This is a genomic window from Halobacteriovorax sp. RZ-2 (assembly GCF_043196685.1).
GTDB lineage: Bacteria > Bdellovibrionota > Bacteriovoracia > Bacteriovoracales > Bacteriovoracaceae > Halobacteriovorax_A.
On the sequence record NZ_JBEBMR010000004.1, the window covers coordinates 230,225 to 287,895 of the forward strand.

Genomic DNA, 57,671 nt, shown 5'->3' on the forward strand with positions numbered 1-57,671 from the left:
TTTACCGGTTGGATTAACAATATCTCAAACAATGAAGAATTTAATGGCTTTCAGAATATATATTTCAACCCTTTGCATATAAGCACTCTGGTTGAAGTAATTCAAAAAATAACAACTAACTTCAAGCCCGGTATCTACAACCTGGGAAGCCATGATGGACTTAGTAAATATGAATTCATAGTTAATTATCTTGAAAGAATTGGAAAAAATACTGATATATGTAAGCCTTCAATGTATACTGATACAGGTTATCCGAGACCAAATGAAATGATAATGGATGTAACAAAATTTGAAAAAGTATTTGACATGACATTACCTAAGCTTAAAGACGAGATTTCTAAAGAAGCAGAATATTTTCTAAGGAACAAAAATGAGTTTTAAAAATAAAATTTTACTAATCACTGGTGGAACAGGATCTTTTGGAAACGCCGTTCTCAGAAGATTCATCAATGAAGATTTAAAAGAGATAAGAATTTTTTCAAGAGACGAAAAAAAACAAGACGATTTAAGAAAGAAGTATATATCTCAAAAGAATATTAAATACTTTATTGGTGACGTTAGAGATAGGCAAAGTGTTGACTCAGCAATGCGTGACGTTGACTATGTTTTCCATGCTGCAGCTCTAAAACAAGTTCCATCTTGTGAGTTTCACCCTATTGAAGCTGTCAAAACTAACATAATGGGAACTGATAACGTTCTAAATTCAGCTATAGATAATAATGTATCAAAAGTTATATGCTTAAGTACTGATAAGGCTGTTCAGCCAATCAATGCCATGGGGATGAGTAAAGCACTAATGGAAAAAACTTTTGTTGCAAAATCTAGAACTATATCGAACTCTAAAACAATTATTTGCGGTACTAGATATGGAAATGTTATGGCTTCACGAGGTTCAGTTATACCTTTATTTATAAGCCAAATAAATGAGAAGTTACCTTTAACAATCACAGATCCTAACATGACACGCTTCATGATGTCCCTAGATCAAGCAGTTGATTTAGTTCTATTTGCATTCTTAAATGGAAATAATGGTGATATATTTGTTCAAAAATCACCCGCAGCAACAATTCAAATACTAGTTGAGGCATTAAAAGATCTATTAAATGCTCCTCAACATGAGGTTAAAATAATTGGTACACGACATGGTGAAAAAGTTTATGAAACTCTTCTTACGAGAGAAGAGCGAGCTAGGTCAGAAGACCTTGGAGACTATTTTAGAGTAGCTGCAGACTCACGGGATTTAAACTACAATGCTTACCTTGAAAAGGGTGAACAAAAGATAACAGAAACTGACGAATACAATTCTCACAATACTCATCAGCTATCTAAAGAAGAACTAAAAGAATTGTTATTAAATTTACGTGAAATTTCAGGTGTTTTTAACTAACAATTCATGTTTTTGAGTTAAAATATACAGCCCCAAATTTTTTAACCTATTATAATTAGTGATTGATGTATTATCTACAACTACAGGAAAGCCCAAGGCAAATGCTTGGGTTAATACTGTAGAGCTTTCTGCACAGATAATTTTACTCTCTAATAAAGATTCTAATAAACTAACTACTGAGGATTCAACGTTAATATTTAATTTTTTCACATATTCCACTTCCTGTTTTTTTATATGTGAAGGGTGAAACCTTATCACTAAGTCTAAATTATTTTCATTAGCATAATTCATCAAATTACTAACTCTCTCTTTAAACTCACCAAAAGAAGAACTTATTTGTGAATAGTATTTTAATATATTACTAAATTCATTTTTGTCACAATTAAAATACCTTTCCATAATGTTATAAACAAAAAAGTTATCAGCATGGCCATTTAAAGACTTAAATAAATTTATATAATATTCATCCCAGACATAAAAACTATTAAAATATGAATAACTATCCTTAATAAAGTAGTACTTTTCTCCATGCATAATATTAATATGCTCAATTCCCAAATCATTACAAAAATATGTTAAAAATGAAGATTCAAAATTCATCTCGCCTGAGATAATTATTACTTTAGGCTGATGTTCAAGTACAATCTGTTTATAAATTGACAATTTCCATATAATCCTTAGGATGAAATATGGGCTTAATGTAACCTTTAAACAATTATTCAATGCTTTTAAGAATAGACATATATCTATTGCTCCAAAAGGCTTATTTATAACCAAAGGCTCATATTTTTTTTCCAAAATAATTGGAAGGTTTTTAAATAAGGATATATTTGATTGAGATTCACCTTTTACTAAAAAAAAATATCTAGTCAATAATACTAAAAAAATAGGTATAAAAAGCAAAAAAGAGACTATATTCAAAAGAGCGAATTTAGTTTTTCTAGATATGTTCTTTTCAGCTAAATACTGCTTATATGAGCGTTCTAGTTTTTTTTCATCAACATTTACTTTATCAACTTCAAATAAAAGTAACTTCTGCTCCTCCCTAGAAAGAGGTAAGGAATATTCATACTCAGTTATTTTAAATAAAATTTTAGATAACAATTTAATCATAAATAAAACCTAATATATCTATTAGTACAGCCTAATTGTATTTGTTTTAAATATTATTTTTAGGTATAAATAAAGTAAGATGATTTATACAACATTATTATACATTTTTACTTCATTTATTATAACGTTTCTTACAATTCCTATACTAATAAAGTTCGCAAATACTACCAACCTATATGCTGAACAAAACTATAGATCTTCTCATAAAACACCAATACCATCATTAGGAGGAATTGGTATCTTCATGGGAATATGTTTTTCAAGTCTACTTCTAACGAAAAACTCAGAATTCAATTCTATACAATACCTATTAGCAACACAATTTATTATATTCTTTCTAGGGCTCAAGGACGATATATTTGTACTCTCAGCAAAGAAAAAGCTTTTGGTTCAATTTTTTTGTGCTCAGATTATCTTTATATATTCAGGAGTAAGAATAGACAATTTCTATAACGTCCTAGGCTTAGGAGAACTAACACTTATACAATCTAATATTATTACAGTAGTAACATTCATTGGCCTAATTAATGCCTACAACCTAATTGATGGTATCAATTGGCTCGCTGGACTAATAGCAATCTCATCATGTCTATTCCTAACTTATTGGTTTAGCATAAATAAATTTGAATTAGAGCTGGGCCTTACCCTATCCCTCCTAGGGTCACTTATAGCTTTTCTAAAGTATAATAAAACACCTGCCAAAATTTTCATGGGCGACACGGGCTCTCTCCTTATAGGTTTAACTATCTCTTATCTTCTTATTAGATTCATAAATCTAAATCACAAAAGTACCGACCTAGTACTCACTTATAGGTCAGCACCATCTATTGCAGTTGCCGTAGTCTTTATTCCCATCTTAGATACTTTGAGAGTAATGTTTATCAGAATTTTTAATGGAGATAGTCCATTCAAGCCTGATCAAAATCATCTTCATCATATTTTATTAAAAAGAGGATGTTCACATATTCAAGCTTCACTTATACTATTTGCAATAAATTGCATCTGTATTGTAATTGCTACAACACTCCATAAAACAACTGGAAAAATAGTTATACCTTCAATGTTTATTATCTTATTTACATTTTTTAACATTATTGCATTCAACAGAATAAATAAAAAGTATTTCAACGTTACGATTTAATAGTATATTTAAAATTTCTGTTTTCTATGGGACTAATCCACCAAGGCTCCAAACAAACAAAAGGCGCTCCAGGTGGTGACCACAAGCCAAATAACTCACTATCGAAAATAATCGAAAGGTCACTGCCTAAACTCACCTGATTATTCTTAAATGAATTATTGAAAACAAGGGCATCATTATTAAATGTGTTTTCATCGATAACTAAAATATTAGAATCGATATTATAAGTATTTGCCTTATCAATAACACCATCAAGTAAATGATAGTATTCACACTTAGTAGAAAATCGTAAAGTGACTGGGAGGGAATCTATATTGAAAGCAGGATGTCCTCCAATCATATATGGAAAGTCAGCTAATACTTCATACTCAACTTCTAAAGAAGATTCTATTAAGCGGTATGTAACAATTAGCTCGTCTTTCATTTTAAAAGAAAGTGATGTCGTAGATATATCAATAAGCAAGAATTCTATATCACGTGCATAACCATGCTTAACAATACCATGCTTCTCTATATAATCATTCGTCTCATAACCAATACGAGGAAATAAATGAGGCGCAGATCTTCCCCACCACTGAGGATCAGCCTGCCAAAGATGCTCTTTTTGCATTCTTTTACAAAATAAGCTTTTAAGCTCTGCCCCCATAGAGGCGACTTGAATTCGAAGTTGATTGTTTTCTAAGATATACATATTAACAAAATTTCTCGCTAGTTACTTAATCCATAAATTAACGCACTTACATAAGAACGATATTTTGTTTTCAGTTGATCTTGATTTAAACTAGTAGGCTCGACCATATCTTGAACGAAGCGTTCAAAGCTCTTATTAGCGAGACACTCATGAATAAGTTCGACGTGTTTTTCTTTTGCAACGACTTTGATTCTTGAGCCCATGATTGCCACAAGTGTCTCATGATGCGTATCGAGTTTTTCTAAAAAATCTTCATAATAATGATAAACTTCAGAAAGACCATCATCTAATAACTCGTAATTTTCTAATATATAGGCGATATCTCTTGCGTCTCTGGTTCGTTCTTTATTTTCACCCCAGGCCACAAGTTTTAGCGCTACCAACATTTCAGGAGTAACAACTTTTACTATCTCATTACCTATCTGATACTCTTTAGCACTATTTAAGGCCTCTTCATAACCTGTCACAGTCATTATCGTATCATAGGCAGGCTTCCACGAAACCTGATCCTTTTCATTTGCTACACCACCAAATGGCACTAGATCAAAAGGAGTGCCTTGATAGTAAAACCTAATATTATTTTCCTTCGTATCACTTTTAACGATAGCGTCATCATCTATAAAACTTTGTGTAAGCTTTTCTAGTGTTTCCCAGCTATCAACGAAGACACCAAAATCGACATCTGTTGTCTTTCTTGTGCTTTGCCTTATTTCACTATTTGAAAAGTTGGCCATAATATCGCGGGCCTTAGCTCCCACAATGAGAAACTCAATACCGAACTTATCAAAGTGTTCTCTCAAACCTCTAACTATAGGTACTAACTCTTCAAATGCCATATTTCTCGATCCTATCTCTTATCTCATGCTCTAGCATCTTAGCAGTCTCAATATTTCTATCAATACCTGATTCTAATAAGTCACAATATGTTATTATGTCGAACACCGTTGCGTCAGAATTATTAAACTCTTCCGGCCAAAAGGCCTTAAAAACCTCAACTTTTCCATTTTCATCTTTTTTGAGTTTTAATTCTTTCATTAAGGGAACGACTTTATCGTTATAACTATAAATTTCAAAAAATTCAGGAGTGAGATAACCCGTTCGAATACTTGCTGCTGGTTCTCCTGCCCAATAACAATCTATCTTTTTCAAATCTCTATTATTCCAATTACTCCAAAGCTCATCATCAAAAGAAGAAAAACGTCCAAGACTTAAACCTTTTCTCTTGGCCGAATACAGCGCCATTCTTAGATATTCAATAATTCTCTCAAAACGACCAAAACAATACTCGCTCCCACGACGAATGAGCAGCTTTCTTTCACGAAGTTTTCTAATTGATAAATTAATTGCACCAGGTGAAAGACTTAAGCGATCAGCTAATTCTCTTTGAGTAAGGGAATTCATGCTCATAGGATTCATTAGAAAATACAAAATAGTCTTTAAAGTTGAATCGGCCTTAAAGCCTTGCTTTTTTACGGCCCTATTTCCGCCTTTATTTCTACTTTTTAATAATGAAGTACCAAGCCTTAAGGGAACAAATGATTCCCCTCCCTCTTCGATATACCCAATTTCATTTTTTCTGAGCTCTGACTTAATTCTCTCATCAATAACACTAGAAACAACTATTCCAATCCCATCAAATTGTTTTAAAAACTCTTTAAAGCCTCTTAATTTTGTAAGATGATTTGTCTGTCCAACAATTTCGACCACCACTGGAATTTCAGAACTGGCTACCTTTATTGAAAAGAACATATCTGGTGAATAACTCTGACTGAGCATAATCTTTCCAGAAACTTTATTAACGATTTTGAAATTCAGAATATTATTAAAATAATTTTGAACATATTCTGATAAATCTTTTTCTAATGTTGAATCATACATGTTTAGACTATATCACATATCTATAATTTATTAAACAAGATGAGAACTATACATTTTCATAGTTATTTCAAACTCTTATATTATAAAGTTTACAAAACACGACAATTCTATATTTATTGAACAAAATTTACACATTTTTGTGTAATACATATTGTGTTACACAGTTTTGTGTAGTAATTATTGTGTTACACAAATACGTGGAATTTTCTTTCACAGTAAATACAATCGTTTAAACTAAGTTATAATACTAAATATCGTTACACAAAAATGTGTAACACAATAATGTGTAATTCTGGCAGGAAACTATGGCAAAAATAAAAAGAAATCCATTTAGCTTTGGATCAGTTGTTAAAGAAGATGACTACTGCCCACGACACCATGAAGAGGACAAAATTGAGGAACTAATCGTAAGTGGTGAAAAGGTGGCCATCGTTGGTGAGAGACGTATGGGTAAAACATCACTCGCACTACATATAATCGAAGATAAATTAAGAAATCCATATGTTCATGTCGACTTCATGGGCGTAAGAGACGAACGCGAAGCCGCAACTCGTATTCTAAATTCAATATCAAGAGCACAGGGCAAATATTTTAAATTTGAAACACTCGCAAAATCATTAGGCCACCTTAGGCCAGCTGTTGGAATAGATGACGACGGTTTACCAACACTTACTTTCAGTGTAAAGGCCGGAGAAGTTGATGAGTCAATCGATGCTGCATTTAAGTTACTAAAAGATATGTGTGAAAAGGGAGTCATTGTATTCTTTGATGAATTTCAAGATTTATTGAAAATAGAAGATAGTAATCGATTATTTGGAATACTTAGAGGAAAAATTCAAAACTTTATACGAACACCGTTTATCTTTGCCGGTAGTCATCGTAACCAAATGGATAAAATATTTAAAGACCCCAACAATCCTTTCTACAACGGTGCGACTGTGATTGAAATTGGAACAATTAACAAAACAGACTTTCACACATTCACAATTAATCGAATGAAAGAAAAGAATATTCGTGTGGATATCGAAGTATTTGGACACATCTACGATATGGTTTACGGGATCTCTGGAGATATTCAACGATTCTTCAGAACCGCCTACTTGCTCATGCCAAGAAATTCAGAGCTTAACTCTGAAGCCTGCAAAGTTATTCTGGAAGAGTTATTTAGCTACGAACAGACGACATTTGAAGAGATCATGATAGGTAACTTGCTCACAACACATCAAAGAGATCTTTTACGTGAGCTTGCGACAGACAACACAAATCCCTACGCAAAAGATTTCATGTCTAGGCTAAACACAACATCTGCAAGTGGTGTAACAAGAGGACTTAACTCTTTAGAAAACAAAAGCCTCATTTATCGATATGGAAAAGAATATCGATTCTACAACCCTTTCTTTAAAGAATGGATTAAAAAACATTTCAGAAAATAAAAAAGGCAGTCTTTCGACTGCCTTCCTTTAAAAATCAATTTTAGATTTTCGAATTAACCAGCAAGGAATACTGAGATAAGTACGAAAATTACAAGTGATTCCATAAGTGCTAGACCAAGGATCATTGGAGTTTGAATCTTGTCAGCAGCAGATGGGTTTCTTGCGATACCTTCTAGAGCAACAGATGCAGCTCTTGATTGTGCAGCAGTACCACCGTATGCAGCGATAGCCATTGCTAAGAAATACGCGATGTACTTAATTGCTTGAGTGTTTTCCATAATAGTCTCCTAAAACGTTAGTTACTTTGATCAAGTAACAGTTAAATTATTAAGTTTAAGTTTTAATTAGTGTGCGTGGTGCTCATCATGATCGTGGTGAGCAGTTGCAAGACTAATATAAACCATTGATAACATTGTAAATACGTAAGCTTGGATAAAACAAACTAGAAGTCCAAGTAAGTAGAATGGAATTGCAGCACCAAACATACCAACGTTCACACCAAGAATTTCAAGGTTAAGGAAAGTTGTTAATACGTGGTGGTCACCCATCATGTTACCTCTAAGACGTAGTGCTAGAGATAGTGGACGAATAAAGTTTGAAAGAATCTCAATTGGGAAAATTAAGATTGCCATGTACCAAAGTGGACCTGCAAAGTGTGCAAGGTAGTTCATTGTACCAAGTTCTTTACAACCTTTGATGTTGTAATAAACAAATGAAAGTACACCAAGAGCAAGAGTTGTGTTGATGTATTCTGTTGGAGGTAAGAAACCAGGAACAAGACCGATAACGTTCGCTAAGAAAATTGTAATAAATAGGAACGAAATGAACTTGAAGTATTTTGGTGCATCATCTTCACCAAGAACTGCACGACATTGAGTGTAGATAAATGATCCATACATCTCAACGATGTTTCTTAAAGAAATTCCTCTATCTGGAACTACTGTCTCATCTAGAGTCATTTTAGAAACACGCATTCTATAAAGAAGTGCTACAAGTAAAATGATGATTGCAACGAAAGACTTAGTGAATATGTGATCTACATAACCTAAGTGAAGAGCATGTGAAAGTTCACCTAACCAAAGGAAACCACCTGCTGCATGTGCATTTGTTGCTAATAAAGTAGTTAAAAGAAGGGCTATTTTTTTCATTATTAGTCCTTTTTGATGCTGACACCCAGCACAAATATATTTAAGAAATAATTTATTACCGGTATAATTATCTTACTTTGAAGTATTTGTACACCAAATAATAGGGCCCCGATTAAAATAACAAGCTTCCCTATAAATAAAAACGCTAGATACTTTCCATTGGCCTTATATCCATCAACGCGATGTGGCCTTATCAGCTCATCCACGGCCATCCAAAACATCACTAAATATATTACAGTAGCCGCATAGCAAACAGCGAACGCTATCCATTCCTTTCCTGGAGTCAATAAATATAGACATACAAGTGCCATAGGAAGTGACAACAGAAAATAGCGAATGAAATCGATTTTATTAAGAAGTTCTTTAAACATGGCTGCATTGTTACTATAATTTGCGTTGATTTCAAATACTTTTGACAGGAATATCTATGACAGAATCAAGAAAGCTCAATTTGTTTGCTTGGGCCATTTTCTTTTACCTAGTAATGACAATTTTTCACAAGGCTTTTGTCGCAGTTGGAATGCTTTTAATTCTAGTATTAGCATTTTACACTTCGAAAGAATCATTCATTGCAGTTTTTAAAGATAAGAAACATATCTTTCTTATAAGTTTAGTCCTTACTTTTGTTCTGTCTCTAGTAGTTACTGGTGAAGGTGAATTTAATAAAATTAAATACTACATCCCACCTATATTATTCACAGCTGCATTTTATCAATATGGCCCAAAGATTTCTGATCAATGGATTAGAAGAATTGTTTTCTGGGTATTAACTCTTAGTGCAATCAGTTCCGTTGTCGGATTTATAGCAGTTAACTTTGATTATCATATTTTAAAATTTAAATTTGTTAGTACCCCGAGAAATAGAGGTGCATTTCTTGGGATCATGTATTACTCATATACGAATGCAATCATATGCGTAATGTCAGCGGCTCTTCTTGTTCATTACAAAAAATTTAAAAAATATGTAAATCTTAAATTAGTAATTATCTCTTTAATCTTAAATCTTATCGGTCTTTACTTTACATATACTCGTGGTGCTATCCTTGCTTTTATTGCAGGACTTCCATTCATTTTCTATTACACAAATAGAAAAACTTTCGTTTCACTTTTTCTTGCAGGATTATTACTAGCTTCTGCAGTTCTATACTTAATCTTTGGTAATTCTGGTCTTTCTTTCTACCGCTTTAAACCGAACTCAATAAGCGACAATGCTCGAATCGTTATGTTCAAAACTGCAGCTATTATGTATACAAAAAAACCAATCCTGGGCTATGGTTTCCAAAATTACCAAGAGCCATGTAAAGTCATTCAAGACAAATATGACTTAAAGCCAAGATGGTGTCATTTCCACTCACATAACCAATACCTAGATGCATTTGCTCTAGCAGGTACATTCGGTGGAGTTGCGTTCTTATTATTTTTTGGAAGTTGGCTTCTTACTTACCTAATAGGTTATCGAGATATTTATTTATTCTCTCTACCTGGGCTAGTAACGTTCCTAGCAATCTGTATGACAGACACGCCATTTTATATGAGTACAGTCATCTCAATCTTATTTGTACTTTACGGAATGCTTTACGTAAAAAGAGAAACCAACTAAAACTTAAATATAAAAGGTACGTCGATACTTTTATAGGTATCGATGTACTAACCTCTTATTTTTTTCAGATAATTTAAACTCGCCTCTCCTAAGACCACTCCTAATAATTTTTTCCATTTCAGCACAGTAGCGTTTTTCTCCAAAAGCTTTCTCTCTTTCAAAATGAAAATGTGGTTCAAAATTAAATTGCTTAGCTTCATAGGAACTAAAGTGTAAAGAGCTATACGGGTAACTATGAATATCTTCAGTAAGTCCTGCTCGCATAGGGTTTTGATAAATATAACGATAAACTGTTTCTAAATATCTTTGATCATTTACAATCGTCGCTTTGTACTCGTTAGCAAAACAATGGTTTTCACGTTTGGCCCGTCTATTTATTTCTCGAGATAATCTGCGATTAAAATACATCATGAAATGATGAAGATTACATTTTGGAGTAGAAATTAATAAATGGTAGTGATTAGACATTAGAACAAATGCATGTACTTTCGTAGGCGCATTATCTTGTGCATATTTCATAGAATCTTTAACTATGTCCCATACTTCATTAATGGGTATATTAAACCAGTCACGATTGTTTGTTCGCCTTGTTACATGATACGGAAAGTTATTTTGAAAGATTCTTTTTTGTCTAGGCATGCGAGCTTTATGCATCAATACTATTCAGCTTAAAATATCTAGCTTCATATTTTTAAAAATATTTCATTTTCAATGACTGGTACGTCGATACTTTTGACAATTTCAATTAGTTATAAAAATTTATGTCGGAATTAAGAGCAGAATTCACATTAAAAGCGTGAATTACGCATTAAATACTAAGATCTTCATGGAAAAAATGAGAATTTGAATCAAATGAGGGGGATTATTTTTTATTTTGAAAGCTAAGTTGTTGGTATTTCCAAAAGTATCGACGTACCCAACCGAATCACGCGAGCTTGCGCTCTTTGATTCTTGAGTCACATGCATCTATGCTTCAAAAGTATCGACGTACCTATCTAGGCGTATCTACTTTTTACGAAGTGCATACACAACCATCGAAATTAAAATATTCCCAATTACCGCCAGAAAAATTCCTACGGCCCAGCCTTGAGTGATGACATCTTTTTTAACGAGTTCCCAAAGTCCCCAGGCAACGACGAGGGCCGTTGAAGGCAGAGACATGGCAAGTGCCATTGGCTTAATCCATTTCGGGTCATAAAGGGCCATCTAACGTTTCCTCGCAACACGACGCTCGTAAACGGAGTTAAGGCGATCTTGAATAACTTTGTTATTTGGGTATTCCCCTAGGATTGAATAGTAGAGGTCGTATGCAGTTTGAAGGCGTTCAAGTGTTTCATAGCAATTGGCCATGAGAAAGATTGCGCGAACTTTTAGATCGCGGCGATCTTCACGCTTGATGTACTCGCGAAAGTACTGAACGGCGCGGTTCCAATCTTGGGATTCAAAATACATGATGCCAGATTGGAAGAAGCTATCAACAAAGTATTTGTGATTTCCATTATTGTGCATGGAAACTAAATGTTCGGTGGCCTTATCGTATTGCTTTAATTTGATATATGAACGGGCCAGACGAAATTCATAGAGGTCGTGATTAGAAAGCTTAGGCCTAAATGCAGATAGCTTATTATAAACCTCAGCGGCTTTGGCGTAGTCGTTGATATAAAGAAAAGCAATCTCACCAATACGCTCTTGTGTTTTTACCAGCCAGACTGGGTCTGTTGTAAGTTTTGGAATTTTCTCATAGAAGTGAATTCCACGCTTATACTGGCCAAGAGAGACGGCATAAAGTTCTGCGATCTGATAATTGATCTTAATTTTGATTTCATCATTTGGCGCCATCTCTAAGATCTTGTGGTACTGCTTCACTGCTTGGGCGTACTCTTGATTTGAGATGTGATTTTGCGCAATAAGGATATCTTTGTGAATTCTTGGTGTGAAATCACAAGACGTAAGTAAAACGAGGGCCAGTAAAAAACTGGCCCTTATGAATTTATTCTTCAGTTGTTGATCCATCTTCATCATCTGATTCAATTATCTTTGCAATTGAAACAACCTTCTCACCTTCTTTAGGCTTAATTAGACGTACACCTTGAGTCGCGCGTCCCATTAGAGAAACACCACTTACCTTTGTACGAACAACTTGCCCGCGGTCAGTAATAATCATGAGATCATCTTTATCAGTAACTGGTTTAATTTGAACAATCTCACCGTTCTTATCAGTTAATCTCATTGCGAGGATACCTTTCCCACCACGAGTCTGCTTACGGTATTGAGAAGATTCAGTACGTTTACCGTACCCATGCTCAGTTACAGATAGGATTTCCATATTATCGTCAATTAATTCCATACCGATGATTTTCTCTTCATCAGTATTGATATTGATCCCTTTAACACCTTGTGAAACACGTCCCATTGGTCTTGCATCATTTGTGTCGAAACGGATGATTTTACCAGCTGATGAACAAAGTAGGATATCTTTAGATCCATCATTGATTCTAACATTTACAATATGGTCACCATCTTGAAGTTTAATTGCAATTAGACCCGACTGCTTAACATTCGAGTACTCTTCAAGAGCTGTCTTCTTAACTAGACCTTTGTTAGTTGCGAAGATTAGGTACTTCTCATTCATATCCATATCGTGTGGTACACAGATAATTTCAGTTACGCGATCACCACTTGGGATTTGGATAAGGTTTGCAATATTACGTCCCTTAGAAGTTCTCGTTCCCTCAGGAATTTCGTAAACCTTCTTCGAGAATACTTGCCCACGGCTTGTAAAGAATAGAAGCTTATCGTGAGTATTTGCCGTAAAGATATTTGTGAAGAAATCGTCTTCGTTTGCAGCACCCTTAACACCTTTACCACCACGCTTTTGCGCTTTGTAAGTATCAAGTGGCATACGCTTTACGTAACCTTTGTGAGTGATTGTTACAATCATCTCTTCACTTGCAACAAGATCTTCAATTTGAATTTCGTCAGCTTTTGCAACGATTTCAGTTCTTCTCTCGTCACCGTATTTTTCGATTACTTCAGTGAATTCTTCTTTGATGATTGCTTTAATCTTATCTTCAGAACCAAGGATTCCTTCTAAACGTGCAATCTCTTTCATAATTGCTTCATAGTCAGCAATGATCTTATCTCTTTCTAGACCAGTTAGACGTTGAAGTCTCATATCTAGAATTGCTTGAGCTTGAATCTCACTTAATGAGAATGTACTCATTAATTTCTCACGAGCATCTTGAGGCCCGTCAGATTTTTTGATCATTTCAACGACTTCATCGATATTCTCAACAGCAACTTTTAAACCTTCTAAGATATGCGCGCGCTCACGTGCTTTCTTAAGTTCGTATACTGTACGACGAATAATGATCTCTCTTCTGTGATCAATGAAACACTCTAGTTGTTCTTTGATATTAAGAACTTTTGGAGATGAGTTAACAATTGATAAGAAGATAATACCAAAAGAAGATTGTAGTGCAGTTTGCTTATAAAGCTTATTCATAACTACAGTTGCGATCTCACCTTTTTTAAGATCGATAACAACACGAATCCCCTCACGAGAAGATTCATCACGTAGATCTGAAATACCAACTAGTGACTTAGAGTTTACAAGGTCTGCAATCTTTTCAATTAGCTTAGCTTTGTTAACTTGGTATGGAAGTTCAGTAATAACAATTCTTTCACGATCTTGTTTCTTACCGTGGATTTCCACATCCATTTTTGCACGCATCTGAACAACACCCTTACCTGTTTTGTAAGCAGAGCGAATACCTTCAGTACCGTGAATTGTTCCAGCAGTTGGAAAGTCTGGACCTGGGATAATCTTCATAATATCTTCAATCGACATTTCACGATTATCAACAAGTTCAGTTAGTGCCGTCATAACTTCTGTTAAGTTATGTGGAGGAATATTTGTTGCCATACCTACGGCAATACCAGCAGATCCGTTAACTAATAAGTTAGGGATTTTTGTTGGAAGAACTGTTGGCTCTTTAAGAGAGTCATCGTAGTTAGGTTGCCAATCAACTGTTTCTTTATCTAAGTCTTTTAGCATCTCTTCAGAAAGCTTCTGCATTCTGATCTCTGTATACCTCATGGCCGCAGCGTTATCACCGTCAATTGAACCGAAGTTCCCCTGACCTTGAACCATTGGATATCTCATTGAGAAATCTTGGGCCATACGTACGATTGTATTATAAACCGCAGAGTCACCGTGTGGGTGATACTTACCAATAACGTCACCAACAACACGGGCAGACTTTAGGAATGGTTTATTGTGGTAGTTACCTAGTGAGTGCATCGCATACAGACAACGACGGTGAACTGGCTTCATTCCGTCACGTACATCTGGAAGTGCACGTCCAACGATTACAGACATTGCGTAATCGAGGTAACAATTTTTCATCTCATCGCGAATACCGATTTGTTGAATATTTCCGTGATTGTGATTTCCACCATCACCATTATCATTTTCATTTGTGATATTTGTTTCATCAGTCATAATCTAGTCCTATACGCCTTTATACATCAAGATTTCTTACATTAAGTGCATTCTCTTCAACGAATTGTCTTCTTGGTTCTACCTGGTCACCCATTAGAACAGAGAATACTGAATCAGCTTCAATCGTATCTTCAATCTTTACTTGTAGAAGTGTACGGTTTTCAGGATTCATTGTTGTTTCCCAAAGTTGTTCAGGGTTCATTTCTCCAAGACCCTTATAACGTTGGATGTAAGCACCTTGTTTTGCATCATCGATAATATAAGAAGCAAATGCTCTTAGTGATTCAAATTCCTTTGCATCACCTTTTTCACCCTTAACGATAAATTTCCCAACTTTAAATTTTTGGATTCCATCGTATAGGTTCATCAAATCTGCATACTCAGACGACTCTAGGAAGTATGAGCTTAATTTAAATTTCTTAGTTCTAGCAGTTGTCTTAACATTGATACGAATAAGATTTGATTCATGCTCTTTGTCTTCTTCAATTGAGAAAGTGTAATTTCTTAATGTTTCAGACTCTTGAGTTTTGAAGTGTTCATCAAGTTTATTAACGATACCATCAAGCTTTGAACGATCCTTAAGATCTGCAGCTGTGATCCCAATTTCTTCGATTAAGTGTCTTAGTAAGAAAGTATCGAAGTGAATATCGTATGACTTAAGAGTCTTATCATATTGAGTAAACTTGTTGATTAATCCCTTAGCAACTTCTTCATCAATCATTTCACCATCGAAATTAATAGAAGTACCTTCGATTGCGTTTGCAACTAAGAATGTCTCAAGAGCTTTTTCATCTTTTAGATAGATCTCTTTCTTACCTTTCTTGTACTTATATAATGGCGGTTGTGCGATATAAACATAACCTTGTTCAATCAGTTCAGGGAACTGACGGTATAGAAGAGTTAAAATAAGAGTTCTAATGTGAGAACCATCGACGTCGGCATCTGTCATGATAACAAGCTTGTGGTAACGAAGTTTTGAGATATCAAAGTTACCTTTTCCAATCCCTGTACCCATTGCTTGAACGATCATTTTAATTTCGGCGTTACCAAGCATTTTGTCATAACGTGCTTTTTCAACGTTAAGAATTTTCCCTTTTAGTGGAAGTACTGCTTGATACTTTCTATCTCTACCCTGCTTAGCAGAACCACCGGCAGAGTCACCCTCTACGATGTAAATTTCTGAAAGAGCTGGATCTTTTTCCTGACAGTCTGCCATCTTACCTGGAAGGCCACCCATATCTAGAACTGACTTTCTTCTAGTTAATTCACGAGCACGACGAGCAGCTTCTCTTGCAGCTGCAGCATCAACTGATTTTCTAATAATCGTTTTTGCTGTCGAAGGATTTTCTTCTAAGTATCTCTTAAGTGCATCACCAACTAGAGAGTTAACGATACCTTCAACTTCAGAGTTACCTAGTTTATCTTTTGTTTGACCTTCGAATTGAAGCTCTGGAAGCTTAACAGAAATAATTGCTGTTAACCCCTCTCTCATATCATCACCTGTTAAATTCGTTTTAATTCCTTTAAGCAGGTTATTATCTTTTGCATATGCATTTAGAACACGAGTAAGTGCCGTTTTAAATCCAGAGATGTGAGTTCCACCACCTGGAGTTGTAATAGCATTGGCATAACCAGAAAGAACTTCTGAGTATGAATCAGTCCATTGCATTGAAATTTCAACTTCGTAATCTTCTCTTGATTCTGCAATATAGATTGGCTCTTTGTGAACAACAGTCTTTGCTCTGTTTAAGTACTCAACGAATTGAATAAGGCCACCTTCATAATGGAAAGTTTCATTCTTATCTGTTCTCTCATCCTTAACAACGATCTTAAGACCTCTGTTAAGAAATGCCATCTCTCTAAAACGATTTGTTAATGTATCGTAATTGAATTCGTGTACTTCAAAAATTTCATTATCTGGTTTGAATGTTACAGACGTTCCAGTTTGAGTTTTATCTTCTAATTCACCAACAACTTTAAGTGGCTCTTTAGTTACACCATGGTTGAATTCTACTTGGTGAATTTTACCATGCTTTTTAATTTCAACTTTAACCCACTTAGATAGTGCGTTTACAACTGAAGCACCTACACCGTGTAGACCACCTGAAACTTTATAAGCTCCACCGTCTTCGTTAAACTTTCCACCAGCGTGAAGCTTTGTATATACAAGTTCTGCCGCAGATACACCTTCTTTCGGGTGAATATCAACTGGGATCCCTCGCCCATCATCGATAACAGTTACAGAGTTATCAACGTGAATAATAACTTTAATTTCGCTACAATAACCCGCAAGAGCTTCATCGACTGCGTTATCAACAATTTCATATACACAGTGATGTAGACCACGATTGGCCGTATCACCAATATACATCCCTGGTCTTTTTCTTACGGCCTCTAGTCCTTCAAGAACACTAATCTGGCTTGCACCATATTCTTGTCCGACCTTACCAATACTTCCTGCTTGATTTTCTTGATTTTCCAAAAGGAACCTCTCTTCCAATTTCTTGTGTCAGTGTGTTGTTTTAAAAAATATAAATTTTTGGAAGACTAGTTAACGGAACCGTTCGAAATATAGATCTTATTTGCGCCATTAATTTTTTCTAATTCTTCCTTAAATTTTTCATTAGCTGTCGTGATTAAAACTTGGAACTCTCGTTGTTCCAAAAATTTAACCAGCCTACCCCATCTCGCCTTGTCTAGTTCCCCTGAGACGTCGTCGATAAGTACAATTGGATAGGTGTTAAAGTTATACCTAAATAGCTCTATATAGGCAAATAAGAGGCTCAAATAAGACATTTTTTGTTGGCCTAAAGAACAAAATTCGTATGCATTCATCCCATCAAAAAGAAGCACATAGTCATCTTTATGAACTTGATAGGTCGTATGCCCTACTACTAAGTCTTTTTCTAGCCTTTGTTGCATATAATCAAAGATCATCTCTGGTGAATAACCATGAAAACGAGAATCAACTTCAATTTTTAGGGAATGATCTTCTGAAAAGATATCGCGATATGTATTTTCACAAAATGGAATAAGTTCAGTGACGAATTGGTTTCTCATGGCCACTAGCTCATACGCATAGTCTGCCATTTGACGATCAATAATATTTAACTGATCACGAAATTGTGAAGGCTTTTTAGATAAGAGTACATTTCTAAACCTAAGAGCAGAATTGTACTGATTTAATACCTTCTTGTAATCGCGACTAAGCATCGACAGATGATCATCAAACCACTTTCTTCTAAAGCTTGGAATATTAGAAAAAGAGTATGAATCAAATGGATTGATAAAGACTAACTTTGCATCGAGCTTCTTTTTCGTATTCTTGCCGTTTAAGGCCCAAGTCGAACCTTGTGGATTCATCTTTCCACTGAAAGTAATATTGTCTCCATCGTTAGCAAATAGCGATGAAAATAATATCTCAGGGTTATCCCCATCAATACTTAATAGCTGTGGAAAAGTTGTGTTTTTACGAAACGATTTTCTCGTTACTAAGACATGTAAAGCTTCTAATATATTTGTCTTTCCATTTCCGTTTTCACCTAAGATACAATTGATATTTCCATTAAAAGAAATAATATCTGGTTCTAGGTTTCGAAAATTTGTTACCTGAAGTTTTACAAGTTTCAAAGTACTAGATTCTAAGTGGCATAATGATTCCAAGATAATTTTGGATATCATTTGATCTTACGATTACCGCTGAAAATTCGTTATTAAATTCAAAAGTTACATTTTCTGTATTTAGAATTGCAATTGAATCTAATAGAAAACGAGCATTAAAACCAATTTCAATTTCTTTACCTTCGTAATCAACTGGAATTGTCTCTTTAGCATCACCAAGTGAAGGATGGTTTGCAGAGATCGTCATGTGGTTTTCAGTAAGCTTAAGCTTTACAGCATTAGACTTCTCGTTAGACATAATCTTGATACGTCTAATAGCGTTTTGAATGATTTCTTTATCAGCTGTTAGTGAGTAAGTTGTCTTAGCAGGAATTACTGCTTGATACTTTGGATACTCTCTAGCAATTAAACGAATACCAAGTTGATATTGTTCATTAGCTGTTACATATAAATATGAGTCATCAACAGAAATAAACAGATTAGCACCTGGATAAGTTTCTGCGATTTTTCTTAGTTCTGCTACACCCTTCTTAGGAATAATAATTCCATTGATAAGAGCTTCGTTATTTTGTTCAGAGATATCATTTTCAATTAGAGACAGACGATGTCCATCAGTTGATACAGCTCTTAACTTCCCTTCTACTTCTTGAAAATAAATTCCGTTAAAGTGAAGTCTCGTTTCATCGTTTGAGATAGCGTATGAAGTTTTAGTGATTAAGTTTAATAGATCATCTGAATTTAGAGTGAAAGTATTTTCGCTTCCAAAGTGTAACTTAGGAAATTCATCTGCTTCGTAAATTAAAAGTGAATAATGAATTTCTTCACAATTTATTTTTAGAAGATTTTCACCATCTTCTAACTCAATGTTGATATCTGTGTTAGGAAGTTCTTTTAATATATCAAATAGATTCTTAGCGTTTATACAGAATGAAGCTGTTCCTTCAGTTGATGCATTAATTGAATACTTTGCTGATACTTCAAGATCTGTTGCTGAAAGATATATTTTATCATTGCTAACAGTTAGTAACGTATATGTTAATATCGGTCTTGAATTCTTCTTATCAATAACAGTTAAAATTTTGTTTAATGCATCTCTTAAGTTATCTGTATCAACCCTAAGCTTCATTTTTAATCCTATCAGAAAATTATTTGTAATGTTGTATAATGGAAAACACTAGTTAGCAAGCGTGTCTAGAGCATTTAACTCTTCTTCTTTTTATATATATTTATATATATATTATATATAATCCTGTGGATAAGTTCATAACTGGCGACTCCCCTTTTATTAGCTTGTCTTCTCAATTTGGCCATTGTTGGCAAACGTTGACTACTTTTTTTTGTGCTTTGCATTCATTCGTATATTATCAAAATTGTAACAAAACTATCATGTTATTAGATTTTTGCTCACGGCCTATTGTGAATAATTTTTTGGCCAAGAAAATTTCTTTAAAATTACCTATTTTGGCCAGTCATTTACTCACAAATTACAAACATGTTGATAACTTTTTTATCCACGGCCTTAATTTATGTCGATAATATTATTAACGGCCGTGAATAAGTTTAGATTTATTGTATAACTATATGAAATAATAGGATTTATTAATTCACAATTAATTTTCTTGGCCGTGGATTGGCCGTCTAGGGCCGTGAATAACTCACATTTCGTAGGACCAAAACTGACTAGTCAAATACTGGTGTGAATTTGTCGGCCTAATGACTAGTCACAATATCAACATTCCACAAATTTTTCGTGGATAGAGTCGGGGATTGGCCACTCAATAATCCACGGCCGACTGGCCAAATGGCCGGCCAATTCATAAGGTACTGCGTCAGCTTCGGCTCCTGCCTCTCGCTGACATACTATTCATCCTGAATATAAAAAAGGCCGTGAATAACACGGCCTATGTCTTGGTTAGTCAGTTGACTAGTCAGTAATTTAGTAGGGGATTATAACGAATTTTCAATCGTCATAATTGTCTTAGAAAGCATCGGATCTTGAGACAGTTGTTTTGAAATCTTTTGTTCAGCGTGAACAACAGAGCTGTGATCACGTCCACCAAAGAATTGACCAATCTCTTCATGTGTTGCACTTGCAAGCTTACGACATAAGTACATGGCCACAAAACGTGCATTAGCAATGTCTTTTACACGTGACTTAGACTTAAGATCAGCAACTGGAATTTTAAAATACTGAGAAGTCTGCTTAGCAATTCCTTCAATTGTTATTTTCTTTTCGTCTTCGTAATCTCTAAGTCCTAGAACCTCTTTAACCATCTCTAATTCGATATCGACCTTCATGATGTCAGAGTAGGCTGAAAGCTTAATTAGAGCACCCTCAAGCTCTCTAATCGAGTTTTTAACATTACATGCAATTAGGTTCACAATATCTTCAGATAAGAATAGGTCAAGATCATCGGCCTTAGCATTAATGATTGCAACACGTGTTTCGATATCTGGTTTTTGAATATCAACAACTAGGCCCCATTGTAGGCGAGTCTTAATTCTTTCTTCTAGTCCGTTAATCTCTTGTGGAGTTTTATCAGACGTGAAGATTAGTTGTTTTCCTTTTTGATATAGCTCATTAAAGATGTGGAAGAACTCACGTTGTGTTCCTTCTTTACCTTTAAGTTCATGGACATCATCAATCATAAGAACATCAACTTTATCAGAATACTTTGAACGGAATTCTGGTAGTTGTTTATTGCGAATCGATTCAATCATTTCCTTCATGAAATCACGTGCTGTAATTAAGCAAATAACATAGTGAGGATATTGATTGTGAATACCGTTGGCCATGGCATGTAAGAGGTGAGTCTTACCAAGTCCTGAATTTGAATGAATATAAAGCGATGGATATTTACCAGCTTTACCAGGACTTTTAGCAATAGCTACAGAAGCAGCATAGGCCATATTATTTGATGGACCGATAACAAAGTTTTTAAATGTTTTGCTTCGATCAATAACGATATTATTGTAGTCGTCACTTACGTGATCGATATACTTAGATTCTACTTGAGAAAGTAGGTCTTCTTGTACTGGCTCAAGATCTAATGAAAATGAGATTTCATTGGCCGATTTAGGCTTATTTTGAGTTGGTTCTATAGGACCATTATTTAAGTGTTGTGATAGGCTAGGTTGAGCTAAGTTATTGTTATTATTAGCAATAATCTCAATCTGATATGATTTTCCTAACGTATTTACAATACTTTGGCTGATTTGGTCCAAATTCTTCTCAATAAATGACTTAATAAAGTTAGTCGTTGTTGAAAAGATTGCTCTTTCACCATCAATATTCATTAATCTGAAGAAGTCACCTTGAAAGAAAGATGCGTATTTTTGCGCATTTACTAGTGATCTCAATGAGTTATGAATCTCAGTATTCATCATATCTAGTTCTTCAGCACTGAAGAAATCGTCCGATAGGCTAGAGCTATTATATGATGATTGATTTAAATTTTGCTTAATATTGAAGGGATCCTCAATAATATTCTTATTGGCAAGATCTTCTATGTTGTTGATTTTATTACTTGATGGGTTAGAATTCTTTAAAAATTCATTAAAAGGAAAATTTCCCTGCATGTTGGATTCCCTTGAGCATCTACTCGTCAATTTTTCTTTAATTACGTGTTGTGGGGAGAATTTGTATCATGGCCCAAAATCCTAGGCCAATAAAAAAATGGGTTTTTTACGCATGGCCAAATAAATCAATTATTTTGGCCTGCACTATGTACAGGGCCATTGACCAGTGATGCGAAATGGTATAATACTAGCCCTTACAATATTAATTTTTAGTTAAACAGTTATAGTTAGGTAGGTTGAAGATGTCTAAAAGAACTTGGCAGCCAAAAAGAAAGAAAAGAATGAGAGTACACGGATTCCTTAAGAGAATGGAATCAGCAGGTGGGCGTAACGTTATCAAAGCTCGTAGAGCTAAGGGACGTAAGCAACTTACAGTTTCTCACGGTAAGAAATAATGACATCAGTTGATAGCACTTTTGATAAAAGTTCAAGACTGCTATCAACTGAAGATTTTTCTTATTTAAGAAAAAATTCTCATGTAGTCACTGATCGTTGGCTTCGTATTTACTACAAGCCATCACGTCTTAACTCTGAAACTTCCAGAGTCGGTTTTTCTGTTACCAAAAAAGTCGGTAAAGCTAATAAGCGTAATCTTTGTAAGAGAATAATTAGAGAATTCTTTCGTACGAGTTCCTACCGTAACAACGGTAAGGACTTTATGATTGTTGTCTCTAATCGTCTTTTTAAAAATTCACAAAATCCCAAAGAAGATCTTCGAAATTCCCTTGTGAACGCCTTTGCAAAAATTCAATAAAAGATTAACAACTCCTTTATAGCGTGTTAAAAATCTCCATACTTAAGCACTTAAGAAAATACACTCTAGGAGTATTAAAGAATGAATAATGATCAAAAACGCACTGTCTTAGCGTTTGTTCTTACTGGTGTAATTGTTTTCACATGGCAAGCACTTTTCAGTTCAAACCAACCAGTTCAACAACCAGTTAAGCAAGAACAAGTACAAACTCAAAACACACAAGGCACAGCAACGACTTCTTCATCTGAAACGAAGCCAATTGCTACGCAAACAAATAAAGCTACTAATCTAACTTCAGTAACTCTTAAAGCAGGTTCTTTTTTCTATACAGTAAATAGCGATCTTTCTTTTAGTGAAGCTGTTGGAAATAAAACTTCAATGACTTTAAAAGAGCTTTCTGACAAAGATAACTTTTTTAACTTTAAGTTAATTGATACGAATAACAATCTACAAAATTTCAACTTTGTATTTGATGAACAAACACAAGAAAATGAAGTTGTAGGTAATGACCTTAATAAGCAAATTTCAATTCGTTTAAAATTAGAAAATGATGGCCGTCTTTCTTACCAACTAAATGGTAACCAAGACTTTAGACTTTCATACAATATGTCAGCGACTGAAAAACAATCTGATAATAGAACTTATCGTCAGTATGTTGTTCAGGGAATAGATACTGATCGTTATAACTTAGAATCAGATGAGAAAGGTGAGGGGAGCTTAAAGTGGGTTGCTCTAGATTTTAATCACCATGTTTTCTTTAACGTATTTAATGAAAAGCAAACTATCAATTACATGGCCACTGAAAGTGGTGAGATCTTCTTCCAAACTGTAAATGGTAAGAAGAACTACAACGGTTATGTTCTTTATGCTTTAAAAAATTATGACTACCTTTTAGGATTTGATAATCAATTAGATCTATCAATCGATTTTGGTATCTTTGGAATCTTTGCTGTTCCAATTCTTAAAGCAATGCAAATGCTTTACACTTATGTAGGAAACTACGGTGTTGCAATTATCCTTTTAACAATTGTTATTCGTCTTGCTACTTATCCTCTTCAAGCTAAGTCTTTTAGATCAATGAAGAAGATGCAAGTTCTTCAACCAGAGATTGCAAAGCTTAAAGAAAAATATGCTGACGATCCAATGAAGCAGCAAAAAGAAACAATGGAATTATTTAAGAGATCTGGTGCTTCACCACTTGGTGGATGTCTTCCAATGGTTCTTCAAATTCCAATTTTCATTGCTTTTTATCAAGCAATTTCAAACTCTGTTGAACTAGTTGGTTCACCATTCTACTTTTGGTTAACTGACCTTAGTGCAAAAGATCCGTACTATATTCTTCCTGCAATTATGGGGATTACAATGCTTGTGCAAACTAAGCTTAATCCTTCAACTTCTGCAGATCCAAATCAACAGAAGATTATGTACATTATGCCGATCGTTTTCATTTTCATTATGAAAGATCTTCCAGCTGGTTTAAATCTGTATTTCACAGTTTCAAACATTCTGGGAATTGCACAACAACTATACGTTTACAAAACTGCAGAAGCATAATTAACCATGATATATGAAACGGATGACCTACCTATTGTCGCTTGCTCGACTGGCCTAAATGAAAATACGGCCATAGGGGTTATCCGTTTATCTGGTTTTTCCGACATTGGTTCTATAGGACCATTCTTTAAAAAAGATTTATCAAAACTAGAAATTCGCAAGGCCACTTTTACTAAGTTATACGACCAGGAAGGAAACTTCCTAGACGAAGTCGTTATTACGTATTTTAAAGGCCCTAATAGTTACAATGGTGAAAATATACTAGAGATAGCTGCACACGGTAATACACTCAATTTAAAGCGTATTATGAATGCATTCATTAACTCTGGTAACTTTCGTTTAGCAAAGAATGGTGAATTCACTTATCGAGCACTAAAGAATAAGAAGCTCTCACTTGCTCAAGTCGAAGGACTTGATGCTCTCTTAAATGCTTCTTCTTCTCTAATGCTTGATGAAGGTCTTAAACTTCTTAATGGAAGCCTTTATCAAAAATATACAGATCTCTACGATAAGTTTTTAAAACTGAAAGCGGCTGTCGAAATTAATATCGACTTTGCTGAAGACGTAGGGGAGGAACAGTCTCAGAAATTACTAGATGATGCTGTTGCCGATATTAGTGGTCATATTACTTCACTTCATCGAAGTGCTAGTGTGAATGCTAAGAGTTTAATGTCACCGGACATTGTTCTTTGTGGTGAACCAAATGCAGGTAAGAGCTCACTATTCAATTTATTCTTAAATGAGTCTCGCTCAATTGTATCTGATATTGCTGGAACCACACGTGATTATATTTCTGAATATATCAGCCTTGGAAATGAAACTTTTAAATTAGTTGATACGGCCGGACTTCGCAATACCACTGACGTTATTGAAGAAGAGGGGATTAAAAGAAGTCGTAATTTAATTGAAAATGCTTTCTATAAAATACTTCTCGTGAATATTAATGAAGTCGAAAAATATCAGTATCACGATATTAAAGAGACTCTTTTTGATGCTCTAATCTTTACACATTTTGATGAATTCAAAGGTGATATCAGTTTAGAAAAATTTAAAACAAATCTTCCAAAGGCTATTAAATACTATAGTGCCGACACTTCAAAAGGCGAGGGAAGTCTTGTAGAAATATGTGGTCCTATCGGACCAGATACACAAAGTGGTTCTATAGAACCAGTTGAAAAAGATCTTGGTCCTATGGGGGCAGACCACAAGAATGGTCCTATAGAACCAAAAGATATTTCTGGTCCTACAGGGGCAAAATCTGAAATGAATCAGAATACTGGTCCTATAGAACCAGCTCATATAACAGAGTTAATCACTCAGGATATATTATCTAAGTATTTGAAATTACGTAATAGCGATCCTATTTCAATCGAAAGACACCGTGTTGTTATCAATGATATTTATGGAAAATTTACAGATTTTTCTAATAATATTAAATACTTAGACGATATTGCTATCATTTCATCTGAAGTTTCGATTCTTGAAAAGAAAACCGCAGAACTTATTGGAATTATTAGTCCAGACGACACTCTTACACATATCTTTACCAACTTCTGCATAGGTAAATAATATATAAACCATTGATTTTTCTTAAAATATAGCTTAAATGTTCCACGTAGAACTTTATTATTAGAACTGCGCCTTTTGTTCCACGTAGAACAAATTATGGCAAAAGTTCCACGTGGAACACGTGTAGAATTGGAATTAATATGTTTGATGTTGCCATCATTGGTGGAGGACATGCAGGTCTTGAAGCTGCGTGGGCTGCCGCTCAATTTGATTTAAAAGTTGCAATCGTAACAATGCCTGGTGTGAGCATAGCATCGGCTCCATGTAATCCAGCAGTGGGTGGAGTAGGTAAAGGTCAGGTTGTAAGAGAGATAGATGCCCTTGGCGGTATCATGGGTAAACTTGCGGATAGAAGTGCTATCCAATATCGTACCCTTAATGAATCGAAGGGCTATGCTGTACAGTCAACTCGAGTACAGATTGATAAGGAAGTATACGCTAGGAACGCAGAAGCTGAAGTTGCTTCGAATGATAATATAACTGTTATTCGTGAGATGGTAGAGAGGGTAAGTAAAGATCAAGACTCTTTTCTTATTAAAACAGCTGAAGGTGAGTATCTTTCAAAGAAGATCGTTGTTACGACAGGTACATTCTTAGCTGGGAAGATGCATACAGGAGAAGAGCAATCAGATGGTGGTCGTGTCGACTGTCTAAAAGCCGACTCTCTTGAGAATATCTTTGTAGGTGTATCAGCACTTAAGACTAGGTTTAAAACAGGAACTCCTGCACGTCTTAAGAGAGATTCAATCGATTTTTCTAAGATGGTTGAACAGGAAAGTGATCCCACTGCAGTAAACTTCCACTTTGGGCATGATTTAAACGAAAGATTTGTTGAACAGGTGTCTTGCCACCTTACTAAAACGAATGAAAAGACCCTGGGGATTATACGCGATAATAAAGAAAGAAGTCCTATCTTTAATGGTCAGATTAAAGGTGTTGGACCTAGATATTGCCCTTCTATTGAGGATAAGGCTTATCGTTATGAAGATAAGGATGTTCACCACGTCTTTGTTGAACCAGAATCACTAGAATTAGATACGTTTTATCCAAATGGTATCTCTACATCTCTTCCTCGTGAGATACAGCTAGACTTTATTCGCACAATCGAAGGCCTGGAGAAAGCAGAGATTGCTATCTATGGATACGCTGTTGAATACGATGTAGTCGATACAACATGTCTGGATAGAACACTTCAGTCTAAAGAAATACCAGGACTCTATTTCGCAGGACAAGTAAATGGTACTTCAGGTTATGAAGAGGCCGCTGGACAAGGCTTGATTGCAGGAATTAATGCTGCAAGATCAGCTATTGGTGCAGAAAAGTTTATTTTAGATCGCGAGGATTCATATATTGGAGTTATGGTAGAGGACCTTGTTTCAAATAAGAGAGATGAGCCTTATAGACTATTTACTGCACGTAATGAAAACCGTCTCTATGTAAGAGAAGATAATACAATTCTACGTATGAAAAAGTATCGTCAACAACTAGGATTATATGCAGATGTTGACCAATACCAAGAATCCTTTGAAAGAAGCTTTAATATCATATGGAATGTAGCTAAGAATTATACATATAAGGCCAACCCAAATAATAAAGACTATTTCACTGAAAAAGGCTATGGACCTCTTAATTCAAATATAACTCTTGCTGAGTTATCAAAGAGGGCACATTTAAATCCTGTTGATGTGTTAGCAGCGGAGTTAAATGAGAATAATATGGCCTTCGATCCGAATGTTATTCGTACGGTAGCTATCTCTCTTAAATACGAAGGTTATATTGATCGTGCACTAGTAGAGAATGCAAAGATTAATCGTTTGAGTAAGAAACCAGTTGATTGGAAGGTATTAGTAGCAAGTGAGAATATCTCATTTGAATGCCGCCAACGTATAACAGAAATAAAGCCAGAAAGTTTTGGCCAATTACAAAGAATAGTAGGGATTCGTCCTGCAACCTTAGCCTATGTAGCAGGTAATATTTTATGATGAAAGATACAGAGTTTTGCCAAAAGTACTTAGAACAAATCAATGGTCCTTTTGCAGGAATTAACTTAACAAGAATTAATACACCAGAAGAGTTTTTTGATAAGCAATATGTAGATAGTGTTAAACCTATCGAAAACGTAGCCTCACTTAAGAAGATCTATGACAAGACGAAGATCCATGTCGATATTGGTTTTGGCGGAGGCTTTCCATTACTACCACTTGCTAGTTTAAATCCAGATAAGAAGTATATTGGTTTTGAAGCAAGAGGGAAGAAGTCGAAGGTAGTTAACCAGATTGCTGAGGCCATCGGTCTTGATAATGTTAAGACTTATCATCAAAGATTTGAGAACGTATATTTTGATCGCGACTGTACTATTACATTCAAGGCCGTATCAACGATACAAAATCTTCTCCCATTAATTATCACTGATAAGACTGTAAACGTGATCTTCTACAAAGGGCCTAACTTCTATGAATTAGAAGATCTGGATTGGCTTGGAAATAAGTGGGAGATAGTTGAAGAGACCCTTGTCGACATTCCAAATACTGAAGGCCGTATGATGATTGCCTTACGTAATAAGAATGTTCTACGTGGAACAGAAATCACAAGTTTTAGAAAAAATAAAAATAAACAACTTGTCACTTTGTCTTCATTTCTTTAAAAATATAGTAACAACTATATCTTTTGGGAGACATAAATGGCTAAAATTATTGCACTCATGAATCAGAAGGGTGGTGTTGGTAAGACAACTACTACAATTAACCTTGCTGCCTGCCTTGCAGTAGCCGAGAAAAAAACTCTGGTAATTGACCTAGACCCTCAGGGTAACGGTAGTGTTAGTTTAGGGCTTGATTCAGCGCAGCATAATGGAAGCAATATCTATCATGCAATGATTGGTAAAACAGATATTCGTGAATGTATCTACGAAACTGAATTACCTAATCTTCATATCTGTCCATCTGATAATAACTTATCTGGAGCAGAGATTGAGTTAGTAAGTGAATTCGCTAGAGAATCAAAGCTTAAGACAGCTTTTATGCCAGTAATGGATTCTTACGACTATATCCTAATTGATTGTCCTCCTTCACTTGGTCTTTTAACTGTGAACGCGTTAAACGCTGCTCATAGCTTTATTGTACCAATGCAAACTGAATACCTTGCAATGGAAGGTCTGGCACAACTTGTAAACACAGTTAAACTTATTAAAGCAAATTTAAATCCTACATTAGAAATGGACGGAATCGTCCTTACTATGTTTGATGGGAGAGCATCTCTTCACAAGCAAGTTGCAGAAGAGATTAGAAGGCACTTCGGCGAAAAAGTATTTCAATCGGTAATACCTAGAAATGTAAAACTCGCCGAGTGTCCATCTTTTGGTAAACCAATTATCCTTTACGATATTGAATCAAAAGGTTCTGAAGCTTACTTATCACTAGCTAAAGAACTTATTATTAAAGATCGTGCACAATCAGTAGAAATTCAAAATGAATTACCTCAGGTTCCTTCGACTAATGAAATCGATGGTTCACTAGCTGGTAATATTCAATAGGTAAGGGGAAGAGACAATGGCTAAGAAAATGGCGTTAGGAAAAGGAATGGGATCATTACTTGGTGGCACTCAAGGTGCTTCCAAAGCATCAAAGGCTCAAGCAGCTTTTTCTGATCTTCAAAAAGTAGCAGCAGATAATCCAGCTCCTACAAAACCAGTACTTAATACAACTCCAGCTGTACAAGTAGAAACTAATCCTTCAATGCTTGATATTACAGTTATTCATGCAAACCCAAACCAACCAAGAAAGATCTTTAAAGAAGAAGAGCTTCATGAGCTTTCTAATTCAATTAAAGAAAACGGAGTTATTCAACCACTAATCGTTGTTAAGGCCGATAATGGATATGAACTTGTTGCTGGTGAGAGAAGACTTCGTGCTTCTAAACTTGCCGGTCTTACACAAGTTCCTGTTGTTATTAAAAGAGCAACTGATCGTGAAAAGATGGTTATGTCGATCATTGAAAACGTTCAAAGATCTGATCTTAATTGTGTAGAAGAAGCTCTAGCTTACTTTGCACTAATGGAAGACTTCAACTTAACTCAAGAAGAAGTTGCAAAGAAAGTAGGAAAGGAAAGATCTACAGTAGCTAACTTCCTACGAATTCTTAAGTTACCACGCGATGTTGTTGAGTTAATTCAAAAGGATCAACTTTCATTTGGACACGCTAAGATTTTAGCTGGTGTGAAAGAAAGAGAAGATTGTATCCGTATTGCAAATAAAGCAGCTCTTGATAATCTATCAGTTCGTGAAACTGAAAAATTAATCAAGTCAGCGAAGAGACCAACAAAAGTTGGCAAAGAAGAAGAGAACTTCGACTTTTTTAATGGAAAAATGTCACAGTACCGTGAAAAACTAGAACAAAAAACTGGTTATCATTTCGGTATTAAAACAAATAAAAACGGTGGAGGAGAAGTTGTACTTAAATTCTCTAATGAAGCCGAATTTAATGATATTTTTGAATACTTACTTTTAAATAGATAATGTTTTATTGGTCCTATGGGACCAGTCTTGATGGCCGGTCCTATAGAACCAAAATTTAAATCAAATATGGTCCTATAGAACCAGCCACGGAAAGGGTAGATTTATGACACAAGGAACAATGGCAGCGATTATCGAAGACGGGTGTAAGCTCGAGGGTAATATCACACTAAACGGTGTAGGGCGCATTGCGGGAATTGTGAACGGAACTATCTTTTCAAATGATACGGTAATTATTTCCGAGGCCGCTGTAATAAATGCAGACATTATTGCTGACGTAATTATGATTAGTGGAATTGTAAAAGGTGACATTAAGGCGACATCTCGCGTTGAAATTATTAAGCCAGCTCGCTTCGAGGGGACTATCACTACGCCTTCGCTTATCGTGGAAGACGGCGTTATTTTCCACGGTACAACAAAGATGCACGACGAGAAATAATTAAATAAATTTGATTATTTACAACTTAAATAAATATTAACAATCATTCAGAAAAAAGCGGTTTATCTTGACGATAGGCCAGATAAAGTTTAATTATTAGTGAACTTTTAACCAATCTTATTACACAATTTGGGGTAGTCACTAATGGATACTATCAATACAGTATTAAACTCTCTAGGTATCAACTCTACTTTTTTCATTCAATTGGCCATCGTTACAGTTCTTTACTTTGTAACAAGAAACCTAATCTGGTCTAAGCTTCAAGAAGTTCTTGAGAACCGTGAAGCAAAAACTACTAAAATGGAATCTGGTGCTGACGAAAAGACACGTCTTGCGACTGAGCTAGAAAATGAATATAAGTCAAAAATTGAAGGCGCTCAATCTGAAGCTTTCAACTTAATTCAAAATAAGAAAGAAGAAGTTACTAAGCGTGAAGCAGTTAAGGTAAAAGAACTTGCTAATAAGCTTGAAACAGAAGCTAACTCAGAAAAAGCAAAATACTCTCAAGAATTAGAAGAGAAGAAAGTTGCTATCATGAAAGATGCTGATGAGCTTTCATCACTTCTAGTTGATAAAATTGTACAGTAGTCATTAAAATTATAAGGATACTAAATGAAATTATTATTAGCTCTAGTTTTTAGTAATATCGTATTTGCAGCTGGTGGTGAGTACCACGGTGGTCATTTATCAGACCTACTAGTTCCTGCAATTAACTTCACAATTGTTTTTGGATTCATGGCATGGAAAATTATCCCTTTCATGAAGAACTCATTTGTAGAAAAAGCAGATTCAATTAAGGATCTTGTAGAGTATGCAGCTGAGAAAGATGCAAAAGCAGAAAAAGTATTATCAGCTTCAAAAGCAAAGCTAGATAATATCGAAGGTGAGAAAGAACAAATTATCACTAACGCAAAAAATGATGGTGATAAGTTCGAAGAAACTTACGTTCAAGAAATCAAAGCATCAATGGAAAAAATGGAAGTAGATTCTTCACACAAATTAGAATCTGAAAAGAAGATGATGCTTAAGCAACTTAATGAATCGCTATTAGATGAAGTAATTTCTAAAACAAAGAATAAAATTCACTCAGATAGTTCATTATCCAATAAAGCAACAAGCAATTTAATTTCAAGACTATAGTTCTAGGGTTAGTAAGATGAAAGAAAAGAATGTAGCCAAAGCGTATGCAAAAGCGATTTTCAGCCTAGGTAAAGAGTCTAATATTAATACAGCTCAAGAGCTTACTGCTCTTACAGAAGTAATCAATGCAAGTAATGATTTAGAAAACGTAATGTTTCTAGATGTATTTACTGTTGAGGAAAAAGCTTCTGTTCTAAATGATGTATTAGCAAAGTTAGGGCTTTCTCAAGTTGTAAAATCATTTATTAATTTCCTACTTCAAGAAAAGAGAATTGGTATTCTACCTCTAATCTTTAAAGAAGTTATCGTTATGGATGATCATGAAAAAGGTTTCATGAGAGGAACAATTGAAGGTAATGCAGATTCAATTGATACTGAGTCACTTAATAAGATTAAGTCTTTTATTAAGTCACAACTTGGATCAGAACCTGAGTTAACTTATACAAAAAACGAAAAAATTACAGCAGGTGTTCGTGTGACAGTTGAAGACTATCAAATCGATGCATCTGTAGATAAACAACTTAATACTTTAAAAGAATCAATTATAAATGGCTAATGGCCAATTATTGTAGAGGTAAATGATGTCAATGAATCCAGAAGAAATTACGAGCATTATCAAAGACAGAATTGCTAACTTCGAAACTAAACTTCAAGTAGACGAAGTAGGTACAGTTCTTACTGTTGGTGATGGTGTTGCTAGAGTTTTCGGTCTTAAAAACGTAATGGCCGGAGAGCTTGTAGAATTTGCTACAGGTACAAAAGGTATGGTTCTAAACCTAGAAACTAACAACGTTGGTGTTGCTATTCTTGGTGATGATCCAAAAATCACAGAAGGTTCAACAGTAAAAAGAACTCAAAAGATCGTTGAAGTACCAGTAGGTGACGCTCTTTTAGGTCGTGTTGTTGATGCTATTGGTAATCCAATTGATGGACAAGGTGAAATCGTTTCTGAACACACTAGACGTGTTGAAATTAAAGCTCCAGGTATTCTAGGTAGAAAATCTGTACATGAGCCACTTCAAACAGGTATTAAAGCGATCGACGCTATGATCCCAATTGGACGTGGTCAACGTGAGCTTATCATTGGTGACAGAAAGACGGGTAAAACTGCTGTTGCAATCGATACAATCATCAACCAAAAAGGTAAAGATGTTGTTTGTATCTACGTAGCTATTGGTCAAAAGAACTCAACAGTACGTCAAGTACAACAAAAACTAAAAGAAGCTGGTGCTCTTGATTATACAATCATCGTATCTGCAACTGCTTCTAACTCTGCACCACTTCAGTACCTAGCACCATATACTGGTTGTACTATGGGTGAGTACTACAGAGATAGCGGTAAGCACGCACTAATCGTTTATGATGATTTAACAAAACAAGCACAAGCTTATCGTCAACTTTCACTTCTTCTTAGACGTCCACCAGGACGTGAAGCATTCCCAGGGGACGTTTTCTACTGTCACTCAAGACTACTTGAGCGTGCAGCGAAACTATCAGATGACCTAGGAGCTGGTTCACTAACTGCACTTCCAGTTATTGAAACTCAAGAAGGTGACGTTTCTGCATATATTCCAACAAACGTAATTTCGATTACAGATGGTCAGATCTTCCTAGAAGGTGACCTTTTCAACTCTGGTATCCGTCCGGCCGTTAACGTTGGTATCTCGGTATCACGTGTTGGTGGTTCTGCTCAGATTAAAGCAATGAAAAAAGTTGCTGGTACTCTAAGACTTGATCTTGCTCAGTACCGTGAACTTCAAGCTTTCGCGGCTTTCGGTTCAGATCTAGATGAAGCGACTCAAAAACAACTTTCAAAAGGTGAGAGACTTGTTGAGCTACTTAAACAAGCACAATATTCTCCATTTGATGTTATCGACCAAACTGTATCTGTATACGCTGGTACAAAAGGTATGTTCGACTCAGTACCTGTTGATAGAGTAAGAGATGCTGAAAAAGATCTTCTAGATCACCTAAATACTTCTCACTCAGATCTTATGAGTTCACTAAGATCAGAGAAACAAATCTCTGGTGAGAATGATGGTAAATTAGCAACTGCAATTAAAGAATTTATTGCAAGTAAGAACTACTAATTAATTGAGGAGCCATAATGGCAAATATTAAGGATCTTAAAAAGAAAATCAAAAGTACTAAGGGTACTTTAAAGATTACGGAAGCTATGAAACTTGTTTCAGCTGCAAAGCTAAACAAGGCTCAGAATGCTATTCTGAATGCGCGTCCTTATGCAAATGAATTAGAAGATTCAATTAAGACAATTTCTGCTTTAGTTGAAGGTTACAATCACTCTTTCTTAAATAATAACGAATCTAAGAAAGAAGTACTTCTTGTAATCTCTTCAAATAAAGGTCTTTGTGGTGGTTATAACTCAGGTCTTGCAAAAGCTGTTAAAGCTTATCTTGCAAACCATGAAGATACTAACAACCTTGAAGTTCACTTTATCGGTACTAAAGTAAAAGAACTTGTTGTGAAACTTGTTAATGAAGGTGAAACTTATGGTTTTGAAAGAACAGAACCACAATTTCACGAAGTTCAAACTATTGCGACTAAGCTTTCTGAGCTTTTCGCAACTGGTGAAGTAGGAAAGGTAAGTATTGCTTACAATATCTTCCATTCTGCTATCCAGGTTGAACCAACTGTTAAACAAGTACTTCCAATGACTCTTGATTCATCTGAAAGAGATGAGCTAAAGGAAAAGTATCCGTTTGATTTCAGATACAACCCTGGTGCTGAAAATATTTTAGATGGCCTTATCCCAGAAGCATACACAAGTGCAATGTGGACTGCAGTATTAGATGCTACAGCAGCAGAGCATGGGTCACGTATGTCAGCAATGGATAGTGCCGTTGGAAACTGTAAAGATGCAATTAGAACACTAACTATTAAAATGAATAAATTGAGACAAGCGGCGATTACGACTGAACTTATTGAAGTTGTATCTGGTGCTGAGTCCCTCAATGGTTAAGGAGCGTAGAATGTCACAAGCAAAAGGTGTTATTCGTCAAGTTATGGGTCCTGTTGTAGACGTTGAATTTGCTGATGGAAATTTACCGGAAATCTATAACGCCCTTTTAGTTACAAACTCAACAATCAACGACAAAGAAAATAACCTTGTTCTTGAAGTTGCAACTCACCTAGGTGATAACGTTGTTAGAACGATCGCTATGGACCAAACAGAAGGTCTTTCAAGAGGTTTAGTTGTTACTGACTCTGGTGCTCCAATTCAAGCGCCTGTAGGACGTGAGTGTCTTGGTCGTATCATCAACGTAGTTGGTGAGGCTATTGATGAAGCTGGTGAATTAGGTAATAAGAAATCTTATTCAATCCACAGAGAAGCTCCATCATTTGAAAATCAATCAACAAAACTTGAGCCATTCTTTACTGGTATTAAAGTTATTGACCTTCTTGCTCCATACCTAAAAGGTGGAAAGATTGGTCTATTTGGTGGTGCTGGTGTTGGTAAAACAGTTCTTATTATGGAACTTATCAACAACATTGCTACTCAACACGGTGGTTTCTCAGTATTCGCAGGTGTTGGTGAAAGAACTCGTGAAGGAAACGACCTTTACGAAGAAATGAAAGAATCAGGAGTTATCGATAAGACAGCTCTAGTATATGGTCAGATGAATGAGCCACCAGGTGCACGTGCACGTGTTGCTCTTACTGGTCTTTCTCTAGCGGAATACTTCCGTGATGAAGAAAAACAAGACGTACTATTCTTCGTTGATAATATCTTCCGTTTTACACAAGCTGGTTCAGAGGTATCTGCACTACTTGGACGTATTCCATCTGCCGTAGGTTACCAACCAACTCTTGGTACTGAGATGGGTGCTATGCAGGAGCGTATTACTTCAACTAAAGATGGTTCGATTACTTCTATCCAAGCTGTATACGTACCTGCCGATGACTATACTGACCCGGCTCCAGCAACTACATTCGCTCACCTTGATGCGACTACAGAACTTTCACGTTCAATTGCTGAAAAAGGTATCTACCCAGCGGTAGACCCACTTTCGTCATCTTCAACAATTCTATCTCCAGCTATCCTTGGTGATGATCACTATGATACTGCTCGTTCAGTTCAACAGATCCTTCAAAGATATAAGGAACTTCAAGATATCATCGCGATTCTTGGTATGGATGAACTTTCTGAAGAAGATAAAGTACTTGTTGGTCGTGCAAGAAAGATTGAGAAATTCCTTTCTCAACCATTCTTCGTTGCTGAGCAGTTTACAGGTATCCCAGGTCAATTCGTTGATATCAACGATACGATCAAAGCATTCAAAGCTATCTTAGCTGGTGAATGTGATGAAGTTCCTGAGCAAGCTTTCTACCTTGTTGGTAACCTAAACATGGTATATGAAAAGTGGGAACAACTTAAGAAAGACGCATAACTAAGTAGTAGGTTCCATGGGCCAAAAGCCTGTGGAACTTAAGCAAAGGATTAATAAATGAGTAACTTTGTTGTAAATATTCTAACGCCTAGCTCAGTTGTTGCGAAGAACGTACCAGCAGACTCAGTTTTCATCCCTACTTTAAAGGGTGAGATTGAAGTTCTTGATGGTCACACTCACATTGTTGAGAAGCTAGCTACTGGTAGCGTTGCTGTACACGGTGATGATTCTGAAAGATTTTTTACTGTTACTAACGGTATCGTAAAGGTTTTAAACGACCAAATTACTATCCTATCTATGACTTCTGAAGAAGATTGTCAGATTGATGAGGAAAGAGCTACAAATGCACTAATTTACGCTCGTGAAAAGCTGAAAGGAACACTAACTGATGAAGAATTAGTTAAGTACCGTCGTAAGCTTGATAGAGCGGAACTTAGATTACAACTAGTTAAGCAAATTTCGAAATAATAGATTAGGCCCTGGAAACAGGGCCTTTCTTTTGCCAATTAGAACTCACCCGGCAATTTCTGCCCCTTTAGTCTTAAATATCCCAATAGTGAGAAAATAGAGCTAATGATTATTAGGTTTATTTATCTCTTCATTTCTTTATTTTTAGCAAATGCGTATGCATTAAGTGGCGGAGATATAGTTACTCTTAAGCCTAAGAGTTTCGATGTTAAAGAAACATTTGAATTACATAAACGTTTTGTCCCACCGATCGCTTATCAAGGTCATGTTGAATCTGATGAAATTGTTATGGCAAGTTCTGGGGTTCAAAAAGGTGCTAAGGTAAGTGGTAATATCAAAGATGGGGAAGAACTCGTTTTCTTTTCTTACGGCGATAATAAAGGCAAGAAAGAAGCTCTTAAGAACCCTTCTGCTTTAACGAAAGCACCAATTGTTAAAGCTAAGCCAACAGCATTAGGAAAACCTAAGAATTATAAACCAGTCATCGATTTTTCAAGCTTTATTCAGTCAGCTGCACGTAAGAAGAAATCAGTTTCAAATTTCAAAGTAAAGTTACGTGAGTTTGGGCCTAAGGGTATTTCAAAGAATAATTTAACGGATTTCGACTTAGTTCCTACTTATAATTTAAATGAATTATTTACTGATGCTGGGATGGGGGAAATTACTATACCAATTTCTAGCGATGATAGCTTTTCAACTTTTCGGGGTTCAGTTGCTGCCCAGGGAATTATTAGAACAAATTTTGAGTTAAGTGCTCGCAGCGATACGACCTTTGATATTCCTGTTATTAATGGTGATTATCTTTTCAAGATATTAGAAAAGAATAAAGTCAAAGAAGAGACAGGGGCCCATATTTTAGTGGATCTTGGTGATAAGATCGATACATCTACTTTCATGGGTAGCTTTAAAAAGAAGGTCTTTCTTAATCGAAACTTTAAAGAAGTCGATCCTGGAGATGCCTTTGTTTACGAGCTCTACCTCGATGTTGAATTAGGAAATCATTTAATTAAGTATATGGACTTTAAGGGCAAGGTTGCACAAAAAATTATCCATCTTGTACAAGATGAAATTACATATGAGGCACCTTTACTCTTAGATGCGAAGGCCATTAATTTTTCTGTTTATGAAGAAAATCTTGCAGCTAAGACACTGCAGTCTTTGAACTTGAACGATAATGATATTCGCTACTTTAACCGTGAAATTTCGGCTTCTAAAGTTGGGCTTAATCGCTATAAAATTCTTACCCCATTGCGGGATGCCAGTTTTAAACACTATATTGAAGTTGGTAAAGAGAACTCGGTCTTTGTGGGATTCAACGATATTAAGAAAGTCGTGATTCCATCTATTGAGTATATTGATTACTTAAAAGAGCTCTTTCAAAATCGGGCCGATAATGGTGCATGTGTTATTCAAATTAATTTGAATAATCCGTTAGTTGGTTTTGAAGCTTATATGTCGTCACAGCGGCCATCCGGTTCTTATGATTTTTACTATATGGACAAGGATGGAACAGTTAGTGCCGAAATAACAGGACTTACGGAGAAGGTATTTGTGATCTCCCATGATTACGGGATTATGAATACGAAAATTGACTCTGGGGAAGGCAATATTCAATACACCCAAAGTTTCTGTACTGAAGGATTATATATTATTGAAAATATCTAGTTTGAGAGAATATTACTAGATTTATCTTATGAGGAGATTGTATGAAAAAGATTTTAGTTGCAATGATGATTATGATTGCTGGTTTCCAAGCACAAGCTGGAATTTATGTTGAGCCATACCTAGCTTATAATATTCTAGGTGATACTGATGGTGATGATACTACTGGTACAAATATCGGTGGTCGTTTAGGTTATTCACTTCCAATGCTTGTAAGTTTTGGACTTGATTACAATATGGGTTCATATACTATTGATGATGCAACAGGTGATGTTGATGCTGATACTACTAATCTAGGTGTATTCGTAGCAGTTGATCTTCCAATTCTTTTAAGAGGATATGCAAGTTATTACTTCTCTTCTGATATTGAAGCATCAGGAGCAAGTTTTGATGGTTCAGGAGTTGCTGTTGGTGTTGGTTTCACAATGCTTCCATTTGTATCACTTAACTTAGAGTACCGTGCAATGAGCTACGATGGTGCAGGTGGTTTCCCGGACTTTGATGGAAAAGAAATCCTAGTTGGAATTTCAGTTCCACTTGATCTTTAATCAATAAAAGATTTTAAATATGAAGGCCCACTTATGTGGGCCTTTTTTATTTCTTTAAATTTCTAAGATTCGTATTCTTTATTATTAAATATTTCCATTGTTCGCTTGTAGCCAGCTTCAAGCATCTTAGTCATCTTTTTAGGGTTTAAGCTGAAAATATCAGCAAAGAAGAGATTGTAATCATCATGCTTTGGATAGATATCGATAAGCTTGACGTCAGGATTGAAGTTAAGCTTTCTTTCGATAATTGAAGTGATATGGCGTCGCTGCTCATTGCTGAATTTTTCGTTGAGCATATACTGATTTACAGTATCAATAATATCTTGGGCCGCAATTCTCCTTGCTCTTGAATCAACGATTTTCTTTTGAATCATCAGATAAATAGCTTGAGTACAAATTGCTGGAAGGCCATAGTTTGCAAGGGATCCAATCTCATCATGGTAATGATAAGGTGTATGAGTCCAACTTGAAATGATATACTCACAATTATTATCAACAGCAACGTGAGTTGAAAGAGTTTCACGAATTTCACCATCAATATAAAAGTCAGTAGTATCTGTTACCGTATTATGAATTGGGTACGGACTATAAAAAGGCGGCACACTCATAGAAGCAGTTGCAGCTTCAGCTATTGGTATATCTGTATAGTAATGAGCTGTTGGGTCATGGCCAGGATTTGGATAATTATAGCGAGAAAAGATAGTCTTTCTTGAATTATCTAATTGTGTAGCAATGATAAAGAGATCTGCATCGTAATCATCGAAGTTATTTGACTTAATGATATTTTCTATAATGTAATCGTGTAACCCTTGTGTAGAGAAAAGTCCCGAAACTGTCATAATAGGTTTTAAAAGACTTTTGATAACAAGTGGAAAGCCATCCAGTGGATCGTAGAGATTCGGATGGTGAGGCTTTAGACTAGGTCTCTTTAAAGAGAGCATGTCCTTGTATGTAATTGGCTTCAAACCAGATTTGTTTTTATGAATAAAAGCTTCAATGACTTCAAGTGGTGAATGGCCAGAGGCCAAAAAGAGACTGATTAGGGCCCCTGCACTCGAACCAACATAAGTTGAGATTTCATAATCAGAATTTACATCAGAATGATTATGCTTGAATGTAAACCCAAGGTCGTGAAGTGCCCAACTTACTCCAAGGTGCCATGCGGCAGCTTTAACGACACCGCCCGAAAGAACCAGGGCAGTCTTTTTATTCCTGAAGTTTTCTATATCAACTCTGTTCATAAAAAAATTATACTCGAAATACGAATTTATGTATTGATAATTTTTGGCAAAGCACGTCAAGTTGGTTAAAATTAAGAAATGATTTGGATGGACATAAATGACTATTCATTGTTGAAGGGAATCTCAATATCAACAATTCGTCGCTATATAAAAAGAGATAAATTAATTTGGAAATTTGATCAGGGTAAATATCTGATTCAAATGAACGAGTGGGAATATAACGATTCACTAAGTGCATCGAACGCCATCGTATACCTAAAGCGTTTACAAGAAGAACATGAACTTCTTAAAAAAGAATTAATTAAAACCAAGCAAGAAAATAATGAATATAAAATGCTCGTAGATCTCTACGAAGGTCGTCTCAATGAAAATAATCAAATTACTTATAACTAGTTTTTCACTTTTACTAGCACTTGATGCTTTTGCTGCACCAAGCGCACGTCGTTGTATGGTTCTACCTGTAAGAGACTCTGTCGGTGGAGCACTAGGTTATGAGGTCTTTGCTAAAATTGAAGGTTACCTAAAATCATCACGTTGGTGCTATTACCAATATAATTCTGAAATTATCAATATTTTATCAAATTATAAGAAGAATCTAGATGCGGCCTTAGAGAATCCAAAAGTTTTAAAATTGGTTTCTGAAAAAACAAATGCTGGCTCATTAATTAAAGTTAAAATTGAAAGCCTTCCAAAAGGTGTTGCTGTTAATATGCAAATCTTTGGAGCTAATGGTAGAGATATCTACTTCAATGAAAAAATTGAGCTTAATAGTGACGATCCTGGATTAATTGCTCAGACGGCCAATAATTGGCTCGATCAATATGAAAAACAAATTCCATACGATGCTCGTGTACTTGGAGTTCTAGGACAACAGTTCTCAATTGATCTTGGAAAAGATGCCGGTATCTTTACTGATTATGAAGTAAAGGTTGTACGTCCGATGCGACGTCGAAAGCACCCACTTCTTCAGGAAGTCGTTGACTGGGAAACAAAAACAATTGCTACAGGTAGGATTATTCATGTTGGTGAATCACTATCTCAAGTAAAAGTACTTCGCTATGAAGACAAGAGTCTTATTCAAGCTGAAGACTGGGTATTAATTTCTAAGAATACAAAAGAATCCGAAAAGAGAGATTTAAAATATGATCCAGTTGAAGGTAATGATCGTACATCTTCATTTGGTCGATTAGGTGAATTTGGACTGGCCCTTAAGATTGGGACAGGATCAAATAATAATTCATCAATTTCAAATGGAACAAAATCAATTAACGGAGTTGATTTTGCAATCGCCTTTGATAGTGAGCTGTGGCTTACAAGAAATTATTGGGTTGGCCTAGAATTAGAAAAAGGTTTTGGAAAGTATTCAAAAGATGCAGGTAATTTAGTTTCTGATAGTAATTCGATGGACTCATCTCGTTTTAGATTACTAGCAGGTTATAAATATCTTCCGATGGGCTTCTTCTATGGCCCACAAGTTGATGTCTTCTTTGGTTACGGATCATATACACATGGTTTTGATAATCAAGTAGCAGATGGATTTACTGAAATAAACTTTAGTGGAATCTTAGTCGGTGCCAGAGCAAGTATGCCACTGGTTAGAGGAATTAGAATTTATTTCCAATTCGATTTTATGCTTGATCCTGGTTATGAAGAAGATGTTTCGATTTTTGGTAGTGCAAAAGATACAACTAACTTCCACGTTGCTGCTGGTGCTGAATATAAGTATGGACCAAATATCAATCTATACGGTGGAATCGATTACTTAAGCGATAAAGCTGAATTTGCAAGCGACGGTACTAAAGTAACTGTTAAGAACACGGCCCTAAAGGGTGGTGTGAAATTTGCTTTCTAAAATGACAATCTAAATTAGTAGAGAAAGAACATGAAACGTATAAAAGAATTGGCCGATCAAATCAAGATCCATAAGGCATTGTACTATGCTGGAAAACCAGAAATTACAGATATTGAATATGACAAATTAGAAGATGAGTTAAGAAAATTAGATCCAGAAAACTCAGTTCTCAATCTTGTTGGTTCAACAATCACTTCACTTGATAAAGTAAAGCACGACAAGAAAATGTTATCACTTGGTAAAACCTATAAAGTCGATGAGCTAATTTCTTGGGCCAAGAAATACGAAGTCTTAGGAATTTATAAAGTTGATGGTGTCTCTTGTTCTCTTATCTATGAAGACGGACACCTAGTGTTAGCTAAGACTAGAGGCGATGGAACTTACGGTGAAAATATCACGCAAAAAGTTCAATGGATGAAAGGTGTTCCAGGATCGATTTCTATTAAGGATAGAATAGAAATTCGAGGTGAGATGTATTGTGATGAACAATCTTTTTTTCACCTTTCAGAAACAATGGTTGCTCAAGGGTTAGAGAGACCTTCATCTCAAAGAAATATTGTCGCAGGTCTAGTGGGTAGAAAAGAAAATATCAGTCTATGTTCTTATATCAATTTTAAGGCCTTTGATCTAATTGGCCTAGACTTTGATAAAGAAAGTCAGAAGTATGAAACACTCAAGAAAGAAGATTTCGATATTCTTGAATATACTCTCATGCATACAAAGAAAGATTATGAAGTTGCGATTGATGATGCCAAAGACTTTATGGCCAATGGAGATTATCTGATTGATGGGCTTGTTTTTGTCTACAATGAAATAAAGCTACATGAAGAACTTGGAGAAACAGCTCATCATCCACGTTATAAGATGGCCTTTAAATTTGAAGGAGAGACGGTACAAACAACTCTTAATTCAATTACATGGCAAGTATCTCGAAATGGTATCTTAACTCCTGTAGGTGAAGTTGAGCCTGTTTCTATTAGTGGTGCTGTCATTTCTCGCGTGACTCTGCATAATTATGGAATGGTTAAACAGCATAATTTAAAAGCAGGGGATAAGATTGAGATAATTAGAAGTGGAGAAGTTATTCCTAAATTTCTTCAGACAATTGAAGAGTCTCAAAATGAATTTCTAATTCCAGAATGTTGTCCAAGTTGCGAGTCTAAAGTCGTCATCGAAGACATTAGACTCTTTTGTAAGAACCCTGCTTGTCCAGCTCAAGTTAAAGAAGCGATCTTAAATTTTATTCAAAAAATTGGTATTGATGATCTAAGCTCTAAACGTCTTGAAGAGATGATTCGTAAGAAGTTAGTAACAACAATTGAAGATCTTTATAAGCTAGAAATGGATCAGTTACTAACACTTGATAAAGTGAAAGATAAATTGGCCACAAAACTTCTTACAAGTATTGAAGGATCAAAGAAGGCAGATCTAATTACATTTATTTCAGCTCTAGGAATTACAGGTGGTGCCTATAATAAATGTGAAAAAGTAGTTCATGGTGGTTTTGATTCAATAGAAAAACTATTAAATATGAATGCAGATGAGCTTGCAACTCTTGAAGGTTTTGCAGAAAAGTCTGCCACAACTTTTGTAAACTCATTACAAGAAAAGAAAGATTTAATTAAAAATCTACAAGCTCTTGGTTTCACTTTTGAAGTATTAGAAGAAGAAGTTGGCTCTGGATTGGCTGGATTAAAAATTTGTATTACTGGTTCTCTATCACGAAAAAGAAGTGATATCGAAAAAGATATTAAGGCCGCAGGTGGAACACCTGTTGGTTCTGTTAGCAAGAACACTGATATTCTTCTTACAAATGAAACTGAAGCTAGGTCTTCTAAATATAAGAAGGCACTAGATTTAGGAATTACGATAAAGTCAGAAGATGAAGTAATGGGAATGATTGATTAATGGCCAAGAAAAGTAAAAAAGTTTTTGAATGTTCAAATTGTGGATTTCAAACTGCAAAGTGGATGGGACGTTGTACTGACTGTGGCGAGTGGAATAGTTTTGTCGAAGAAACTTTTTCACCTGTCCAAGAAAGTATAAAAGTTAAGGCCGTTGGTGAAACAGCACCAAAAAAGCTAAAGGAAATCGAAGTTGAAACATACAACCGTGTAAGTACTGGCATCGGTGAATTTGACCGAGTCGTAGGTGGAGGCTTAGTTCCAGGCTCTCTTATCTTAATTGGTGGTGAACCCGGTATTGGTAAATCGACACTACTTACAGAAATGCTTTCAAAACTTTCAGGTCAGCAAAATGATCAAAGCTTTCTTTATGTTAGTGGTGAAGAAAGTGAGGGACAGGTTGCTGGACGTGCAAAACGTATGGGCCTTAAAAATGATTCATTCTATATTTATAACGAAACAAATTGGCAAAATATTCTAAATCAAATCAAAAAAATTAAACCACGTTTTATGGTTTTAGACTCGATTCAAACAACAACTTCGAGTGAGTTGCAATCTCCTCCAGGAACAGTCTCTCAGATTCGTGAGGTTACTTATGAGTTAATGAATCATGTTAAAGCAACAGGAATTACTTGTTTTGTTGTTGGCCATATTACAAAAGATGGTGCGATTGCTGGTCCTAAAATTCTCGAGCACATGGTAGACACGGTTATTTACTTTGAAGGTGATCAGTTTGGTCACTATAGAATGCTAAGAGCTATTAAAAATCGTTTTGGAAATACAAATGAAGTAGGCATTTTTGAAATGCAAGAAGATGGACTGAATGAAGTTAAGAATCCATCACAATTCTTCTTGGATGACGATTTAGAAGATAGCTTTGGAAAAAGCTTAACTTGTATTAAGGAAGGGACGCGACCTTTATTTGTTGAGGTTCAAGCTCTCGTTGCTGAAAATAAATTTGGTAATGGACGTCGTACAACTCAAGGTCTTGATAATAATCGAGTTGCTATGATGGTTGCAATCATTGAAAAGTATGCAAATATTCCGATGGGCATGAATGATATCTATGTCAATGTTGTTGGAAGTATGAAGCTTACGACTCGAGAGTCAGACTTAAGTATCATTGCAGCTCTTTTAAGTTCATATAAGTCTAAACCAATTCCTAAGGATACAGTTTTCTTAGGAGAAGTGGGACTTACTGGGGAAGTTAGGACAGTTCCTCATATGGAGATGAGAATTAAGGAAATGGAACAACTTAATTATAAGACCCTTGTGGCCTCTCCAAAGGTTGCAAAAGATTACTCAAAGAAATCAAAATTAAAAATTATTCCAGTTAGAAAAGTTACAGATATATTTAAAGTACTAGGGGACTAGCCCCCTAGTATATTTAAAAATTTACTTGAATATATCTATTCCAAAGATTCTTTTTATAATCGAAGTATTCAGAATTAGCTGTTGAAGATTCAAAGAATGATTCTTTTTCCCATTGCTTACTTACATCATCAATAGACATTAGACCTGCGCCAATAGCAGCAGCTAAAGCTGCACCATAAGAAGTCGTTTCAATAACCTTTGGTCTCGTAACATTGATCCCCGAGATATCGGCCTGAATTTGCATTAAGAGATTATTTGCAACAGCACCACCATCCACTTTGAATTCTTCAAGATCGCTTCCCATGTCGCTCTTCATGGCCTTAATTAGATCATTAATACTTAAAGCAATTCCCTCAAGAGCAGCACGACAAATATCATTCGTATCCGTTGCGCGTGTCATTCCAATTAATGCCGCTTTTGCATGCGGTTTCCAATATGGTGAGCCAATCCCTGTAAAGAATGGAAGTAATATAAGATCTTTAATTTGATTTAGATCTTTAATAGCATTCGCTTTATCTTCTGTTTGAGCTGCATTATCAATGATTTGAAGATTATCTCTAAGCCATTGAACACATGCCCCTGCAATATAGCAAGAGCCTTCAAGAGCATAATAAGTCTTACCCTGATACTTATAAGCAACTGTTGTTAGAAGGCCGTGTTCAGAATATTTTTTTTCTTCACCAGTGTTAACTAGCATAAATGCACCAGTACCATAGGTACACTTTCCTGTTCCCTTTGTGAAACAAGCTTGGCCAAAGAGTGCAGCTTGTTGATCTCCTAGTATTCCATTAATAGGAATTCCGTCTGGAAGAAAGTCTAGGCCTTTTGTTTTTCCAAAGTCACAGATAGATTCACATACTTCTGGTAAGCATGTCTGATCTATTCCTAGAGCTTCACAGAGATTTGCGTCCCAATTACATGTATCAAGTGACATAAGTAATGTTCTTGATGCATTGGATACATCTGTTCTATATGCTTCACCATTTGTTAGACGATAAAGTAGGAAAGTATCGATTGTTCCAAATCGTAGGTCATGATTCTTGTAGGCTTCTTTAACGTATTGGTTATTATTTAATAACCAGTGCATTTTCGTTCCTGAAAAATATGGATCAAGTGGAAGACCAGTAACTTTTTTGAAATTGTCCTCTTGGGCCTTCATGCTTTCACAGAAATCTGCTGTTCTACGATCTTGCCAAACGATGGCCTTGGCCAAGGCATCACCTTTGCGGTTAAAGGCACAAGTTGTCTCTCTTTGGTTAGTAATTCCAATCGAGGCAATATCTTTGGCATCAATATTATTTCTTTTAAGAACACTTTGAACGGTGCTCTTTACGCTCTTCCAAATTTCATCGAGATCGTGTTCAACCCAACCTGTGTCTGGGAAGTACTGTTTGAATTCTTGATTTTCTTTATCAACAAACTTAAAAGTTTTAGCGTCGATAATAGTAGCAGTAGTACCTGTAGTACCTTGGTCTAAAGATAAAATATACATTTTTACTCCAGTATAAGAGTTAATTTATAGTAAAAAGCTATTCAGTTAATTTTACACCGGGATTATGGCCTGGGTAATTACGCGCAATGCTGTTGATTGCAATTTCCCATTGTTTAGCTAAAAAGAAGTTACTTCCCTTTAGAAGTGTGACGGATAGACCGATTAAGATAACAAGTAAAAAGATGAACTCGACAAAGGTTTGCCCAGCTTGATTAAGAATTTTTTTCTCTAGCTCTTTGTCTTGCGTTTTTTGCATAGTGCAATCTTACCTAATTAAGTGTATAATACCATTCTAACTGGGGTTAAGAGTTGAGTACAGAAAGAAAAAAATTTCCATATAAGATCCTACTAGTTGCATGCGTACTAGTTCTTGGATCACTATTTGTGACTGATGACAGTTTTACAACTGCCAAGGTCGCTGGTGTGGATGTTAAAAAGATTCAACATTATGAATCAATGCTCGTTCGTCCGGATTTAAAATCTACAGAAGGGAAAACTTATAAAAAAGAAGAGCTTTCTAAGGGTGTTGTTATTTTAAATTTCTGGGCCAGTTGGTGTACACCATGTCTTGAAGAATTTCCAAGTCTGGTAAGTCTTCGCTCTGAAATTAAAGATCCAAAACTTAAAATTATTGCAGTTAACTCTGACGAAGGTCAAAAGCAACTAAAGAAGATTAAAGACGTTGTAAAAAAATACAATGTAAATTTTGATGTTGTTAAAGATTCTCAGGGTAAGCTAACAGATGCCTTTATGGTTTCTGCCATCCCTGTATCAATTGTTTACAAAGATGGCCGCGTCGTTGAAGTTGCAAAAGGCTCGAAAGATTTCAACTCTGAAGAATTTAAAGAAAAAATTCGCGAGTGGCTTAAATAGAGTTCTTATCAACTGCTAGGTTTCTTCCCCAATTATAAGTAATTTCAGAAATAGTATTCGTTTTAAAGATACTAAAACGAGGCTTAAATCTTTCGATGATTGCGCCTTGGTCATACTTTCCAACAGCAGCAGCTGCATTTAAAGTAATCCCTGCCCACATCTGAGTCATGTTGATCTTATACATTGGGGCACAGATTGAAGCTAAGAGAAGTAAGTTGTCACAGTGACAAGATCCTGGATTATAATCTGATGCAATGGCCAGCTTGCAGCCACCGTCAGCTAATTGCTTAGCATCTGCTTTAGGCTTTCCTAAGTAGATTCCAGTTCCAGGAAGAACGGTTGCTACTGTTTTTGATTCAGCTAATTTCTTTATTCCATCTTCAGTTGTACACAGAAGGTGATCAGTACTAAGCGCTCCTAATTCGCAGGCAAGAATAGCACCTTTATTGTCATTAAATTCATCAGCATGGGTTTTTAATGGTATGCCATATTCCTGAGCTGCTTGAGCTAGCTTCTTAACGTCTTCTGAATCAAAGTAGCCTTGTTCATGGAAGATATCCACACAATCAATGATATTAAGTGGAGCGACTTCATGAAGAAGAGGGATGACAATTTCATCCATATACTTCTGTGTTGAATCATAATTCTTTGGAAGAGCATGGGCGGGCATGAATGTATTGAAGATTTGAATATCTGGAGCAAACTCTTTTTTAAGTTGCGCGATTAACTTTGTCATTCGCATTTCACCTTCAAATGAAAGTGAATAACCAGATTTTACTTCAATTGTTCCTACACCGTAACTTGCAATTCTCTTAATTCTGTCTCGACAGCTATTTAGTAGTTCTTCATCACTTGTATTATTAGTTCCATTTGAAGTTGCAACAATTCCACCACCAGCTTTTGCAATTTCTTCATAGTCTGCACCATTTAATCTCATTTGGTATTCGTTTGCACGATTACCACCAAAGATAAGATGTGTGTGAGAATCGACAAGTTCTGGAGTGATAACATAACCTTCAAGGTCTTTAACAAGCTTTGCTTTTTTTAGATACTCTACAGGAATACTATCGCTGTCACCAACCCATACGATTTCATCTTCTTCAAATACGATTGCACCGTGGTGAAGAATTGAAATATCTTCAGGAAGAAGATTGCGGCCATCTTTTTTTTGGGCCGCTTCAAGAGTTAAGACTTCGTTAATATTCTTGTAGATGATCATTACTGTAATTTTCCTGTATGCTTTTCAACTGCTCTCAGTAACTCACCATTAGCAATTAGAGCTTCAATATTATTGATGTCACGATAGAAAACTCTATCTTCCACAATTTTATCAACAGATTTTCTAATGTGTGAAATTAACTCTTCAATTGCTGGTGAAGATTTAAGAGGGCGATGAAATTCAATAGCTTGTGAGTTACATAGTAGCTCAATCGCTAAACATTTTGTCGCGTTCTCAATTACTTCGTGAAGCTTACGCCCTGAAGTTACACCCATTGAAACATGATCTTCTTTATCTGTTGAAGTAGGAACCGAATCCACACTTGCTGGATGACATAGGTATTTATTTTCTGAAGTTAGAGCTGCTGCAGTAACGTGTGCGATCATTAGACCACTATTTAGTCCTGATTCAGGAGTTAAGAATGCTGGTAGATCAGAGAATGTTGGGTTCATCATTTTCTCAACACGTCTTTCACTGATATTACAAAGTTCAGCTATACCAATTGCTAAGTAATCCATTGCCATTGCAATAGCTTCACCGTGAAAGTTTCCACCTGAGATAACTTCGTCTTCACCTAAGAAGATAAGAGGATTGTCTGTAACAGCGTTAAGTTCAATTCCTAAAACTTCTTTTGCGTGAGCAAGAGTTTGTCTTGAAGCACCGTGAACCTGAGGAACACATCTTAGTGAGTAAGGGTCTTGTACCTTTCCACAGTCAACATGCGAGTCTAAGATTTCACTACCTGCGATGATATTGTTCACGTTAATAGCACTTGCCATTTGTCCTGGATGTGGCTTTAGTCCGTGAATTTTATGATCATATGCTCTAAGTGTTCCACGAACTCCGTCAAGAGTTGTTGCTGCACAAATATCGGCAACACGAACTAAGTTTTCTGATTGTTTAATTGCAATTGCACCAAGTGCTGCCATAACGGCCGTACCGTTAATAAGTGCAAGCCCATCTTTTGGCCCTAGGACTACAGGCTCTCTACCAATATCTCTAATGGCGAAATCAGAACGAACTTCCTTTCCACCATAGATAACTTCACCTTCACCAATAAGTGCTAGGGCAATATGTGAAAGGGGAGCAAGGTCACCTGAGGCTCCAACAGAACCTTTTTCAGGTACCACTGGAATAATATCATTGTTGATAAACTCAATTAATAATTCGATAGCGTCAATTGTTACACCAGAGAATCCTGATGCAAGACAATTTGCTCTAAGAAGCATGATTGCTTTTGTTACTTCTTTAGAGAAAGGTTTTCCAACTCCAGTACAATGTGAACGGATTAAGTTAACTTGTAGTTGAGCAAGGTCTTCTCTTTCAATAAATTTATCAGATAAAGCACCGAAGCCAGTGTTGATACCATAAACTGGCTCACCTTTATCGACGATATTTTGTACGTACTCTTTTGATTTTAAAATATTTTCACGAGCGATGTCGCTTAGTTTAACTTTAACTGTATCCTTTTTTGCAAATGATACTTCATAAATGTCATCAACACTTAGGCTGTGGCCATCGATAATAATTTCTTTCATCTTTGTCGTCCTATTTTGTCTAATCTTATCTTAATGTCTCTATTTGTGTTTTATATTGATCCTTGGCCTTGCCGAAAATATACGACCCAGCAACAAGGTTGTGAGCACCTTTATCAAGACATTGTTTTGCAGTGTCTTGATTGATCCCACCATCAACTTGTATTTGTAATTTTAGGTTATGTTCTTCTTTCATCTTTTTAAGGTATGCAATTTTGTCCAAAGCATTTGGCATAAAACTTTGTCCACCAAAACCTGGCTCGACAGACATAACGAGAAGTAGATCGATCTCTTTTAAAAGATCAAGTGGGATACTTTCGATATCTGTTGCTGGTTTTACCGACAGGCCAATGCTTTTATAGTTGTTGCGATACTTCTTAATCAATGCGTGATGATCACAATTGATTTCAAAATGATATGTAATATTCTCGATTTCAGAATCTTTTAGTGCTTCAAAGTGGAACTCTGGATTTGTCACCATTAGATGAACATCGAGTGGAATATTAGTGATTTTTTTAATCTGTTTAATTACAGGAATACCAAATGTTAGGTTTGGTACGAAGTGGCCATCCATAACATCAAGATGAAGCCAAAGGTCTTTTACATCCGCAATTACTGAAATATCAGATATTAGGTTTGTAAAATCAGCAGCTAAAATGCTTGGTGAGATAATTGTTTGCATCTAAATCCCCTTAGCAATATTGTTATGAAATTTTAAAACTATCGAATTTATTAGTAAGGCCATTGACTGCGTCTGTATCACGGCAAGCTTTCTTACCTTCAAGTTGGATCATATTTAGTCTTATTGTCGAATCAGTACATCCAACTAAGATTTTATTATCCGCTACTTTTACTTCACCAGGCTTAAGTCCAGCATTGTCATACTTAGATATCTCAATAACTTTTAAGCGTTTGTCATTTAAGAAACAATAAGTTCCTGGCCAAGGCTTTAGGGCCCTAACTTGGTTATGAATTGTATTAAAGTCATTTTCTAAAAACTTGATATGACCGTCTTCTTTCTTAAGAGTAGGAGCAAAGCTTACTTTCGATTCATCTTGCTCATACGAAGTAACTTCGTCATTAAGCATGTCAGTGACAAAATCATTAAGTGTTAAAGATGCTGCAAACTTAAGTCTTGTGTAAAGCTGTCCACCAGTTTCTTCAAAAGCAATATTTAGCTTTGATTCTTTTACAATATCGCCAGCATCCATTTTCTTAACCATCTTTTGAATTGAGACACCAGTTTCCGTGTCACCATTTAATAGAGCGTATTGAATTGGAGCTGCTCCTCGATACTTAGGAAGTAGAGAAGTGTGAATATTGAAACATCCTAATTTTGGTTTATTTAATACTTTTGAGCCAAGGAATTGAGCAAAAGCAAGAACGAGATAAAAGTCTGCATCGACTTCATCTAATAGCTTTAGAAGCTCTTCATCCTTATTGATATTTTCTGTTTGATAGAATTTAATCTTATTGTCTTTGCAATAAGTAATAACAGGAGGTGACTGAAGTTTTTGTCCTCTTCCTGCTGGCCTATCTGGCATACTAATAACAAGTTTAAGATCAATTTGTGGGTGATTGGCCAGAAGTTCTAAACTTGGGCATGAAAAATCTGGTGTACCAAAGAATACTGCCTTAAGTTTTTTCACTATCTACCCTTAACCCTTTTCATATATCTCTTAGTTAAGAAGTTTCTTTTAAGAGTTGAAAGTCTTTCAAGAAAAACGATCCCATCTAGGTGATCATTTTCGTGTTGAATACAAACAGATAGAAGTCCATCAACTTCTAAGACTTGTTCGTTTCCTTCAATGTCTTGATAAGTAACACGAATTTGTTCTGAGCGTTTTACTTCTTCATAAATTCCTGGAACTGAAAGACACCCTTCTTCATAAAGAATTTCGCCTTGAAGTTTTTCAATCTTAGGATTGATGAAAATTCTTGGGTTAAAATTTGATAGCTCTTGATCTTTTGTCCCGTCAGCACGAGTAATTTCTTTGCTATGAAAATCGATATCCATAACAAAAATGCGATCTGAAACACCAATTTGTGGTGCCGCTAAACCAATTCCCGGGGCATGGTACATTGTAAAAAGCATATCCTTACAAAGCTTCTTAAGCTCGTCGTCAAACTTTTCAACTGGTGCTGCCACCTTTTTTAGAACAGGTGCTGGGTAAGTAAAAATCTCTAGCTTTTCACCTTCTAGAGTGTAATCTTTTAAAAATTCTTCTGATTTATTCATGGAATTCTTATAGCATGTGTGCGACGCACAAGTCCAGCTTTCAGCTGTAAATCGTTTACGTTAAACGTCTGTTTTTAAAGAAGATAAGAACGATTACAATGGTGAACAGGAAGGGGACTGAAAATGTCGCTAAGAACGGACTAATTTTCAAGTTTTTACCTAGCTCAATAAAATATGATTGCACTAGCCAGTATAGAATTGTGAAAATAAAAATAAAGGCAACACTGCGCCCAAATGAACTATTTCGACGATTTGGATTAAAGATACTAGTTGCTGCAATGAGTGCGAAGATAATACAAATAAGTCCTTCGGAAATATGCATATAGAACATAACTAGGTACTCATTAACATTAATGCCATTATTGTTTAGCTGGGTTATATAGTCGTAAAGTCGTAGAAAAGTTAACGTTGAGATATCTGCTTCAATTTTAGTAAATTCTTCAATACTTTCATTGAGTGTAAGAGGCAGTTCCACAATATCTATTTTTGGAAAAGATGGTGAATCAAGTTCATCATAACCTGTTCCGTTTGTTGGCCACCATCTCTCGGTGCGAGAGTCATAGCTTAACATTTTGAAAGTATCAATCTTCGTTAACTCTCGTCCCGTATTATAGTGATAAATCGTTACTTCATTTAGGGTATTGGTTTTCTTATCGAAGCTTGAAAAGGCAAAGTAATACTTAGGTGACTTATACCAGATCTTACCAGACTTAATTGTGGAAGAAGAGAGTCCTTTCTTTTTGAAGACTCTAAACTTTTCATCTGGACTATCAAGGATGCTAAATCTTCTCGAGTTAATATACGGGCTGATATAAGCACTTAGGATGAATTGAAAAATTGCTATATAAATAGAAGTTAGCAGGATATCTCTAAGATAGCTTTGTCGTGAGTAACCACCGGCGAAGATGGCGACTAGCTCGTTTCGACTTTTAAGTTTATTAATAGAAAATAAGCTTCCAATCAGACACGAGATTGGAATAACCTTTATTAAGAAGCTTGGTAGCTGGATAAAGTAACTCAGAAGAACTTCTTTTGCCGTTACATTTTCTCTTAAAAAGCCTGAGATGAGATTTCCTAGAGAGAGCAATAAGAGTAGAACCACTGCCGAAGCAGCGAAAAATTTTAGCCATTCTCTTGTGATTAGGTTTCTAACTACACTCATCTTAATATTTTATAGATTAAATAAATTAATGGTTTAATTAATAACTTATTAAAAGTGAAATCTAAAGATTTATTCTCTTTAAATATCTTAACAATATGAGGTGATACCTCATAATAGCGATTGATGAATCCTTGTCCTAATTTGTATTTTGCTAGGGTTGGTTTGATACCTCTTAATGTATCAAGAAGATCTTCATTATTTGGATAGGCATGTGTTGCTAAATAGCAATTTTTAGAGCGCACATTAATTTTATCGTAAGCTTGTTGAAAAGCTTTTTTATTATGGGCCTGGCCTGATCTTAAAAACTTTTTTACAATTTGGGCATTAGCGTGCTGATATTTATAGCCAATTGAAAAGGCAATAAATTGTTGTAGGCAACGCATTGACTCACTACGAAGCTTTGGACTCTTGTCATAAGATTTTGCAAGGTTCCAATATGCCTGACTAATCAATAAGAGCTCTGAAATATCTTTTTGTGGATCAAACATCTTTGGCGTTAGATGTTTTTCAGTTGTACGATTATATGCTGCTAAAATTCCTAAGTAGTGATTGAATTTCTCAACACTATGAGGAATGTCGTTCTTTGCGACAAAATCGAGTGCAAGCTTTAAGGTTTTCAAACGATCAGTATAAGCGTTCTTTACACCTTCGTTAAGCTCTTCTTCACCATCTTTAGATTTGTTTTGGGGCTTCTTTGTTGCCATATGATCAGCTTTTAGAAACGATAAGAAACAGAAAAAGATGTTTCTTTGATATCTTGTGCAACTTGTTTTAAATCAACAGACTCCTCAAGACTTATATTTCTGATAGCAAAGTTTAGTGTAAGCTTTGGTTGAATCCAACTAAGTCCAAAACCAGAACCCGATTCAAGAGCAATTTGATCATCATACACACCAGCTCTTAAGTAAAAATCACTTAAGACTCTAAACTGAATGGCCGCACGCCATAATGAATTTTCCGAAATTTCTTCATTATAATTTGCACCAGCATCAAGCATGAGAGAAATATATTGTTGAAATTGATACTGCATCCCTAAAACAGCTTTTGTATTATTAGGTGATTTTTCAAATGGATCCATTGCAACAAGGCCTAATGAAAAATTAGGAGTGATAGCGTGAAATACACCAATATTTACTTGTTGATAATCTGACTTCTCTTTCACTCCAAGATAGACATCTTCGCGCTTCATATCTTGATATGTGAAACCTAGAGATGATTTACGACCAATTGTTGAAGCAAATGAAGTTGATAGTTGTTTATAACTCTCTTCACCACTCTTTGCTTTTACATAAGATACCGAACCTTTTAGGGCCTTCGAACTATCAGAGGCAATAACGGCATAATTTGTTGAATCACCAATTGGTGAATCATTAAGGTCTGTATTATCAGCTTTAGTTTGCTCTAAATAGACTGACGACATATTAAAGAATGCAATTGGTGCAGGATTTAGAACAGTTGCTTCATCCATAAGGAGTGAGGCAACACCAGCACCACCTGTCGACTTAAGGCGTGTTGTCTTATAGTCCATGATCTTTGCAGATGTGTTGAATTGAAAAACTAATATAGTAGCAATTAATGAAAGTGTTTTAGTCATGTATTATCCTTAATGTATATAACAATTATAATCACAATTTTAAATTTCGTCACTTAATAGTGATTGACCAAAATACTCAGTGTTTTAGTTGTTACGACGAGAATACTTTTTTGGTAATATAGGGGAATAATTTAGGAGATATATGAAAGTAATAACTTTGTTGGCAACTATATTAACTGTAAATGTATTCGCAGCGATCCCTTCACTTGAGGGACTAATGAGAAACTCATCTAATAAAGAACTTGATAAACAACTTGTCGTTGCACACGTCGTTGTTAAGCGAGTTGGCGCCAATGAAGAGTTTGCTACAAGTGAAAATCTTGTGACAAATTATTTTAAATATATGTTCATAACGGCAGAAAATGAGAAGGACTACAAAAAGTCACTTGTGATTCGTTATGATGATCCTTCATACAATGTGTCTGGTGTCTCAAATGTTACGGCCTTTGATAATGTGGAAAAGCTCTTAGGTAGAGATATGACAAAAGACATTTTACAGAGCGCTATTCTAAGCTACACATTTAATAGTTCTCTTGGTTTTAATAAAGTCTTTAAGGCGATTGAGCCAAATTACAAATCTAATTCTGATCTTATTAATAAAGAAAAAGCCTCTTTAATTGAGGACTATAAAAACTTTCTCGTTAAGAAGAAAGAATATGAAAAGAAGGCCAAGGAGTATGAGGAGTCTGTTGGCGAAGCTCCTGTGTCACCACTAGAATCAGATAATGATCAGAAACAAGCTGAGCTTAAGAATATTATGAACTCATCTCTATATAAGGGAAGTAATAACTTAAAATTAGTAAAACGTAATCGTGAATTTGTTTGGTCGATTCAATTAGATAATATTAAGGGTGAATTTAAAAATGAAAATCATCAATTAATCTATTTAGACCTAAACACTGATAATGGAAATTATACGATCGTTCCAAAGAGCTTTGTTACTTATAACGGGCAATATACATTACCAAAGTATATTGAAGTAACGACTTCTGATTACCGTTATGAAATTGAAATACCAACTTACTATCTTCTTAACTCAACAAATAAATCAATTGCCGATCGAAATCGTGAATACTTAAAGTATCTTGAGCGAAATCAACAAAGGCAAGGGACTCAAGTTAACGTTGAAGGCCAAGAAATTGAAGCTAATATTAATTTATTGTTATAGCTAAGTGTCTGTTATTACAGCTTAGTTGTTATTAGCCTTTAAGTATTTAAAAAATTATCCGATATGACTTAAGCGATACTTTAAGTAGGGTAATATATGAAAAAGGCAAATCAATTAAAGTTTTTAATTTGTACACTGGCACTGGCGTCTACACAGGCAAAGGTTGTCTTCTCTGGTATGGGATCGAGCGGGACTCGAAGTACAAATCAATCAACGGCCGGAACAGTAACAGTTTCATCATCGAGTCAATCAACTACGATTGAATGTCGAAGAGGTGATGCAGTTTCATATGGGTTTATGAAGACACTTCTTTTAGGAGATACTCCAAGCTATACAATTGCTAATGGAAAAATCTTAGTAAATCTACCAACAAGGGTTTCTGCTTGTATTAAAGATATAAGCGCCGAAGCAATTACAAATCCTATTGATAATAATGTTTACTTGAAATTCAATGTAAAAATTGACTCTAGCCAATATCCAGCTGGAACTCAATCAATTGAAAAAGAATATGAAAAATGTATGGCCCATCTCTCTGGTGGTGATTCATCTTTTTATACAGTTGAAAAATTAAGAGAAAAGGGGCACCTTGCTCCTCCTGTAACTTTAGATACTGATCTTCCAGATATTGATGGAAATAGAAACTCTGAGTTAGTTATCGCTTCTACAAATAAGGACTTTGACTATAAAAACGATATGCCATTTGGTTTAGCTAACGTTGCTCAACATACTTCATTCAGCGATTCTTCGTTTAATTGTATGGATTATGCAAAGCCAGCAGATCATAAAGTTATGGCAAATAAAACGAATGAATACGAACTTCGAGAAGAGGCCATTGCTGCCTGTAATGGAAAGAACCTTACAGATATAGC

At 35.5% G+C, this 57,671-nt stretch carries 56 protein-coding genes (2 of these 56 running past the window's edge); 30 read left to right on the forward strand and 26 right to left on the reverse strand.

The genetic code is table 11. The features are described 5' to 3' along the window. Window positions 1-381, forward strand: partial view of a sugar nucleotide-binding protein gene (locus ABMA78_RS15455; protein ID WP_392861364.1) — the 3' end only. Its footprint begins 480 nt before the window's first position; the window shows 381 of its 861 coding nt (coding positions 481-861); its start codon lies beyond the left edge, outside the window; it ends in the stop codon at window positions 379-381. After that, on the forward strand, window positions 371-1,387 hold the full coding sequence (locus tag ABMA78_RS15460) for a polysaccharide biosynthesis protein (protein WP_392861365.1): 1,017 nt from the start codon (window positions 371-373) through the stop codon (window positions 1,385-1,387). Before ABMA78_RS15455 ends, ABMA78_RS15460 begins: the two co-directional genes overlap by 11 nt. Here the strand turns inward: ABMA78_RS15460 and ABMA78_RS15465 are convergent. Further along, window positions 1,370-2,500 (reverse strand): hypothetical protein, encoded by a 1,131-nt coding sequence (locus ABMA78_RS15465; RefSeq protein ID WP_392861367.1) that lies wholly within the window; start codon window positions 2,498-2,500, stop codon window positions 1,370-1,372. The two genes, ABMA78_RS15460 and ABMA78_RS15465, sit on opposite strands and share 18 nt — an antisense overlap. A gap of 244 nt (window positions 2,501-2,744) precedes the next feature. Here ABMA78_RS15465 and ABMA78_RS15470 point away from each other — a divergent pair, with 244 nt between their 5' ends. Next, window positions 2,745-3,641, forward strand: a complete 897-nt coding sequence (locus tag ABMA78_RS15470; protein WP_392861552.1) for an MraY family glycosyltransferase — start codon at window positions 2,745-2,747, stop codon at window positions 3,639-3,641. Here ABMA78_RS15470 and ABMA78_RS15475 read toward each other — a convergent pair. Genes ABMA78_RS15475 through ABMA78_RS15485 form a run of 3 tightly spaced genes read right to left on the reverse strand, consistent with a single transcriptional unit; the run spans window position 3,631 to window position 6,210 of the window. After that, window positions 3,631-4,332, reverse strand: coding sequence for a hypothetical protein (locus ABMA78_RS15475; protein WP_392861369.1), 702 nt, complete (start codon window positions 4,330-4,332; stop codon window positions 3,631-3,633). The genes ABMA78_RS15470 and ABMA78_RS15475 overlap by 11 nt on opposite strands. Window positions 4,333-4,349: 17 nt before the next feature. Further along, window positions 4,350-5,168 carry a nucleotidyl transferase AbiEii/AbiGii toxin family protein gene (locus ABMA78_RS15480; RefSeq protein ID WP_392861370.1) on the reverse strand — a complete coding sequence of 273 codons (819 nt, stop codon included), beginning with the start codon at window positions 5,166-5,168 and terminating at the stop codon, window positions 4,350-4,352. After that, window positions 5,158-6,210, reverse strand: coding sequence for a type IV toxin-antitoxin system AbiEi family antitoxin (locus tag ABMA78_RS15485; RefSeq protein ID WP_392861372.1), 1,053 nt, complete (start codon window positions 6,208-6,210; stop codon window positions 5,158-5,160). Before ABMA78_RS15485 ends, ABMA78_RS15480 begins: the two co-directional genes overlap by 11 nt. A 305-nt stretch (window positions 6,211-6,515) precedes the next feature. Between ABMA78_RS15485 and ABMA78_RS15490 the strand changes: the two genes are divergently transcribed. Beyond that, window positions 6,516-7,643 carry an ATP-binding protein gene (locus ABMA78_RS15490; protein ID WP_392861374.1) on the forward strand — a complete coding sequence of 376 codons (1,128 nt, stop codon included), beginning with the start codon at window positions 6,516-6,518 and terminating at the stop codon, window positions 7,641-7,643. A gap of 53 nt (window positions 7,644-7,696) precedes the next feature. On the opposite strand, the gene ABMA78_RS15495 is transcribed toward ABMA78_RS15490, so the two are convergent. The 3 genes from ABMA78_RS15495 to ABMA78_RS15505 form a co-directional block, all read right to left on the reverse strand. Continuing rightward, window positions 7,697-7,921 (reverse strand): ATP synthase F0 subunit C, encoded by a 225-nt coding sequence (locus tag ABMA78_RS15495; RefSeq protein WP_021267602.1) that lies wholly within the window; start codon window positions 7,919-7,921, stop codon window positions 7,697-7,699. A 66-nt stretch (window positions 7,922-7,987) separates the two neighbouring features. After that, entirely contained in the window at window positions 7,988-8,791 is an 804-nt protein-coding gene (gene atpB / locus ABMA78_RS15500) for a F0F1 ATP synthase subunit A (RefSeq protein WP_392861376.1), read from the reverse strand. A 2-nt stretch (window positions 8,792-8,793) separates the two neighbouring features. Then, complete coding sequence (locus tag ABMA78_RS15505) at window positions 8,794-9,162, reverse strand: hypothetical protein (RefSeq protein ID WP_392861378.1); 369 nt, start codon at window positions 9,160-9,162, stop codon at window positions 8,794-8,796. Window positions 9,163-9,218: 56 nt separating this feature from the next. Here ABMA78_RS15505 and ABMA78_RS15510 point away from each other — a divergent pair, with 56 nt between their 5' ends. Beyond that, complete coding sequence (locus tag ABMA78_RS15510; RefSeq protein ID WP_392861380.1) at window positions 9,219-10,391, forward strand: O-antigen ligase family protein; 1,173 nt, start codon at window positions 9,219-9,221, stop codon at window positions 10,389-10,391. Between the two features lie 30 nt (window positions 10,392-10,421). Here the strand turns inward: ABMA78_RS15510 and ABMA78_RS15515 are convergent, their stop codons facing one another. The 8 genes from ABMA78_RS15515 to dnaA all read right to left on the reverse strand — a co-directional run bounded on the left by ABMA78_RS15515 (window position 10,422) and on the right by dnaA (window position 22,095). Then, window positions 10,422-11,045 carry a transposase gene (locus ABMA78_RS15515; RefSeq protein ID WP_392861382.1) on the reverse strand — a complete coding sequence of 208 codons (624 nt, stop codon included), beginning with the start codon at window positions 11,043-11,045 and terminating at the stop codon, window positions 10,422-10,424. A gap of 351 nt (window positions 11,046-11,396) precedes the next feature. Then, window positions 11,397-11,597, reverse strand: coding sequence for a hypothetical protein (locus ABMA78_RS15520; RefSeq protein WP_392861384.1), 201 nt, complete (start codon window positions 11,595-11,597; stop codon window positions 11,397-11,399). Beyond that, complete coding sequence (locus tag ABMA78_RS15525) at window positions 11,598-12,413, reverse strand: tetratricopeptide repeat protein (protein WP_392861386.1); 816 nt, start codon at window positions 12,411-12,413, stop codon at window positions 11,598-11,600. Further along, window positions 12,382-14,895, reverse strand: a complete 2,514-nt coding sequence (gene gyrA / locus ABMA78_RS15530) for a DNA gyrase subunit A (RefSeq protein ID WP_392861388.1) — start codon at window positions 14,893-14,895, stop codon at window positions 12,382-12,384. Before gyrA ends, ABMA78_RS15525 begins: the two co-directional genes overlap by 32 nt. A 19-nt stretch (window positions 14,896-14,914) precedes the next feature. Further along, the gene (gene gyrB, locus ABMA78_RS15535) at window positions 14,915-17,377 is read right to left on the reverse strand and encodes a DNA topoisomerase (ATP-hydrolyzing) subunit B (protein ID WP_392861390.1); all 2,463 of its coding nucleotides are present in this window, start codon (window positions 17,375-17,377) and stop codon (window positions 14,915-14,917) included. Between the two features lie 65 nt (window positions 17,378-17,442). Next, the gene (gene recF, locus ABMA78_RS15540; RefSeq protein ID WP_392861392.1) at window positions 17,443-18,525 is read right to left on the reverse strand and encodes a DNA replication/repair protein RecF; all 1,083 of its coding nucleotides are present in this window, start codon (window positions 18,523-18,525) and stop codon (window positions 17,443-17,445) included. Window positions 18,526-18,529: 4 nt separating this feature from the next. Further along, window positions 18,530-19,642 carry a DNA polymerase III subunit beta gene (gene dnaN, locus ABMA78_RS15545; protein WP_392861394.1) on the reverse strand — a complete coding sequence of 371 codons (1,113 nt, stop codon included), beginning with the start codon at window positions 19,640-19,642 and terminating at the stop codon, window positions 18,530-18,532. 821 nt (window positions 19,643-20,463) lie between these two features. Continuing rightward, window positions 20,464-22,095 (reverse strand): chromosomal replication initiator protein DnaA, encoded by a 1,632-nt coding sequence (dnaA, locus tag ABMA78_RS15550; RefSeq protein WP_392861396.1) that lies wholly within the window; start codon window positions 22,093-22,095, stop codon window positions 20,464-20,466. A gap of 242 nt (window positions 22,096-22,337) precedes the next feature. On the opposite strand from dnaA, the gene rpmH reads away from it, so the two are divergent. The 18 genes from rpmH to ABMA78_RS15640 all read left to right on the forward strand — a co-directional run bounded on the left by rpmH (window position 22,338) and on the right by ABMA78_RS15640 (window position 39,149). Then, the gene (gene rpmH, locus ABMA78_RS15555; RefSeq protein WP_021267474.1) at window positions 22,338-22,490 is read left to right on the forward strand and encodes a 50S ribosomal protein L34; all 153 of its coding nucleotides are present in this window, start codon (window positions 22,338-22,340) and stop codon (window positions 22,488-22,490) included. Then, window positions 22,490-22,849 carry a ribonuclease P protein component gene (gene rnpA / locus ABMA78_RS15560; RefSeq protein WP_392861398.1) on the forward strand — a complete coding sequence of 120 codons (360 nt, stop codon included), beginning with the start codon at window positions 22,490-22,492 and terminating at the stop codon, window positions 22,847-22,849. Before rpmH ends, rnpA begins: the two co-directional genes overlap by 1 nt. 81 nt (window positions 22,850-22,930) lie before the next feature. Further along, a complete protein-coding gene (gene yidC / locus ABMA78_RS15565) occupies window positions 22,931-24,403 on the forward strand; it encodes a membrane protein insertase YidC (RefSeq protein ID WP_392861400.1) in 1,473 nt (490 codons plus the stop codon). 6 nt (window positions 24,404-24,409) lie between these two features. Next, entirely contained in the window at window positions 24,410-25,972 is a 1,563-nt protein-coding gene (locus ABMA78_RS15570) for a tRNA modification GTPase (RefSeq protein ID WP_392861402.1), read from the forward strand. Between the two features lie 140 nt (window positions 25,973-26,112). Next, window positions 26,113-27,954, forward strand: coding sequence for a tRNA uridine-5-carboxymethylaminomethyl(34) synthesis enzyme MnmG (mnmG, locus tag ABMA78_RS15575; RefSeq protein ID WP_392861404.1), 1,842 nt, complete (start codon window positions 26,113-26,115; stop codon window positions 27,952-27,954). Next, window positions 27,951-28,616 (forward strand): 16S rRNA (guanine(527)-N(7))-methyltransferase RsmG, encoded by a 666-nt coding sequence (locus tag ABMA78_RS15580; RefSeq protein WP_392861406.1) that lies wholly within the window; start codon window positions 27,951-27,953, stop codon window positions 28,614-28,616. The genes mnmG and ABMA78_RS15580 overlap by 4 nt, the downstream gene beginning before the upstream one ends. Window positions 28,617-28,652: 36 nt before the next feature. Continuing rightward, window positions 28,653-29,504, forward strand: coding sequence for an AAA family ATPase (locus ABMA78_RS15585; protein WP_392861408.1), 852 nt, complete (start codon window positions 28,653-28,655; stop codon window positions 29,502-29,504). 16 nt (window positions 29,505-29,520) lie between these two features. Beyond that, window positions 29,521-30,486, forward strand: coding sequence for a ParB/RepB/Spo0J family partition protein (locus ABMA78_RS15590; RefSeq protein WP_392861409.1), 966 nt, complete (start codon window positions 29,521-29,523; stop codon window positions 30,484-30,486). A gap of 103 nt (window positions 30,487-30,589) precedes the next feature. Then, complete coding sequence (locus tag ABMA78_RS15595; protein WP_103218611.1) at window positions 30,590-30,922, forward strand: polymer-forming cytoskeletal protein; 333 nt, start codon at window positions 30,590-30,592, stop codon at window positions 30,920-30,922. 144 nt (window positions 30,923-31,066) lie between these two features. Beyond that, window positions 31,067-31,510: a hypothetical protein gene (locus ABMA78_RS15600; RefSeq protein ID WP_392861411.1), complete on the forward strand. Its 444-nt coding sequence runs from the start codon at window positions 31,067-31,069 to the stop codon at window positions 31,508-31,510. Between the two features lie 24 nt (window positions 31,511-31,534). Further along, window positions 31,535-32,062: a hypothetical protein gene (locus ABMA78_RS15605; protein ID WP_392861412.1), complete on the forward strand. Its 528-nt coding sequence runs from the start codon at window positions 31,535-31,537 to the stop codon at window positions 32,060-32,062. 16 nt (window positions 32,063-32,078) lie between these two features. Beyond that, window positions 32,079-32,618 (forward strand): ATP synthase F1 subunit delta, encoded by a 540-nt coding sequence (gene atpH, locus ABMA78_RS15610; protein WP_392861414.1) that lies wholly within the window; start codon window positions 32,079-32,081, stop codon window positions 32,616-32,618. Between the two features lie 25 nt (window positions 32,619-32,643). After that, the gene (gene atpA / locus ABMA78_RS15615; RefSeq protein WP_392861553.1) at window positions 32,644-34,152 is read left to right on the forward strand and encodes a F0F1 ATP synthase subunit alpha; all 1,509 of its coding nucleotides are present in this window, start codon (window positions 32,644-32,646) and stop codon (window positions 34,150-34,152) included. A gap of 17 nt (window positions 34,153-34,169) precedes the next feature. Further along, the gene (gene atpG, locus ABMA78_RS15620; protein ID WP_392861416.1) at window positions 34,170-35,042 is read left to right on the forward strand and encodes an ATP synthase F1 subunit gamma; all 873 of its coding nucleotides are present in this window, start codon (window positions 34,170-34,172) and stop codon (window positions 35,040-35,042) included. A 10-nt stretch (window positions 35,043-35,052) separates the two neighbouring features. Next, window positions 35,053-36,471 carry a F0F1 ATP synthase subunit beta gene (gene atpD / locus ABMA78_RS15625; RefSeq protein WP_392861417.1) on the forward strand — a complete coding sequence of 473 codons (1,419 nt, stop codon included), beginning with the start codon at window positions 35,053-35,055 and terminating at the stop codon, window positions 36,469-36,471. A gap of 57 nt (window positions 36,472-36,528) precedes the next feature. Further along, window positions 36,529-36,939: an ATP synthase F1 subunit epsilon gene (atpC, locus tag ABMA78_RS15630; RefSeq protein WP_392861419.1), complete on the forward strand. Its 411-nt coding sequence runs from the start codon at window positions 36,529-36,531 to the stop codon at window positions 36,937-36,939. Between the two features lie 105 nt (window positions 36,940-37,044). Further along, window positions 37,045-38,604 (forward strand): hypothetical protein, encoded by a 1,560-nt coding sequence (locus ABMA78_RS15635; protein ID WP_392861420.1) that lies wholly within the window; start codon window positions 37,045-37,047, stop codon window positions 38,602-38,604. Between the two features lie 41 nt (window positions 38,605-38,645). Beyond that, window positions 38,646-39,149 carry an outer membrane beta-barrel protein gene (locus tag ABMA78_RS15640; protein ID WP_392861422.1) on the forward strand — a complete coding sequence of 168 codons (504 nt, stop codon included), beginning with the start codon at window positions 38,646-38,648 and terminating at the stop codon, window positions 39,147-39,149. A 62-nt stretch (window positions 39,150-39,211) separates the two neighbouring features. Here ABMA78_RS15640 and ABMA78_RS15645 read toward each other — a convergent pair whose 3' ends face one another. Further along, on the reverse strand, window positions 39,212-40,390 hold the full coding sequence (locus ABMA78_RS15645) for a patatin-like phospholipase family protein (protein ID WP_392861424.1): 1,179 nt from the start codon (window positions 40,388-40,390) through the stop codon (window positions 39,212-39,214). Between the two features lie 78 nt (window positions 40,391-40,468). On the opposite strand from ABMA78_RS15645, the gene ABMA78_RS15650 reads away from it, so the two are divergent. Genes ABMA78_RS15650 through radA form a run of 4 tightly spaced genes read left to right on the forward strand, consistent with a single transcriptional unit; the run spans window position 40,469 to window position 45,520 of the window. Beyond that, complete coding sequence (locus tag ABMA78_RS15650) at window positions 40,469-40,783, forward strand: hypothetical protein (RefSeq protein ID WP_146037886.1); 315 nt, start codon at window positions 40,469-40,471, stop codon at window positions 40,781-40,783. Continuing rightward, complete coding sequence (locus tag ABMA78_RS15655; protein ID WP_392861426.1) at window positions 40,755-42,242, forward strand: hypothetical protein; 1,488 nt, start codon at window positions 40,755-40,757, stop codon at window positions 42,240-42,242. Before ABMA78_RS15650 ends, ABMA78_RS15655 begins: the two co-directional genes overlap by 29 nt. 30 nt (window positions 42,243-42,272) lie before the next feature. Continuing rightward, window positions 42,273-44,150, forward strand: a complete 1,878-nt coding sequence (gene ligA / locus ABMA78_RS15660) for an NAD-dependent DNA ligase LigA (protein ID WP_392861428.1) — start codon at window positions 42,273-42,275, stop codon at window positions 44,148-44,150. Next, the gene (gene radA, locus ABMA78_RS15665) at window positions 44,150-45,520 is read left to right on the forward strand and encodes a DNA repair protein RadA (RefSeq protein WP_392861429.1); all 1,371 of its coding nucleotides are present in this window, start codon (window positions 44,150-44,152) and stop codon (window positions 45,518-45,520) included. Before ligA ends, radA begins: the two co-directional genes overlap by 1 nt. Before the next feature lie 13 nt (window positions 45,521-45,533). Here radA and glpK read toward each other — a convergent pair whose 3' ends face one another. Further along, window positions 45,534-47,012: a glycerol kinase GlpK gene (gene glpK, locus ABMA78_RS15670; RefSeq protein WP_392861431.1), complete on the reverse strand. Its 1,479-nt coding sequence runs from the start codon at window positions 47,010-47,012 to the stop codon at window positions 45,534-45,536. Between the two features lie 37 nt (window positions 47,013-47,049). Beyond that, on the reverse strand, window positions 47,050-47,268 hold the full coding sequence (locus ABMA78_RS15675; RefSeq protein ID WP_392861433.1) for a hypothetical protein: 219 nt from the start codon (window positions 47,266-47,268) through the stop codon (window positions 47,050-47,052). A gap of 53 nt (window positions 47,269-47,321) precedes the next feature. Here ABMA78_RS15675 and ABMA78_RS15680 point away from each other — a divergent pair, with 53 nt between their 5' ends. Beyond that, window positions 47,322-47,885: a TlpA family protein disulfide reductase gene (locus ABMA78_RS15680; protein ID WP_392861434.1), complete on the forward strand. Its 564-nt coding sequence runs from the start codon at window positions 47,322-47,324 to the stop codon at window positions 47,883-47,885. Here ABMA78_RS15680 and hutI read toward each other — a convergent pair. The 8 genes from hutI to ABMA78_RS15720 are packed head-to-tail and all read right to left on the reverse strand — an operon-like array spanning window position 47,878 to window position 55,634. Beyond that, window positions 47,878-49,104, reverse strand: coding sequence for an imidazolonepropionase (hutI, locus tag ABMA78_RS15685; RefSeq protein ID WP_392861435.1), 1,227 nt, complete (start codon window positions 49,102-49,104; stop codon window positions 47,878-47,880). The two genes, ABMA78_RS15680 and hutI, sit on opposite strands and share 8 nt — an antisense overlap. After that, complete coding sequence (hutH, locus tag ABMA78_RS15690; RefSeq protein WP_392861436.1) at window positions 49,104-50,642, reverse strand: histidine ammonia-lyase; 1,539 nt, start codon at window positions 50,640-50,642, stop codon at window positions 49,104-49,106. Before hutH ends, hutI begins: the two co-directional genes overlap by 1 nt. 25 nt (window positions 50,643-50,667) lie before the next feature. Then, the gene (gene rpe / locus ABMA78_RS15695) at window positions 50,668-51,321 is read right to left on the reverse strand and encodes a ribulose-phosphate 3-epimerase (protein ID WP_392861437.1); all 654 of its coding nucleotides are present in this window, start codon (window positions 51,319-51,321) and stop codon (window positions 50,668-50,670) included. A gap of 22 nt (window positions 51,322-51,343) precedes the next feature. Continuing rightward, window positions 51,344-52,288: a methionyl-tRNA formyltransferase gene (fmt, locus tag ABMA78_RS15700; protein WP_392861438.1), complete on the reverse strand. Its 945-nt coding sequence runs from the start codon at window positions 52,286-52,288 to the stop codon at window positions 51,344-51,346. Further along, entirely contained in the window at window positions 52,288-52,878 is a 591-nt protein-coding gene (gene def / locus ABMA78_RS15705; RefSeq protein WP_392861439.1) for a peptide deformylase, read from the reverse strand. Before def ends, fmt begins: the two co-directional genes overlap by 1 nt. 55 nt (window positions 52,879-52,933) lie before the next feature. Continuing rightward, window positions 52,934-54,040 carry an LptF/LptG family permease gene (locus ABMA78_RS15710; protein ID WP_392861440.1) on the reverse strand — a complete coding sequence of 369 codons (1,107 nt, stop codon included), beginning with the start codon at window positions 54,038-54,040 and terminating at the stop codon, window positions 52,934-52,936. After that, window positions 54,037-54,744, reverse strand: coding sequence for a hypothetical protein (locus ABMA78_RS15715; protein ID WP_392861442.1), 708 nt, complete (start codon window positions 54,742-54,744; stop codon window positions 54,037-54,039). Before ABMA78_RS15715 ends, ABMA78_RS15710 begins: the two co-directional genes overlap by 4 nt. A gap of 11 nt (window positions 54,745-54,755) precedes the next feature. Next, entirely contained in the window at window positions 54,756-55,634 is an 879-nt protein-coding gene (locus ABMA78_RS15720) for a hypothetical protein (RefSeq protein ID WP_392861443.1), read from the reverse strand. Between the two features lie 142 nt (window positions 55,635-55,776). Between ABMA78_RS15720 and ABMA78_RS15725 the strand changes: the two genes are divergently transcribed. Next, a complete protein-coding gene (locus ABMA78_RS15725) occupies window positions 55,777-56,802 on the forward strand; it encodes a hypothetical protein (RefSeq protein WP_392861445.1) in 1,026 nt (341 codons plus the stop codon). Between the two features lie 96 nt (window positions 56,803-56,898). Next, on the forward strand, window positions 56,899-57,671 hold the 5' end (the start) of the coding sequence (locus tag ABMA78_RS15730) for a hypothetical protein (RefSeq protein ID WP_392861446.1). It continues 1,195 nt past the right edge of the window; only the first 773 of its 1,968 coding nucleotides appear in the window; the start codon lies at window positions 56,899-56,901; its stop codon lies off the right edge, out of view.

Coding starts and splice junctions, on each gene's coding strand:
- atpB (WP_392861376.1), bottom strand. CDS start 8,791: ATGAAAAAAATAGCCCTTCTTTTAACTACTTTATTAGCAACAAATGCA.
- ABMA78_RS15710 (WP_392861440.1), bottom strand. CDS start 54,040: ATGAGTGTAGTTAGAAACCTAATCACAAGAGAATGGCTAAAATTTTTC.
- ABMA78_RS15460 (WP_392861365.1), top strand. CDS start 371: ATGAGTTTTAAAAATAAAATTTTACTAATCACTGGTGGAACAGGATCT.
- ABMA78_RS15580 (WP_392861406.1), top strand. CDS start 27,951: ATGATGAAAGATACAGAGTTTTGCCAAAAGTACTTAGAACAAATCAAT.
- ABMA78_RS15640 (WP_392861422.1), top strand. CDS start 38,646: ATGAAAAAGATTTTAGTTGCAATGATGATTATGATTGCTGGTTTCCAA.
- ABMA78_RS15635 (WP_392861420.1), top strand. CDS start 37,045: ATGATTATTAGGTTTATTTATCTCTTCATTTCTTTATTTTTAGCAAAT.
- ABMA78_RS15465 (WP_392861367.1), bottom strand. CDS start 2,500: ATGATTAAATTGTTATCTAAAATTTTATTTAAAATAACTGAGTATGAA.
- hutH (WP_392861436.1), bottom strand. CDS start 50,642: ATGAAAGAAATTATTATCGATGGCCACAGCCTAAGTGTTGATGACATT.
- ABMA78_RS15675 (WP_392861433.1), bottom strand. CDS start 47,268: ATGCAAAAAACGCAAGACAAAGAGCTAGAGAAAAAAATTCTTAATCAA.
- ABMA78_RS15715 (WP_392861442.1), bottom strand. CDS start 54,744: ATGGCAACAAAGAAGCCCCAAAACAAATCTAAAGATGGTGAAGAAGAG.
- rpe (WP_392861437.1), bottom strand. CDS start 51,321: ATGCAAACAATTATCTCACCAAGCATTTTAGCTGCTGATTTTACAAAC.
- ABMA78_RS15505 (WP_392861378.1), bottom strand. CDS start 9,162: ATGTTTAAAGAACTTCTTAATAAAATCGATTTCATTCGCTATTTTCTG.
- ABMA78_RS15600 (WP_392861411.1), top strand. CDS start 31,067: ATGGATACTATCAATACAGTATTAAACTCTCTAGGTATCAACTCTACT.
- glpK (WP_392861431.1), bottom strand. CDS start 47,012: ATGTATATTTTATCTTTAGACCAAGGTACTACAGGTACTACTGCTACT.
- ABMA78_RS15525 (WP_392861386.1), bottom strand. CDS start 12,413: ATGATGAAGATGGATCAACAACTGAAGAATAAATTCATAAGGGCCAGT.
- dnaN (WP_392861394.1), bottom strand. CDS start 19,642: ATGAAGCTTAGGGTTGATACAGATAACTTAAGAGATGCATTAAACAAA.
- ABMA78_RS15490 (WP_392861374.1), top strand. CDS start 6,516: ATGGCAAAAATAAAAAGAAATCCATTTAGCTTTGGATCAGTTGTTAAA.
- def (WP_392861439.1), bottom strand. CDS start 52,878: ATGAATAAATCAGAAGAATTTTTAAAAGATTACACTCTAGAAGGTGAA.
- atpG (WP_392861416.1), top strand. CDS start 34,170: ATGGCAAATATTAAGGATCTTAAAAAGAAAATCAAAAGTACTAAGGGT.
- ABMA78_RS15520 (WP_392861384.1), bottom strand. CDS start 11,597: ATGGCCCTTTATGACCCGAAATGGATTAAGCCAATGGCACTTGCCATG.
- ABMA78_RS15595 (WP_103218611.1), top strand. CDS start 30,590: ATGACACAAGGAACAATGGCAGCGATTATCGAAGACGGGTGTAAGCTC.
- ABMA78_RS15605 (WP_392861412.1), top strand. CDS start 31,535: ATGAAATTATTATTAGCTCTAGTTTTTAGTAATATCGTATTTGCAGCT.
- ABMA78_RS15720 (WP_392861443.1), bottom strand. CDS start 55,634: ATGACTAAAACACTTTCATTAATTGCTACTATATTAGTTTTTCAATTC.
- ABMA78_RS15470 (WP_392861552.1), top strand. CDS start 2,745: ATGGGAATATGTTTTTCAAGTCTACTTCTAACGAAAAACTCAGAATTC.
- mnmG (WP_392861404.1), top strand. CDS start 26,113: ATGTTTGATGTTGCCATCATTGGTGGAGGACATGCAGGTCTTGAAGCT.
- atpH (WP_392861414.1), top strand. CDS start 32,079: ATGAAAGAAAAGAATGTAGCCAAAGCGTATGCAAAAGCGATTTTCAGC.
- ABMA78_RS15725 (WP_392861445.1), top strand. CDS start 55,777: ATGAAAGTAATAACTTTGTTGGCAACTATATTAACTGTAAATGTATTC.
- ABMA78_RS15475 (WP_392861369.1), bottom strand. CDS start 4,332: ATGTATATCTTAGAAAACAATCAACTTCGAATTCAAGTCGCCTCTATG.
- dnaA (WP_392861396.1), bottom strand. CDS start 22,095: ATGCAGGGAAATTTTCCTTTTAATGAATTTTTAAAGAATTCTAACCCA.
- ABMA78_RS15650 (WP_146037886.1), top strand. CDS start 40,469: ATGATTTGGATGGACATAAATGACTATTCATTGTTGAAGGGAATCTCA.
- ABMA78_RS15480 (WP_392861370.1), bottom strand. CDS start 5,168: ATGGCATTTGAAGAGTTAGTACCTATAGTTAGAGGTTTGAGAGAACAC.
- ABMA78_RS15645 (WP_392861424.1), bottom strand. CDS start 40,390: ATGAACAGAGTTGATATAGAAAACTTCAGGAATAAAAAGACTGCCCTG.
- ABMA78_RS15655 (WP_392861426.1), top strand. CDS start 40,755: ATGAAAATAATCAAATTACTTATAACTAGTTTTTCACTTTTACTAGCA.
- ABMA78_RS15585 (WP_392861408.1), top strand. CDS start 28,653: ATGGCTAAAATTATTGCACTCATGAATCAGAAGGGTGGTGTTGGTAAG.
- atpD (WP_392861417.1), top strand. CDS start 35,053: ATGTCACAAGCAAAAGGTGTTATTCGTCAAGTTATGGGTCCTGTTGTA.
- gyrA (WP_392861388.1), bottom strand. CDS start 14,895: ATGACTGATGAAACAAATATCACAAATGAAAATGATAATGGTGATGGT.
- atpC (WP_392861419.1), top strand. CDS start 36,529: ATGAGTAACTTTGTTGTAAATATTCTAACGCCTAGCTCAGTTGTTGCG.
- ABMA78_RS15515 (WP_392861382.1), bottom strand. CDS start 11,045: ATGCATAAAGCTCGCATGCCTAGACAAAAAAGAATCTTTCAAAATAAC.
- radA (WP_392861429.1), top strand. CDS start 44,150: ATGGCCAAGAAAAGTAAAAAAGTTTTTGAATGTTCAAATTGTGGATTT.
- yidC (WP_392861400.1), top strand. CDS start 22,931: ATGAATAATGATCAAAAACGCACTGTCTTAGCGTTTGTTCTTACTGGT.
- ligA (WP_392861428.1), top strand. CDS start 42,273: ATGAAACGTATAAAAGAATTGGCCGATCAAATCAAGATCCATAAGGCA.
- hutI (WP_392861435.1), bottom strand. CDS start 49,104: ATGATCATCTACAAGAATATTAACGAAGTCTTAACTCTTGAAGCGGCC.
- atpA (WP_392861553.1), top strand. CDS start 32,644: ATGTCAATGAATCCAGAAGAAATTACGAGCATTATCAAAGACAGAATT.
- ABMA78_RS15495 (WP_021267602.1), bottom strand. CDS start 7,921: ATGGAAAACACTCAAGCAATTAAGTACATCGCGTATTTCTTAGCAATG.
- rpmH (WP_021267474.1), top strand. CDS start 22,338: ATGTCTAAAAGAACTTGGCAGCCAAAAAGAAAGAAAAGAATGAGAGTA.
- rnpA (WP_392861398.1), top strand. CDS start 22,490: ATGACATCAGTTGATAGCACTTTTGATAAAAGTTCAAGACTGCTATCA.
- ABMA78_RS15510 (WP_392861380.1), top strand. CDS start 9,219: ATGACAGAATCAAGAAAGCTCAATTTGTTTGCTTGGGCCATTTTCTTT.
- ABMA78_RS15570 (WP_392861402.1), top strand. CDS start 24,410: ATGATATATGAAACGGATGACCTACCTATTGTCGCTTGCTCGACTGGC.
- ABMA78_RS15590 (WP_392861409.1), top strand. CDS start 29,521: ATGGCTAAGAAAATGGCGTTAGGAAAAGGAATGGGATCATTACTTGGT.
- ABMA78_RS15485 (WP_392861372.1), bottom strand. CDS start 6,210: ATGTATGATTCAACATTAGAAAAAGATTTATCAGAATATGTTCAAAAT.